Raw genomic sequence first — 57671 nt, forward strand, 5'->3', positions numbered from 1 at the left:
CGCACGAAGTCTTTCGAATTGGTCCGCGACTACGTGTTCGACCGCCCCGTGATTGCGAGGGTGGAAGAATGATTGAACAGCAAACCAGAGGTGAACAGCTTGCCGCGTTGCGGAAGATCAAGATTGAATCCGCCAAGCATCGAGGCCGAACTGTATCGGGCGCGATCTGCAAAACGGTTTTGCGTGTCATCGACGATCGAGCGGGGCAGGAAGGTTGCTTTGCGAGCCAAGCGACCATTGCCGAGGAAGTTGGTTGCAGCGTCGCAACCGTATCCCGAGCGGTGGCGGTGCTCACGTCGATGGACCTGATCACCATCGAGCGGCCCAACCCGTATTCGTCGAATCATCACCGCATCAACTGGACGGCCGTTTTTCAGTGCGTTGCAGGATGCCAAGACGGTGATGGCACCATGCCAACACAGACTTGGCCAGACGCCAAGTCAGACTTGGCACCATGCCATGCCACACTTGGCACAGAGCCAAGACCGTCTTGGCCAGAAGCCATGGGAAACGCCCCATCAATCGCAGATTCATTCGCCCCCACCAATCGCCCCGATCAATGGGCGGAGGTGGTGGACGAGATGTTTCGATGGGGATTGAAATCCGCCGCGGTCGCAGTGGATGCCGGTCGCCAGTCTGGTTGGTCGACCGGGTACGTTCGCGAATTGTTCATCGAGGCCGGAGGCAACCGTGAGGCCCAGCGATGGGAGCCAGGGCAGCTTGCCAACTGGTTAACCGGCAAGACCCCGCCGCCGTTCGATGAGCACGAAGCCGCCCAGCGTGCCGCCGATCGAATCGATGGACCCGCCAAGCGTGACGCCAACGAGCTCCGCGAATCCGTCCGGCGTGATGGGCTGTCCCGTGGCGTTGCCGAGTTCATCATCGAGGGGCTGACGTTCCGCAAGTTGGCCGCGGCTGGCCTGGATCGCTTCGCCACCGATGCGGAAAAAGCCGCCGCCGTGCGTCTCGATGAACTGGACCGGGAGCGGAGCGAAAAACCGTCTCACACCGTCAACGCTCGCAGCGGTTCAGCACCGAACGCGATTAATGAGCCACAGAACCGAGAGCGTGCGACAGCGAGCCACACGGGACGCCAAAGACAAGACGCGGCAAATCACTCCCATGCCCGCACGCAAAATCGCGGATTGTTCCAACGGATCCCATCAAGCAACCGTGGGACCAGAGCGTTTGATCGGAAGCGAGCGGAGCTCGCCGAGTCGTTGGCCATCGGAGGAACACAACCATGATGTTTTCGAATTTCGAAACGTACTCAATCGCGGAGGTGCAAAACCTTTGCGGGTATCGAAGCCGAATTGATGCAGAAGCCGAGTTGGCATCCAACAACGTGGTGGGCGTTCGCATGGGGGCGACTCTCGTTTATCACGGCCAAGTTTTGAACGACATGGTCATGCGAGTGTCCGCGACCCATCAAGACCGTGGAGAAAGCATCAAGCGGAAACAACAGAAGCGATCCGTTGGCGGAAAGTTTGTTGCGACCCCGTGCCCCAAGTGTTCCGCAGCGATGAGCCGCGGCAAGTGCCCCGAATGCGATCGAACAAAGGACAAAACCAAATGACATCGACCAACCATGATGGCATCATCGACGACAACCGGGTTTATACCACCAAGGCGTTGGCGGTCATTCTCGGATACAAGCAAGCGAGGTCATGCGAAAACGCTTGCGAGCAGATCGGTTGCCCCGTGAAGCGGATCGGCGCGAAGTCGCTCGTTTCGGGATACGAGTTTCGGCTTGCACTTGAAGCATGGGACGGAACCGATGAGTCTTGAAGCTCTTGACCGCTACCGGGAAGCCATCGAGCGAACAGCCGAGGCCGAAAAGGCGTTGATTGATTGGCGAGCTCGTTTGGCGATCATCGAGAAAGAAATCGAGTTGAGCGGGAAGGCATCCGATACGCCGTCCAAGTCGAGCACCGAGCAGTTTATCGATGACCACCGGGACAAGCTGGAACCCGACGACATCGAGTTCCTTTCGGAACGACACCGCGGAGCCAAAGAGGTGGTTCGCTATTCGGGAGTCTCAGAGTCATCGCTCAAACGCATGGCAGACGACGGGACGCTCGAGATTCGCCGCACGGATTCGGGGCATCGTCGCTACCGCACGCTATCGGTGGTCCAGTACTTGATCACCGGGAGGGACGAACAGGATGTTTGACCCGAGGCGTGCGGAGTTGGGGGCCCGCCTTGGGTCCTCCCAGGACTTTGAACGTTGACCCGTGCGGTTCGCAGGCCCGGACTTGCGAGAGATAGTCCGTCCGGTGGATGCAATGGACCGCTCTAACCGAGAAGGAATCGAGTTAATGCAGCGAGCCAAAAACAAAAAGGCAGGTAACCCGAAGGTAACCCGCCTTTGTGGAAACGCCGCAAAAAACGACGTTTATTCGATAGGGCTGACAGGAATCGAACCTGCACTCCCGAAGGAACTAGATCCTAAATCTAGCGCGTCTGCCAGTTCCGCCACAGCCCCGTGGCAACCAGACTCAAGGCCTGGTCGTGTCTCAGTGCAATCCGTGCAAGCATTCGACACGAAAGTCGAACATCGGTGCACGGTTGCTTCTATCTCTTCTGGCGTTTTGCGTCGCGGATTGCAACGCCAAAAATATCGCAGTCCAGATCAGCTGGCGCCTGGTTCGCCGCCTTCTGCCGCAACCGTTGGCACGACCCAAACCTTCAGGCTGGCATCGACTTCACTGTGCAGGTGAATCTTCACCGTGTACAGACCCAACTCTTTCAAAGGACCTTCCAAACGGATTTGGTCTTGAGCCAAGGTGATGCCACTGGCCTTGAGAGCGTCGACGATCTCGTGAGGTCCAACGCTGCCGTACAAGTGACCTTCGTCGTTGGCGTTGGCTTCGATCGTGATCGACTGCTTGGCCAATTCGTCGGCTTGCTCGCGGTAGCTTTTCAGCTTTTCCAATTCGATCGCACGCAATTTTTCACGGTGCTTCTCGACCATCCGTTTGTGGTGGTCGGTTGCGATCGTTGCCAAACCTTGTGGCAACAAGTAGTTCAACGCGTAACCGGCTTTGACTTCGACCAAGTCGCCTTGGCGTCCGAGGTGTTCAACGTTGTGGATCAACAGCAGTTCGATACCGCCATTCTGGCCTTTTGGAAGCCGCTTGAAGTGGCTAGTCGCTGATTTTGACATGGTTCAGGGTCGAAGGATAAAGGGTTCTGATTCGGGATGATCGGAGGTGATCGAAAACGTCACTTGGCGGGCTGGATGCTAGAACGGAATGTCCGGTTCGTCGTAACCAGGGCCGTCTCCGGTCGGTTGTGAATCATGCGAGGAAGGAGTATTGGAATTGACGTAGTTGGAACGTTGCGACTCGGCAGGAGCCCCACCGGAATTCGGTCGTGAAGCAGCGGGTCTTCCGCCTCCACCACCGCCACCGGATTCACCTCGGCCGCCGATCATTTGCATGCGTTCGCCGATCACTTTGACCTTGGAACGCTTCTGACCGTCTTTTTCCCACGTGTCCTGTTTCAGACGGCCTTCGACGAAGATCGGTGAACCTTTGGAAAGGTATTCACTGGCAACTTCTGCGGTGCGTCCAAAAAGCGTGATTTCGAAGAACGAGACATCTTCGACCCACTGTCCATCGGACGCTTTGCGTTTTTCGTTGACTGCGATCGAAAACTCCGCGACGGCCATCCCACTGGGCAAGTAACGCAGTTCAATGTCGCGGGTCAAATTGCCCATCAACATCACGCGGTTAAAACTTGCCATGGTTAAGTCCTCCGAGAATTCGAATCAATCAAAATCAAGCATCCGCGGTTTCAGCAACCGCTTCGCCGGAGTTTTCGGATGACTCTTCAGCGGCACCTTCTTCACCGGTTGGTCCGGCGAAGTGTTCGCCGCGAGCGTTGGCCAAAATTGGCTCGACCAAACGTGGGTCCAACTTGATCGTCAGCTCACGAATGACGGGCTCCGACAATGCGAACGCACGAGCGAGCGTGGTCAAGTTGGGGCCTTCCATGCTGAAGTAAATCAGGTAGTAGGTGCCCTTTTGGTGCTTCTCGATTGGATAGGCGAGCTTTTGCTCCATCCACATCCGGCTGACTTGCACTTCACCACCGTTCTCGGCGATCAGCTCTTCGAGCTGTTTGGCGACGCCACCGGGATCGCGTGCGTAGTGGTTGCTATCGAGGATGAACAGCGTTTCGTAAGTGTTGACTTTTGCCACGGGAAAGATCGCGGGAGGTGCGGGAACGGGAAATAAATTGACTAAGCGCCGCTGGCGGCATTGTAACGGTTCATGGCTTCCGTCACTCCATTGGCCACCCAGCAAGCGGTGGCGTCACAGGAATGCACGACGGCATGTTCCATTTCTTCTAATTCGGTTTTGTCAAACTTGCCCAAAACATAATCGGACACCTGCCATTTCGCTGGCGGACGTCCAATTCCGATCTTTAGTCTCGCCCATTGTTCGCTGCCGAGGTGACGAATGATGTCAACCAGGCCTTTTTGACCACCTGCGGAACCAGATCGTCGCAATCGAACGCGACCGGTTTCGAGGTTCAAGTCATCACAAATGACGAGGATGTCTTCCGGGGAAAGTTTGTAAAAATCCATTGCCTTGCGGACACTTTGCCCACTGGCGTTCATGTAAGTGTGCGGGCAAAGCACCAAAACCTTTTCGTTTTCGATGCGACACTCGCTGATCTCTCCCTCAAATTTGGTCGTCGGGGGAGAACCGACATACCGACGCACCAGGGCGTCGGCGACCATGAATCCAATGTTGTGGCGGGTTTGGTCGTACTTGCGACCAGGGTTACCCAAGCCGACGACTAACTTCACTCTTCTGCTTCGCCGGAGCCTTTGCTGATCACCTCAGGTTCCGCCAAGGCGTCGCCAGCTTCGGCGATTTCTTCGTCGCGTTGAGCTTCGATGTGTGCGATCACGACGTCGCCGTCGGTGACCAATTCAACGCCTTCGGGAAGCGTCAGGTCGCCGGCGGTCTTGTGCTCGCCAACACCGAGTTCGGCGACTTCCAGAACCAAATGGTCCGGAATCGAGCCAGCTGAACAACGAATCTCAACTTCGTGTACGTTTTCGAGCAACATGCCGCCTTCGCGAACGCCAACCGCTTCGCCGTGAAGCACGATCGGCACGCCCAATTCGACCTTTTCCTTCAGGTTGACCCGAATCAGGTCCATGTGAAGGACTTCGATGCCCAAGGGATCCCACTGCATGTCGCTGACCAAAGCGGTCTCATCGACATCGCCAGCCAATTGAACGGTTTTGCTGTGGTGACGCAGCAGACCTTTGACTTGTGCCGAAGGAACCGCCAAGTGTTCGTTGGCTTCGCCGTGACCGTACAAGACTGCGGGGACATGACCGTCGCGACGCAGACGGCGAGTGGCGGCCGTGCCGGTGGATTCACGTTTGGTGACTTGAATGACGTCCGTCATAACGGGGACCGACCTGGGCAATGAAAGTGGATATGGAAGGGGAAAACCGCTTTGAAATCGTGTTCGCAGCCATCATCGTTGAATCAAAAACAGCACTTTGAGAAGTGCGATTCCGAACACGGGGCGCGGGATTCCTGGCGGAGCAATTTTTCGAAGCACGGCAGTATGCCGATTTCCGGCCTGCCTGCAAGGCCAAAACTACCTGTTTTGCGTCGCCGATCCAGTCGCTTTGGCAATCGCATCGTTGATCACTTCCAGCATTCCACCCAGCGACGCATTGTCAAACGTTCGATTTCCCAAATGCTCTCGCAAAGCGGGAGTCCAGGAAACCTGCGTCTTGCCAGGCAATCGCTGCAGTGCGAACGCCCGGTCACTGGGTATCGTCCAGGAGATTTCATCGCCTTCAACATGAATCGCACGATCCTCGACCGTGTCGGCCGGAATCAGATGAATCGGCATCGCGGACTCAATCGCCCACTGTTTTGCACCCGGTGGCGTGATTTCTTCGTTCAGCAACCAAACCGCCATTGCCGTTCGCCCCGTCTTCGGATGGGTCCAAATCAAATGCCGCATCCGACGGTCGACATGTTGACCGTTGATTGACATCAGCGCAGTGACATCGAAGACGATCAACGAGGTGGTTTGAATCACAACGATTGGCGGATCCATCATCGCTTCATTCTTCGCCAACACGCGACTGGCGATCATCCCCAGGTCCGCCCCAAGCGATTTGGCTTTCTCTGAATTGACGATCGTCGGTCGTTTGCCAATCAAATAGGAATGCCCCAGTCCGACCTCGCGAAGCTGGAACTCGCCGTCTTCTTGGACGACGGTTGCCATGATCGCCAAACCAAACAGACTGCTGTTCTGACGAACCATTTCCGTCACATCGCTCACGTCGCCATGTGTCAGCTTGGGCGTGCCCAGAAACAACAGCTGGTTGAAGCGATCACGTTGCATCGACCGAGCGACCAAACCAGGCGGCAAGCGAACGACACCCGAGTCGATTCCCCAGGCGGCTTTCGCGAGCGGTTGTTTCGCGAGCGGTTGTTTCGCGAAAACGGAACCTGGGTCCGCTGACGATGACAGCACCAGGGTTGCGAAGATCAACGCACACCGAACGGCAAACGCCAAACCAACCTGAAACAGGCGGGTTTGGCGTTGCGAGTCAGATTTCAACGAAAGGATTCGTTTCATCGGGGATTCGAAGAGCTCAGGCACTCTTGGTCGTTGGCATTTGGAACAAGTCTTGTTTGCCGGTCACAATCGCTTCGTCGATCGTGTAGACCTTGCCGTCTTCTTGTTCCGGAAGGTCGTACATGATGTCCAGCATCACGTCTTCCATGATGCCTCGCAAACCACGAGCCCCGACGCCCTTGTCGACCGCTTTCTTCGCGATCGCATGCAAGGCTTCTTCGGTGAACTCAAGTTCGCAATTTTCCATCGCAAACAACGCTTGGTACTGCTTGACCAATGAGTTCTTTGGTTCGGTCAGAACTTGAACCAGACCTTCCAAGTCGAGCGGCTGCAGGTAACTGATGACCGGCATCCGACCAACGAGCTCAGGAATCAAACCGAACTTCAGGATGTCCTCGGTTTGGACTTGAGCGACCAATTCGCCCGGAGTTTGCTCGTTGCGGACGTTGGCACCTTCGCCAAATCCGAGCGTGCGATGGCCGAGACGACGGCGAATGATCTCTTCAATTCCGACGAACGTTCCGCCGCAGATGAACAGAATGTTGCTCGTGTCCAACTGGATGTACTGTTGCTCGGGATGCTTGCGTCCGCCTTGCGGTGGAACATTGGCAACGGTGCCTTCCAGCATTTTCAGCAAGCTTTGCTGAACGCCTTCGCCCGACACGTCACGAGTGATCGAGACATTGCCGTTCGTGCTGCCGATCTTGTCCACTTCGTCGATGTACAAAATCCCACGCTGAGCGGCTTCGACATCGAAGTCGGCTGCGTGCAACAATTTGAGTAACAGATTCTCGACGTCTTCGCCAACGTAACCGGCTTCCGTCAACGTGGTCGCGTCACCAATTGCAAACGGCACATTCAGCATGCGAGCGAGTGAGCGAGCCAGCAATGTTTTGCCGCTACCCGTTGGCCCGGCCAACAGGATGTTGCTCTTCTCGATCTCGACTTCGCCGTTGCTGCCGTCGGCACCATTGCTGAGCCGCTTGTAGTGGTTGTGAACCGCCACCGCCAAAACGCGTTTGGCTGAGCCTTGACCGATGACATAGTTGTCCAGGTGCTCGACGATCGACCGCGGCGACGGGATATCGCTGAACAGTGACTTGGACGGACCGCGACGACGTTGTTCCTGGTCCAGAATGGATTGACACAGGTCAATGCACTCGGCACAGATGTAAACGTCTCCGGGGCCTTCGACGAGGGGACCGACGTCACGATAACTCTTACGACAGAAGCTGCAAAACGCATTCTTCTTCGTCGCTGCGCTGCCGCGGCGAGAGTTCGAAGTTTCCTTGGTGGGCATACACGACTCCTTACTTTTATGAGTCCAATATTGCGGGCTCGTCCCTCGGTGTCGGTGGATGACGATCAATGAGGTTTTCGCGGGCAATCGAGCGCCAACACCGAATTCGGCGTTCACGCTTTATTGTACGCGATTCCTCGCATCCACCGAACATTGAAGGCTCGTTCTCGCAAAAGAACTCGACACATCGAACGGATCGGCCACGACTCGAATGCTTTTCAACACCTAGCGACCCGGATTTGCATCCGAATCAACCCGCGCCGAAGGAACATCCTTGTCCTCGAAGCTCGAGCCACTCGTGGTTTGGTAATGGGTTTCATCGTTTGTCGATGATTGGTATGCCCGAGAATTGGGAGGGCGAACCATCGACGGTTCATTGGTTAGCGACGGGATCGGTCGATTTCGGCGACTCACCGTTTCTCCGGAACCTTATTCGTTCAGGTTCGCGATTCATTCTCACTCTCTTCGTCGAGACGAGGAGAAGGGGAAGCATCGAGACCGGAATCGGCCTGGGAGGCTGTGGGAACCGGAGGATGAGTTGTCGAAGCGGAAGTTGACCGCGTCGCTGCTTGTATAGTTCGGAATTCCTCTTCGCTTATGTCACCTTTGCGACGCATTTCTTCCAGGTTTACGAACCCTTCTGGGGTGTCTAGCTGGTCTTCAGTGTTGTAGTCGCGCAACCTTGCCAACACCCAAAATGCGAGTGCAATCAAGATGGCTAGAACCACTAGAGCAATGCCAGCCTGCACGGCCGGCTTTGCAATCACATCTGTCACAACCGAGACTTCGTTCATAAGTGCGGACTTGGAAGTTCGACACCAGCGTGAACCCTGAGAAGAGTCCTTGCCGGTGCTCTTTGATCATAGGAGTGTCCCGGTTGGCCGGTCCACTTGCAATTGTCGCAAAAAACGGGGCTTTCAGGTTTCACGAAACCGTTTCACGCCCGCTCGCACGCCTGACGCCACCATCGGCAATGCAGCAAGTGCTGCATTCCTAGACGCGGAATTCGCAGGCCTTGTTCGCAGTGCCCTTCGACACGAGCGATCACGGGGCCGGTGAACCCCATCTTCCCCAGCGTCTCGGTGACCCGGCGCAGCGTCAGCTCGCCCGTGCCGATCGGTGTGTCATCACGCCCGACGGTTCCCAGCGGCAAATCGCGAGGTGGCTGGCCCGGCCATCGATGATCGCACAAATACACCAGCTTCAGTCGCTCAGCGTTCCGCTGCAAACGAGCCCCCAGCGGCATCTCGCCCGCCGAAACCATTTCTCCCAAATCGGCCGCCAGCCCCAGATCAACGCTGGGGGACAACCACTGACACATCCGCTCAAACTCAGCGACGCTGGAGATCGCCTGGCCCGTCGCTGGCCGAAGTGCAATCGGAACGCCCCGTTTCTCCGCGTACGAAACCAGCGATTCCAGCCGTGCGGCCAATCGCTCCAGGTCTGATTCGCTCAATCCCGGCGAAAACTCGTCTCGCGGCCAAACTCCTGATCCCAGCGTCAACATCGTTCCCGGTCGCCGCTCGGCCATCCGAATCCAGTGCTCGCACCAATCGATCGTGGCCTGAACCAAATCTTCATCTGGATCCGCCAGCGACGGCATCGCCGCTTTTTCGCGGTCCAGCACAAACGGTGATTCGGTGTCAATCACGACCTGACAACGATGCAAACGGGCCTCATCGAGAAAGCGATCCCACGAATCCGCTTCCGTTCCGCTGGTCGGATTCGGCAACCGCCAATCACCCGCTGGACCTTGTTCCCAGGAAAGGATTCCCCGCCTCGGGCGAACCGCGACGCAGCGATAACCCATCGACGCCAAAGGTTCGATCGCCGAGATCGGGTCGTGCAGCAGCAACCCGCCTGTGTGGTAACCCGGTGTCATCGGCATGATGGTAACCTTGCGTCTCGAATCATCGCTCCCTTTCGGTGGCTCCCGATCGGATTCATCTGGAAGTCAACGGACAAACCTCGAAGAATGAGCGAACGGCCCGGCACCCAACGGGCACCTTGCTCGGTAGATGCAGTCCATCTTCCCTGCGACAAAGCTCGAACGCATCGCCTCCGCTCAACTCGCTTTCCACTGTAACTGAATCTCCATGTCAGATTCTCCCACCGCATCGTCCTCCACCGACAACCCGTACGCCGTCGGTGAAGCGACAACGCCAACCGACGTGGATCCCGGCGTCCAAACGACGAACGACGGCCCAATCGATTCGCTCAGCCATCCTTCATTCATCGGTTTCATCGCGACCCAGTTCTTCGGTGCCTTCAACGACAACCTGTTCAAACAGTTGCTGCTGTTGCTCGCCATCCCCACCGCGGTCGCGGCAACCGTCGCGGATGGGACTGTGATCGAAGGAGCCGCTGCGGTCGAAGTCGCCGGCGAGCTGACGGATGGACCGGCGGCAAAACCCGCCGGCGGAGGTGACTTGCAAGGGATCGCCACGGTGGTGTTCGGCTTGCCGTTCGTTGTCTTTGGCGGTTTGGCCGGATACCTCGCGGATCGGTACAGCAAGCGCACGATCATCGTGACCAGCAAAGTCGCCGAAATCGCGGTCATGGGACTCGGACTGCTCGCGTTCCTGGCCACGCCCATGATCGGATTCGCGGGACTTTGGATCGTGCTGTTCTTGATGGGCCTGCAAAGCACGTTCTTTGGCCCCGGCAAATACGGCATCATGCCGGAGATGCTGTCAGGCAACCAACTCAACCGCGGCAACGGTTTGGTTCTGATGACCACATTTATCGCGATCATCATCGGCACCGCGGTCGCCGGTCCACTGAAGGATTCGATCGTGCCGGCGGGAGTCCCACAAATGCAAGCCGCCTCGGGTTTGTGGATCGGATCGCTGGTGTGCGTCGGAATCGCCATCGTGGGAACAATCACCAGTCTCCTGATCATTCGACTGCCCGCCGCCGATCCGACGTTGAAACTCAAAGCGGAATATTTGGCGATCCCAAAAGCGATGCGAACGCTGCTGAAAACCGACACGCCGCTGTTGATCGCCCTGTTGGCGTCCTGCGTGTTTTGGTTGATCGCCGGCCTGACCATCCAAGCCGTCAACTCGCTCGGCAAAACCCAGCTCGAAATTTCTGACACAAAGACCAGCTTGATGGTGTCCCTCATCAGCGTCGGAATCGCCGCCGGTGGCGCCGCGGCCGGTGCCCTGAGCCGCAAACTGTCCGACCGGGTCGTCATTCAAATTGGCATGTGGGGTGTCGTTGCCTTCTGCGCCGTGCTCGCGATTTCGATGCCCGGCGGACAACACTTGCTCGGCTTTGGCGGTTCGATCCCCGTGCTGATGCTGCTGGGTGCCTCGGCCGCATTTTTCGCGATTCCGATTCAGGTGTTCCTGCAAGCCCGTCCGCCCGAGGAACTCAAAGGCCGCATGATTGCGGTCATGAACCAAGCCAACTTTTTCGCGATCGTAATGTCAGGCGTGCTGTATCAAATCCTCAACACGATTCTGACCTCCGCCGATCTGCCACGAAGCACCGTGTTCGGCGCGATGGCAGTGTTGTTCTTGCCCGTGGCAATCTTCTATCGCCCTTCGCTTGATCGAACGGTTTCGCCAGTCGCCCCCGCAACGACCACTCCCGTCAACTGAATCGGTCGGCAGGAACACGAAGAGTCCGTTGCGCAGGCAGGCGAGATCACTCGCTGGTTTCATCCGACCAACAAAGCCATCGCCGCGAGTCGTTGCAAGTTCGACGCCATCTTGGCATTCACCAACGGACGTAGGTTTTCCTCTCCGGTAACGACTTGGTCGCCGTCCACCAAGCCACCGTTGGCCGTCGCGTAAGCGATCATGCTCTCGATCAAATTCGCATGGTCCGTTTCCCCATCGCAGCACCGGATCAGGTGCGTTGTTGTGTCATCCAGGCGAATGGGCTGGTGTCGAAGATTTGTGACCGTGTCGCCAAGCAACACTTGTTCTCGCGAAAGATCCGTTGCGCGCGGGTGCGAGGAGACTTCGCGGCAAGCCTCAGTCGGTGACGCACTAACGGACACCAATCCCACGCATACAAGATTGAACAAATCGGCTTTCAAAGTTGCGAGCGCGACAGGCTCTTGAGATTCGCCGACCGAGCAAAGTTCCTCGAAACTCATCGATGTCGGGTACTGACTGACCAGGTGCTGAATCGCTTGTTGAGTCGCGGGATGATCAACCGTCCCGCTCAATCCATTCGAACCGGTGATCTGATCTCCCTGCAGATTTGATGACGTCACAAAGTGCATCGACTCCATCGCAGAAGCCTGCAATTGCTCGCTAACGGCAACCGATTGATGACAAAGCAAGGTCTGCCGAAACGTTCGTCTCCGAAAGAAGTCCAAAGTCTGTGCGCGTCGGATTTTCGGCAGCGACGCGAGCGCGGACGCAACGTCGGGACGAACTTGTTCGTAGGTCGAATCGCCCCAGTCCGCTTCGGCGATGGTTTGCAAACAGTGTGTGCCGGCTTCGGCCGCGAATTCGTGAAAGTAGCGAGGCCGGTTGGTGTCTTCGAATTGCTCGTGATAGATATACGCCTCGTTGGCTTGCTCCAATGCTTTCAGCTCTTCCTCCAAAGCCACGCGGTACGCGGACCCTTGCGGTACGTTTTGGGCAACCGAACTGAGCAAGGCTTTGCCATGTCGCAGTCGCGTTTGCGGATCCTCGATGCCTTCGGCGTGATATCGCATGATGTCACGAGCCATTTGACGCTGATGCCATCCCGGATAGGTGTTGTAGCTAATCAGCGCGACGCCGTTGGCAGACAACCGCGTTTGGCAAATCGCCAGGATCGCCTGCCTGGCTTCTTCAGGCACCCAGGAATACACGCCGTGCGCGATGATGTAATCGAATCGGTCCTCATCACTTTCGGCTTCCGTCATCCAGTCTTCGATCCTGCCGTGATGCAGCTGGATGTTGGTGAGACCGAGCTTCCCGATCATCGTGTTGCCAGTTTTTACGTGACCCGCCGACAAATCGATCCCTTCAAACTGGCTAAGGGGCAAGAGACTTGCCAACGAAATCAGATTGCCGCCAGGACCACACGCGAGTTCGAGAACACGACATGATTCAGGTGGAGGTGCATTCACACCGTGCAACCGAGCAATCGCGGCCATGTTGCCCGGATGAGTCGCCGGGTGAATGAAATCAGGATAAGGGACTTCGTCGTAGTTGCTCATCAACTTCGCATGAGATGGGGAGTGATCGGGCGGGACTCTGAATCTTTCGCATCCGAGGACCGTCATTCTGGATGATATGATCGACGACGAAGTTTATCACGGGCGATGTTGATCGCAGACCACGTATCTGAGCCAGGTGTCACAGTTGAACGAGATCTTTCCACGAATGGTGTGCGTCCTGGGCATCGTCGTGTTCGTGGCGATGGCATGGTCAATCAGCACCGATCGTCGTCGGTTTCCCTGGAGGATCGTGATTGGTGGGCTGCTGCTGCAATTCACGCTCGCCGTGTTGGTTTTACAAACGGATTTGGGACGTCAAACATTCAAACACATCGGCGATGGTTTTCAAACGCTGATGAGCACCGTCGACGCGGGTTCTGGCTTTCTGTTTTCGACCGGGCCGGACAATCCCTTGAGTGATTCACTGCTGGCAACTTTCGCGTTTGGAGTGTTGCCGACGGTGATCTTCTTTTCCTCCCTGATGAGCGTGCTGTATCACCTCGGTGTGATGCAACGCATCGTCTGGGTGATGGCCTGGGTGATGAAGTTCTCACTGAAAACCAGCGGCCCCGAAACATTGGCCGCGGCGGCAAACGTCTTCGTCGGTCACACCGAGGCTCCCTTGGTCGTCCGTCCCTACCTGTCCAAGATGAGCCGCAGTGAACTGTGCGCGATGATGACTGGTGGATTCGCCACCGTGACGGGAGGCTTGCTGGGTGCGTACGCGAAAATGGGCGTGGACATCAGCCACCTTCTGACCGCGTCGATCATTAGCGCCCCAGCGGCACTCTTGATCGCGAAAGTCATGGTTCCGGACACGCCCGTAGAACCAGATGCCGAGCGTTCGGGCGACAAACAGAATCCTGACGACGATGCGATGACGCTGAAGATCGAGCGAACGCATGTGAATGTCATCGGAGCCGCGGTCGAAGGTGCCAGCGATGGATTGAAACTGGCACTCAATGTGGGCGCGATGTTGATCGCCTTCCTCGCTCTCATCGCCCTGATTGATCTCCTACTCGGCGGCATGTGCACGACGTTTGGTTGGGTCAACTCGAACGATGAACCCCGAGTTACCCTCGGTGTGATCCTGGGATACGCATGCTGGCCACTGGCTTGGTTGCTGGGCATTCCAGCCTCGGAATGTCGAGCGGCGGGCGAACTGATTGGGCTCAAAACCGTCGCCAATGAATTCATTGCTTATCAACAACTCGGCCAGATCGTTCAGTCGGAGGAGCCAACGATCAGCGCCCGCACCGCGACGGTGTTGACGTATGCCCTGGCAGGATTCAGCAATTTCGCAGCGATCGGTATCCAGGTCGGCGGCATCGGTGGGCTAGCCCCGGAACGAAAGTCCGACCTCGCTTCTCTGGGTCTGCGAGCAATGTTCGGTGGATTGCTGGCGTGCTGCATGACCGGAGCCATCGCAGGCATGATGCTCTGATCAGCCGGGCCTTTTCGCCCAGAACAAGCAACTGCCCCGATCCGAAACCCGGAACGCTGAATCGGACAGTGAGTTATACTGAGGGTTCCCACCTTCCGACCCTCCCGCACTCCGAGTGAACACCTTGAACCTCTGCCGTTTACATCTCGTCCCCGCCCTGTTTTTGCTGTTCATCACCGCAGCGATTGTTCCCCAAACCAGCCAAGCAGAAACTCAAAAGCTTGTTTTGGTCGCCGGCAAACCTTCCCACCCGCCTCGAATGCACGAGTTCAACGCGGGCGTGCAACTGCTGGCTGATTCGCTCAAGGATGTTGAGGACTTGGACGTCGAAGTGGTCCTCAACGGATGGCCCAAAGACGAGGCCATCTTCGAGAACGCGAACGCAGTCGTGTTTTACATGGACGGAGGCGGTCGCCACGAAATCGTCCAAGAGGACGGTCGTCGCCTGAAGATGATCGACGAATGGGTCGAGAACGGAGTTGGCCTCGGATTCATGCACTACGGCGTGGAAGTCGTCGCCGATCAAGCCGGTGAGGAAATGACGCGATGGATCGGCGGTCACTACGAAAATCAATTCTCATGCAACCCAATCTGGGAACCCACTTTCGCGGTCTTCCCCGATCACCCCGTCACCAGCGGTGTCCAACCGTTCCAAGCCAATGACGAGTGGTACTTCAACATGCGATTCTTGTCAGGAATGGCTGGCAACCAAGCCAAGGAAATCGACGGCGTTCAATTCCAGCCAATCTTATTGGCCAAACCATCCGACGATGTTCGTGATGGCCCCTACGTTTACCCACGAGGCCCTTACGATCACATCCAAGCATCGGCGGGTCGCGCTGAGGCAATGATGTGGGTGGTCGAACGTTCCGATGGCGGTCGCGGATTCGGATTCACCGGCGGGCACTTTCACGACAACTGGGGCATCGACGACTATCGCAAAGTCGTGCTCAACGCGTTGGTTTGGACTGCGAAGGGAAATATTCCTGAAAATGGAATTGAATCCACCGTCAGCGAGGAGCAATTGGATCAGAACCTGGACCCCAAAAAACCTCGCAAGAAGAAGTAGAACGTCCGTCCAAACCGCGTCCTTCGCATAACAGCCTGTTGATTTAATCGTATATCGAATGACAACAATTAGCCGATGGGTATTAGCCCCGGTTGGCGTCTGATCAACCGCCGCTAACGCGGTACGGCTCATTAAATCAACAGTCCGATAAGCGATGGGCTACCTGATTCAGCCGGAGCAGCCATCAAGCTGCTCCGGCTTTTTTGTGCCTGGATGACTTCCTGCTGAGTTGTCGTAGCGTTCGAACCAGCACTCAGAACATCACGGGTTTGCCACATTCTCGGCGAACAGGGACGACTTGTCCGGCGTGCATCATTGGGTGAGTCCCGATCAGAATCATCATGTCGCCGACGGTTGGGCAGAAAGCTCGCATCTGCTCAGGAGCTGGATCATCGAGTTTGGATTCATCCATCGCTTCGAGTGCCGCCAACGTGTTCGCACGAACCTTGGTCATCAGTTCCAAGTATTCAGCCAGCGTGTTGAACTTTGATGGGTCTTCACAATCCACGTTGTCTTTGTGGTGGGTTTCTTCAAAGCCTTCGGGCAATTCCGTTTTGAACTCCGGAAACATCCCGCCCAGCATCATCACTTCTGCGACCACCAAGTGGCCGATTTGCCAAGCCAAGTGATTGCAACCTGTTCCGGGACGACGCATCAGGTCCGAATCTTCGAGGTCACCGAGATAGCCTCGAAAGACCATGTCACTCAAATTCATCGTTGATCGGATCGCATCTTTGACTTGCATCGCAAATACCTTGGCTTGTAACGGAATTGGCTCTCCGAATTGGATGAAGCGGATTTCGATCCAAAGAAGATCCAGCGAGCCGTCGGCGTGAGTCTAACGCATCCACAACAGCTCGAAACCGCGGCTCAAGCTAAGCAACTTGCTCCGTATTCGACGAAGACCGAGTCAACCAAGGATGGTGCGAGAACACTGGATGAAGATTCGGTTTCTTCTTCGTGATGAGTGTCATCATGCGACAGCTCATCGTCGTGATCGTGATCATCCAGAAGGACTGACACCACGGCAGGAACAAATCCACTCTCACTCGAACCTTCCGAGTCGGTCTCGTCTGCACTCGTCTCGTCCGCCGCAAACGCGGCGGCCGATGCACTGGCGACACCAGTCTCAGAATTCGCGGAAGTTGGACCGGACAACGTGTTGATGACTCGCAGAGCGTCGAGGGATGTCACCGTCCCATCTCCGGTAACGTCGTAGTAATTCCCTTCTTCCAACACTTCGTTATTAACGTTGATCTCGGATGCATCGGCCGCATTCAACGCATTGATCACTCGCAATGCGTCCAAGGCCGAAACTTCGCCATCCCCCGTCACGTCCGATGGTTGCAAAACGTTGGTGGGGCTGTCGTTGTTGATGACCTGAAAACCGGCGGTCGATGCAATTTGATATTGCGCGGCTGCCGACCGAGCTTCGAATCGCAACACGTAGTTCTGGTTGGCGGACAAAGTCACGGACAAATCGCCGGCACCGTCGTATTGACCGATCGGTTCGAGATCTTCGTTGAGCACGAAGAACGCTTCCAATGGTGCTGTTGCTCCGACCTTGGTCACTCGCAATGTCGTGTTCGCAGAAGCACGAAACAAATACGCAACTGGCTGGTTGTTCCCAGGAACTGTGATCGCGGTGCTACTGAATTCTGGCTGGTTCAGCTGCGTTTGTCCGACCGGGGATCCATCGTCGTCCAAAATGACGACCAGTGCTTCCGCCTCCGCTCCCAGCTTGGCGACACTCGAATCCACCAAACGAACCGTCAATGATTCGAGACCTTCGTTGACTGCATTGTCGACAACATTCACGGTCATCGTTGCCGTGCGCTGGCCAGATGCGAAGTTGAATGTGGCGGGCGTGACCGTGTAGTCGGAATTCACCGACGCCGTCCCCGAAATCACCACCGGGACTGAAATGTTCTGCGAAGGTGTCGCCGATAGAGTCGCACTGAGCACCACAGTCCCCTCGGATTCAGGAACCGTTTGTTCGAGTGTTGTGATCTGAACGGTCGGCCTGGTGTCCGGTGTAAGCTCCCAACCGATGTCATCCAAAATCGCGAAATCGAGTTCGCTGAGTGTCCCATCAAAGCGAGCCGTCATCGTGGTGGGCACCACGTCGAGAACCGAGTCCGCCAAGTGACTGGTGCCGTTGAGCGGAATGTTTGCCGAGCCGGGAAAGACCGCGTTGGCTTGGGGTCCAGAAAAACGACCGCCGGAAACATAACGAGTGAACGATGGTGCGGTTCCAAATCCCAAGACATGAGCAAACTCGTGAGCCACCACCGCGCGGAAGTCCGACTGGCCTGGTTCGCCAGTATCAACCGCTCCGAAGTTCCAATCCACTTCGCTTCGCGTATCAATCGTGATCGCACCCACCACCGGTGCGAAATCACTGGGTGTGGAGGCGCCCGCACCCGTCTCACCTCGAGTCGTCAAATTGCTGATGAACGCGTTGGCTTCATTGACACAAGCTTGATCGGGGCAGTTGTAACCGACGCCAAATGTGTTGTAGCCGCCCAAACCACGAGTCAACCCGGTCAGGTTGTTGCCGCGAACGTAGACGACAATCTCATTGGCCGCGGCCCGAAACGATGTGGGCAACGCCGTCAGACCGCCCGTGCGTGGATCCAAAACCGCGGGCTGCCATTGAATTTGCGAACGGCTCGGCGGATTGACCGCGGCCAATGTGTCGTTGAACCGGGCCACGACTTCGTCCACCGCCTCCTGCATCGCCGCTTTGGCTTGCGGGTAACGAGTCGTGAAGAAATTGCTGCTGTCCAACGAAAAATCCAGCCGGACTTTGAGGACACTTTCGCCCTCCGCTTCTCGTCCCGAAACATCTTGCGTGGAAACGTCCTCCGCCGCCGCCATCGCGGAGTCCAACGCAACCGCGCCCCAAGCATCCGGGTACTGGGGACCGATCATCGAATCAGCGGCCAACAGTCGTCGATGTTCTAGGTTTTCAACGCGAAGGCGTCGGGAAGACTTCTGCATGCATCCGGCTCAAATAGAAAAGCTGCGTTCCGGTCTCATTCGTCCCGCCTCGCGAAAACATTCTACGAGCCAGCCAATTCAAATCGAGACGCGCAAATCGAATTGAGTGGAATCACGGACGCAAATCCCACTCCTTCATCTCGTCGAGAAGTTCATCTCGAGTCAAGTTGAAATGAAGGGGGGTTAACGTCACACACCCCTCTCGAAGCTGGGTCACATCGCTCATTTCCGCCGGTGGCTTGTCGGGTTGTGTCCACAACGCCCAATAGTAATCACGTCCACCAGGATCCTGACGCTTTTCATAGCGTCGTCCGTACTGCGCCAATCCCATCGGCACGACCTTCACTTCGCTCGCCGATTCCGTTGCAGCCGTGGGAACATTCAAATTGAACAACCCACCTCGAGACTCATCATGACGAACGATTTCGCCAATGACGTTTCGAGCAATCACCGCAGCCGCATCGAAGTCGTTGTCGTCGGAATTCTCCAACGACACGGCGACGCTGGTCACGCCAAAGAAAGCTCCTTCGATCGCAGCCGCGACCGTGCCGGAGTACAGCACATTGATGCCCGCGTTCAGCCCATTGTTGATGCCGCTGACAACCAAATCGATCGGCTCGTCAACAAACAATTCCGCGAGCGAAAGCTTCACACAATCAGCCGGCGAACCTTCGACCGCCCACGCCCAATGAACGCCATCGCGGTGGATGGATTTTGGAACCAAAGGCGTCAAATAAGTGATCGAATGACCGACGCCACTTTGTTCCGTTGCCGGAGCAACCGTGATGACTTCGCCCAAGTGACGCAGTTGCTGACGAAGTGCCGCCAAACCCGGGGCATGAACGCCATCATCATTCGTTAACAGAATTCGCATGAGAAGTGTATGTCCATCGATGTGCGCGGCTCGAACCAATCCGAAGATAGGTTATGAACTGCACGACAACATCGAACAACCCGGACGGTGACGCGCCCACTCCGGTCGCTTTTCAGCAAAACGTTCTTTGCCGGGCTGATCGTCGTACGGACGTCGAAGCACATCCAGCAACTCAGACACCATCGAGTCATCGCCTTTGTCGCACGCATCGATTGCCAACTGAGCCAAGTAGTTCCGCAAAACGTACTTCGGATTCACCACGTTCATGCGCTGCCGCCGCTGCGAATCGTCGGCAGGAAAACCGTCGTCCGCCAAAACACGCGATTGATAGGAACGCATCCAATCCATCAACGCCTGCTTGTATTCTTCCGTGACCTCATCGGCAACGTAGTGAGCCTCCGAAAGATGATTTAGCACAACCGCCAGTTCCAAAGCGACCGGTTGCTCTCGCGTCCCAAGTTCAATGTCCGCCAACCGGCGATAGAAAATCGTCATGTCGGTTTCAGCCAACTGCAACAACGTCAACAACGAGTCGACCAACTCGTCATCGGTTTCACTTTCGTACTTCGACAGCCCCAGCTTGCCAGCCATCATCGAGTGCCAACTCTTTTGGAACTCCTCGACGTAAACCGCGATCCCACGCTGCAGCGGTTCCGCTTCCTTGACCAATGGAACCAAAGCGTTGGCCAAAGCCACCAAGTTCCACTGGGCGATCTGAGGCTGATGCGCGTAACGATACCTTCGACCTTGCGCGTCGGTGGTGTTCGGTGTCCAGTCGGGATCGTAATCCTCCAGCCAACCGTACGGTCCGTAGTCAATCGTCAGCCCAAGAATCGACATATTGTCGGTGTTCATGACACCATGGACAAAACCGACTCGCATCCAGTGCACCACCATCTCCGCGGTCGTCCGGCAGACCTCTTCGAACATCGCCGCAATCACGTCGGGGCCAATCTCAGTATCTGGCCCATCCCCGGAGAGCAAGTGCGGGAACTCCGATCGAATCGTGTGTTCCACCAACGTTTGCAACGTTTCAGTGTCTTCCCGCGACGCGAAGATCTCAAAGTTGCCAAACCGGATGAACGACGGTGCGACTCGGCACACCACAGCACCCAGTTCATGTTCGGGGTGCCCGTCGTAGAACATGTCGCGAAGCACCTTCTCACCGGTCAGCACCAAACTGAGAGCGCGCGTGGTCGGAACGCCCAAGTGGTGCATCGCTTCGCTGCAAAGAAACTCACGAACGCTCGATCGCAGAACCGCCAAACCATCGGCGGTCCGAGAGTACGGCGTCAGCCCGGCACCCTTGAGCTGCAACGTCCAGTGCTTCTCATCCGCGGTGACCACTTCGCCAAGATTGATCGCACGTCCGTCACCCAGTTGCCCGGCCCAGTTTCCAAACTGATGACCGCCGTAGCACATCGCAAAGGGATCCATGCCATCGGTCAGAGCGTTACCGGCCAACACCTCGGTCAGCTCAGACGATCCCAACCACTTGGGGTCCAAACCAATCAGGTCCGCGACTTCTTTGGACCCGGCCACCCATTTCGGAGCCGACACCGGCGTCGGTTGCACTCGCGAAAAACCCGCCTGGTGGACTTGGCGAGTGAAATTTCGCGGCTCCGCGTCCGCGGGCAAATCTCGCGTGAATCGATTGTCGAACGTCAGATCAAATGTCACGCGAAAATCTCATGGAAGCAAACGGTGCGAAGGAAGGCTACTGGATCGCTGAAACTCTACCAGTCGATCCAGTCCACACCACCGCAATTGCTTTCCCTGCATCGCGAAGGATCTCGAAATCACACGAGTCCGGACAGCGAACCATCGCCGCAGAAGTCGGGGTTTCCGAACGTTTTTTGAGCGAAACCCATCTGCTCGGCAATCGTCAGCAAGAATCGGTTGTGAGAAACCTTGCCGTAGTCCTTGGCTCGACCGGTTCGCAGTCCCAAGCCACCACCGACACATACAAACGGGATGTCGTTTCGGGTGTGCGAGTTGCCTTTGCCAAGCTCATTGGTCCAGATGATGGTGGTGTTGTCCAGCATCGATCCGCTGCCACCGGGCTCGGGTGTGTCCTGCAAACGTTTGGCCAAGTGAGCGATTTGTTCGCAGTACCAAGTGTTGATTCGAATCAGCTTCTCGTATGCGTCTTCGTTCGAATCGGGCTCGTGCGACAGTCCGTGGTGTCCTTCGTCGATGTCCAACCAACGCATGCGAGGCTGGCCAACACTGTTGGTGATTTGGAACGTTGCCACGCGAGCGAAATCGGCCGCCATCGAACTGACCAACAACTCCATTTGCATCCGAGTGATCTCGGGCATGTTGTCGTTTTGGACTTCGACGTTGGGCGTCAATTCAGGAACCGCGTGGCCGACCGACTTGGTGCTGGCTTCCAGTTCGATCTTCAGGTCCTTTTCGACCTTGCGAACCAACTCGACGTGCTGCTGCAACAAGTGCCGATCTTCCATGCTGACCATCGACTCGATTTTCTTGAAGTCGTCAGTCAAATCGTCCAAGACACTCGCCAGCAACTCACGGTTCTTGGCTTGGCCGTAGAGTTTGTCGAACATCTTGTAAGGATCGTCGATCGGAGCGACCGGCTGGTTGGCTCCCGCGTAAGACATGCGAGTCCAAGTGTCGGCTCGATCGGGAACCATCACACCGAATTCCAACGAACCAAATCGTGTTCGCGTCGATGGATCCGCTTGCAGTTGATTCTTGAGAAATTGGTCAATGCTGATACCCATCGACCATCCCGCGGGCGTGTCGCTGCCGCCTTGGATGTCACCGGGGAACAACTCGATGCCGGTCAGCAAGCAACCCATGCCGCGCATGTGCCCGTCGCCGTCACCTTGGATTTGATTACACAAACCCTTGATCGTCAGCGTTTGGTCCGCGAACGGTTCGAGTGGTTTCAAGATCCGCTTGAATTCCAACTTCTCTTCGTCACCCTTTGGCCAAAAGTGATCCGGGATCACGCCGTTGGGGCTGAAGACGATGATCAATCGCTGACGCGGCGTGGCATCGGCCGCCAAAGCCAAGCTGGGCAGGTTCATCGTGAAGTTCAACGCCGCAGCACTGATACCGGTGCGTTTCAAGAACCGACGACGTGAAAGACGTTTCGATGGTTTACGCTGCGCGATGGGTTCCATATTCATTTCAAGCTCCCGCCGTTTGGTTGTTCTTGGGTTGGTTCTTCTTCGACTCTGACTCAGGCAACACGTCACTCGCCGCAATCACGGCAATGTCGACCAACAACTTCTTGATGTTGAAATCCGATTGCCGAAATGATTCCGTCAATTCATCTAAGCGATGGGCGCCATAAGAGGCCACCGGTTGCTTCACAAAGTACTGGAACATCCGAGTCACAAAGGCTCGATGCGTGTCCGGATTCGCGATGGCCACTTCGGCCAATCCACGAGCCCCTTCGAAATTGATTCGTTCGTCATCGCGAGTCAGATAACTGCCAGCCGCGTTGACTTTCTTGTTCATGTCCTTGTCCCGGAATCTGCCCACCGCATCAAAATGCTCGAGCGCGAAGCCCAACGGGTTGATTCGCGAGTGACAAATTTGGCAACTCTCGGGACTTGTCTGCAATGCGACACGTTCGCGAGTCGTCAAATCGGGATGCAAGTCGGGACTGAGCGGCGAGAACGCTTCGTTGGGTGGGCGCAGAGTCCGTCCCATCACGTGGCGAATCAGAAACACGCCGCGATGGATCGGCGACGTCGCCGCATGGTAGGACAATCGAGCCATCACCAACGGATGTGTCAGCACACCCACATGAATGTTCGGTTCGCGAATGGTCTGTGTCCACTCGTCTGATCCACGTTTGTCATCCGCCTTCTCGCCATCGGTTTCGGCTGGTTTCCAAGCGTCCCCGTAGAATTCCGTCAAACGCTGGTTCGTGAACGCCCAGTCAGCCCCCAGCAATTGCCGGAAGTCACTGGTTTCGCTCCAAACCGTTTCATCCAGGAATCGATCCAACGAGCTCCGCAAATCCGCGATCAACTCTTCGCTGAAACCGGGATACTTTTCATCGTCTTTGCGAAGGTCGTCCTCGGGACCAAGCTCCATCCAGTGATAGAGCATTTGCTTCAGCTTCACTCGGGTACGAGCGTCATCGAGCATCCGCTCGGCAGCCTGCCGAATCGATCGTTCGTTCTTCAACTGATCTTTTTTGATTTGCGTCAGCATCCAACTTTCGGATGGCAGAGAATCGTGCAAAACCAATGCCAAGCGATTGCCCGCTTGTTGCGAAACCGTTCGATCGGCATCAAGACTCGGGTACAAGAAACGAGGTGATTTCAGCGTCATCAACACGACTGATTTGATGATATCCGTTTCGTCCTCGAAAGCTTCCATGGCTGGAACCACGATGCGTTCGGGCTGGACCGCTTCTTCACTTCCGCGGTGAGCGACGGTGACGAAGTCGAGCAAAAATCCCTTCAGCTTCTCCTCTCGCGAGCGATTGTCTTTTCGGTTCTTGCGAGCAAAATCATGCCACAAATGGTCTCGCATCGAGTTAGCAAACTCGATCGAAGCATCCGTGACGGCGGTGTCCCAAGCAACATCAACAGAGATCCCACGCTCAAATCCGTAGCTGCTGTCATCGGGCGGCATTCTGGTGGACATCTGAAACGCCGGCGGATTCCAACCTGGAACCAACGCCGAGGCGGGAATGATTTGCTCCACTCCACCAGGCGGGACCCACGACAACGAAATGCTCGCTGGCGGCGTTTCACCTTTTCGTTTGCGTTGATTGAAATCGATCTTCAGTGGGTAGACGCGACCGCCAGTCAACATCAGCGTGCGGCGAAACTCATCACGACCTTCCGACTGAACATGGTTGTCGATCAGCTGATTTGAGTCGTGACCAAAATCCATGGTGAAGGAAGTCTTGCTGCGAACAATGATTTCATAGCGACCCGTTTGCTCGACGCGCAATCCACCATCCCAGTGAGCATGGAACTCGTCCCAAGGAACTTCTTCACCAGGTCCTTCCTTGCCAAATTCAAAATCGACGACCGGGTCAACTCGTTCGATCTTTCGGTCCTCTTTTTTCCGACCTTTGCCGGTGTAAATCTCGACCGACAAACCATGTTCCGACTGGTGCTTTTCCCAAGTCGTTTGTTGCAAGCCGGCAAACTTGGCATACAAGTCCGACAGGCTTTGACGGAACTGTGCCCCGGTCAAGCGTTGCAATGATTGACGCGGCGGACGATTCCGAATCTGCGCCGCTTCGCTGTAGAACGCATGATGGATGTAAGCGGCCACCGCAGCAGCGTCTTCGCCAACACAGAGATCGGGATCTTCTTCTGGCATCGTGTCGACGATGATTTCGGTCAGCTCGCCGATGGAACCATCACCCACCAATGCATCGGGGTAGTAGTCTTCCGTTCCGACACCTTTGTCGCCGTGACATTCCAAGCACTGCTTGGAATAGATCTTCAGTCCCGCGGAGAGAATCGGATCTTCAGCGATCACGGTATCAAGCGTGCTGTTTTCGGCGGCCGAAGTCGGTTGAGCCATGCAAGCTAGCAAAGCGAACGATGCGGCCGCACCGATCCAAGAGCTCATTCCCACGCGGGTGAAAATTCCCGAGCAGCAGATGGCGGAGGCGCGTACCAAATTTGGAATGCGTCGCATGTTTTCAATAGGAAGGAAAGGATGTGAACCCGTGGGGGTGGGAGCCAGAAAACTGACGTTGGATTCACCAAGGCAGGGCATACTATTTTAGGCAACTTAGGCGAATGAAACACCCCGAAAAGCTTCATTTCGAGGAGTCAGGCCCCCGATTTGCCTCCATAGAGTTTGTTTTGGCTTCGCAGTGCGGTCGAAAACACCGTTTTTCGGCCTTTCGATCGTTTGGTTCATTCAGATAGGCTCGGCGAATCAGATTCCACTGATCCAGTCGGTCCCCGTTCAATTGACCGGCCAATCCGATTGACCCGTTGGTCCGCCTCCCTATTTGTTACGAGCGTCAAGGATGATGCGTTTGAATTTTTCGGTGTTTCGCCGTCCGTTCTCCACAAGTGCAGCGTTCCTCACGGTTTTGGTTGGCGTGGCTGGTTCTGTGGTCACAACCGCTCAACCGGTGGCTGCGCAAGGCCGAGCTGCCGCACCCGCGAATGCAAACGCGGCACCCTTTGCACCGCTCAGTGCTGCCGAGCAACAACGTCTCGATCAAATTCTGGCGGCCTGGGAACAACAAAGCAAAGGCACCAAGACACTTGAGTGCGACTTCAAACGCTGGCACTATGATCTCTTCGCCGCACCCAAGGGCGACTACGCCAACAAAGCCGAAGGCGTCATCAAATACGCCAATCCCGACAAAGGATTGTTCCATGTCAAAGCAGTCGTCAGCTACGACGGCAAGGACGAAAAGGGACAACCCAAGTACTCGGCCAAACCAGGCCTGTTCGGCGAACATTGGGTTTGCACCGGCACCGAACTGAAAGAGTTCGACCATGCGACCAAGCAGTGCAAGATCCAACAGCTGCCGCCAAACATGCAGGGACAACGCATCATCGAAAGCCCGCTACCGTTTGTGTTCAATGCGGATGCGCAACAGATCAAACAGCGATACTGGGTCCAACCGATGCAGTCGAACAATCCAGGCCTGATCCTGATCGCTGCGTACCCGAAGCACCAAGCAGACCGTGCTCAGTACAAGGTTGTGCAAATCGCATTGGACGCCAAAACGTTCTTGCCGCAAGCGTTGATCATGTACGCTCCCAACTTCAACGAAAAAACACAACCGAAGTTTGACCACTACGAGTTCACAAACGTCAAACGAAACTCCATCCAGGCCAGCTTGCAGAAGTTCTTCTTGCAAAGCTTCATCGATCAAGAACCACCGTCCGACTGGAAAGTCTTCCGCGACAATTACAACGGACCACCTCAAATGGCCGAAGGCCAGAACGAAGCTCGCCGCAACTAAGAACCGAAAATGGTCGCGGGCACTTCTTCACCGCGCTATCAAAAATAGCGGAAGGGCGGGAGTCCTCCGGTGACACACGGTGTGACTCCCAATATTTCGCGATCACCGAGTTCTGGCGAATCCGGCTACGAAACTCGGAAGCGACCTAGCGAAGCTTCTAAGCCGTCGGCCAATCTTGGTTGGCGGCCGATAGCTCATCATGCCAACGTTGGACTTCGTTGGCTTCTCGGCATGGGCGTCCGTTGCCAAACGAATCCACGTAGCGACACGCCGCGTGTTGTTGGCGAGCTTGATCGTATTGCTTCACCCAAGCCTCACGTGCGGGCAGCCTTTCGGGAGCAATCGGCCAAACACCGGGTCGCGGCTTCATGTGTTCGCTCATCCCAACCCGCCACGGCTTGGGTGACACTCGCGCGCGGAAGCAATTCTGGTTGAAACACATCCGCACGTAGACCGGGTCGGCTTTGATTCGATCAAAGAAGTCCAGTGCTTCCGCTCCACGTGGATCAAACGTGGCGTGAGTGACCAACACCCGAAAACCCATTGGGGTCTCGTACAAACGAAGCGTCCATTCGGGATGCGATTTCGCAAAGGATGCGATTCGTTTGCGTGCGATCGTTTGAGGCGTGCCGCTTACCCGGCGGCGAACCGTTTCGATCATGCTGCCAAACAGTGCCGCTGACAGCATCGACAAGAACAGCACCAAGAAGATCGGGTTGGTGATGTCCATTTGATGGGCCACGAGTGACAGCACCCCGACACTGATGACGTATGCGATCACGTAGGTCATGCAGCCACTCGATCGCGGAACATCGACATCGGCGAACAGGACGTCGGGCGTGTTCAAGCACAACGCGCCATAGGCATTGCGAGTCAGCACAGCGTCGCCGCGACGGTCAATGATCTCTTCGCGAATCGGCAATCCATCGGCGCCGTTGTAGGCGACCTTGGGCTCGGTGAACGGCAACATCTCGCCGCGTTTGATTTCAGCGATGGCGTCCGCAACACGTTGGTTGGCGTGCTGCTGCGCCTCTTCGACACTGACGTCGGACCAACCAAAACGTTTGACTTGCCGTTTGGTTTTCGCCCCGACAATGCGTTCGCTCGCTTCCGCCCAGTACTCCGGAACAATCATGGATCAGTTCAGCACTGGCAACTGCGAATCAGCCTGCCTCGCCGACGACTTCGGCGGTTGCTGATCCGGATCTTGATACTGGCTTTCTTGATAGTGTTTGCCATATGTGCCGAAGTCGTTGAACGCATACTTCTTTGCCCAACGATAAACAAAGCTGCGTTCGGGAATCTCATCTCCCGGTTGATACTGACTGCGTCGCGGTTCGACGTTGCGAAGTTCCTCCATCACCTTGCCGCGAGCCGTCGTGTCACGGGCCCCGTGCTTGTCAGCCAATTCGAGCAACAGATCAGGCCGTTCCATGATCACACATCCGCGAGTGTTCTGGGCCGTTAGTTCGCGGAAGTCACGAAGGAAGCCAGACTCGTTGAAGGTTTCTTTGAGCGGTTTGCTGTCGTGGATCGATTCCGTCGCCAACTGAATCACGGGACACGGTTCAATGTCGCCCCAAGGTCCCACGTGATGCGTGAACCCGGTGACCGCCGGACACAACGCATTGCCGGCATCGTCGTGATAGGCATCGATGACAATGATTGGCTTGGTCGCTCGCGTGTCGACAACGAATTGACGCACACGTCGTTGCTCTTCGCTGGACAACGCCAACTGCGGATTGGGTTCAGGACCAACGGGCCGATAGATGTGGAACCATGTGTACATCACACCCATCTCGATCAATCGATCGACCCACTTGTCGCGGACCAAATCGTCGATGTTGGATTTACAAACGCTGGTGCAAACACCGACCAGCAATTTGTTTCGAACCGCGGCTTCGATGCCGGCGATGGTTTGATTCAAAACGCCATCACGGCCGCGCCGCGTATCGCTGATGATCTCGGATCCTTCCACGCTGATCAGCGGCGTGACGTTGCCGCACTTGCGAAGTCTCGCGGCGACTTCATCGGTGATGAAGTGGCCGTTGGTGAAGACTTGGAAGTAAACGTCCGGATGAGCCTCGAACAAGTCCAGCAAATCTTTGTGCATGAAGGGTTCGCCGCCCAAGATGCCAAAGAAGCTGTTGCCCATCGCCTTGGCTTGCTCGATCGTTCGATTGGCAGCGTCCAGTTCGATCTTGTGTTGCTTAGCGCCGACATCGACCCAGCAACCTTGGCAGCGCAGGTTGCAACTGTTGATCACCGACAGATACAAGAACGGCGGAAAGAACTCGCCGCGTTTGAGCCGTCGTTTGTGACGATGAACGCTTCGCAACCCTTTCACACCGAGTGCCCAGACTGCTTTGGCGAGCAACCGTTTATCGGTTTCCATCGCGAATCGTTTGGCCATACGGAGGTACATCGGTATCTCAATCAATTGGGGCGTTGAATCTTTGGTGCCATTCAGGCGACCAAATTCGTTGTCAAAAGTCCAGTCGCATTGTCCGAGTCCCACTCGCAAACCAGCTCATTTCGGTGGATCGGCCGACACGTTCTCATCTTAATGGCGAAGCAATCCAGGTTCTCGCCACGGACGCGAAATCGGTTGTTCACCGCATTTCGACCCGACAAAACAGCCCGTTTCCGTGGTATTTCATCGATTGCCACGGAATCCAGTTGGCTCGATTTTGATCGACACGTTCGAGTATACTGCACCAATTGTTTGCTAAAAGAAGCGGCATCTGAGGACGCGTCTGGCGTGTCTCATCGTTCGCCCGCGGGATTGGCCCCGCATTTCTTCCCTGCCCTTTCCCTCCCATTGAGGTCCCACCTTGAACCAGAATCCTTCCAAACGTGAAACCGCTACCACAAACCGTCGAACGGTTTTGAAAGCGGCCGCGGGTGCCGCGGCCATGACGCCTTACTTCGCTTGGTCGCCTCGTTCGCTGGCCGACGAAATCGCCGACGACAAGATCAACATCGGTTTGATCGGCGCGGGCGGCATGGGGCGCGGAAACCTTAACTCCGCCAAACAGTGGCTGAACTTGGTCGCCATCGCGGATGCCGATTCCAGTCGCGCTCAACAAGCCAACGACCAATTCAGTGGTGGTAAAGCCGCCATGCATTCGGATTATCGAAAGGTGTTGGAACGTGACGACATCAAAGTCGTCCACATCGCAACACCGGATCACTGGCACACCAAGCCTTTGATCGAAGCCTTGTATGCCGGCAAAGACGTCTACTGCGAAAAGCCACTGACGTTGACCGTTGATGAAGGCAAGTTGATTCGCAAGGTCCAAAAAGAGACCGGGCGAATCGTTCAAGTCGGCACGCAACAGCGCAGCACGTTCGACAAGTTCGTCAAAGCAATGGCGATCGTGAACGAAGGACGTCTCGGCAAGATTCATCGCGTGCAGGCGGCCATCGGTGGTGCTCCCACCAGCGAAGCCTTGCCCGTCGCGTCGTCACCCGAGGCGTTGGATTGGGACCTGTGGCTTGGCCCAGCACCGAAGGTGGACTATCGCCGTTCGGAAAATGGCAAGAAGTCCAACGGTCACTACGAATTCCGTTGGTGGTACGAATACTCCGGCGGCAAGCTGACCGACTGGGGTGCTCACCACGTCGACATCTGTAACTGGGCATTGAAGCTGAACGGTCAAACCGAAGGCCCTGTTTCGATCGGTGGCTCAGCTCAACACCCCGTCGAATACAAAGATGGCAAACCGGTCCAGATCGATCGCTACAACACAGCGACCGCGTTTCAATTCAACGTCGCTTATCCTGGCGGCACTGAAATGATCATTCGCAACGACACCCGCAACGGCGTGCTGATCGAAGGCGACAAAGGTCGCATCTTTGTCAGTCGCGGCAACCTCTCGGGCAAACCAGTCGAAGACTTGGCGGACAACCCACTTCCCGAAGACGCGATTTCGAAGGTCTACAAAGGCTTGCCGATCGAGCACAACGGACGTCCTGCCCATTGGTTCAACTTCTTGCACTGCCATCGCGAAGGACTCGAGCCCATCTCCGACGTGCACACGCACATGGAAATGCTCAACGTCTGTCACTTGGCCGGCATCTCGGCTCGATTGGGCCGAGATCTGAAGTGGGACAACGACAGCGAGCAAATCGTGGGCGACGATCAAGCCAACTCGATGTTGGCTCGTCCGTACCGCGAAGGCTACGAAATCGAAATGGGTTAAGGTTTGGCTTCGCTTGATCCCAGATAGTCGCATAGCAATCGCACGTTCTTCACGAACGTTGCCGACTGAATGACACCTTCCTCTGGTGTCACTTTGCGGCCATCAGGATCTCGCACAAACCCTGGTTCACGCCAACCACCATCGTCATGCTGAGCCGCCAAGATTTCTGCGATTCGATTCGCGGAGATCTTGGCGGCTTTTTCTGTTTTGCGTTCGCGAATTCGAAGGTAACGCTGTTCAATCGAATCCAACCTGGATTTTCCGACGAACCCGTAGTGATCCGGCATCTCTGAATCGTCGCTGGTGAGTTCGTACTGCAAATTGAAATACAACGGCTTGTTGGTCTTCAACTCCGAATACCGAGGCAATCCGCCGTCCGGTCGCAAACAGGTTTTCAAATAAGCGATCGCCGGTTCAATTGGCTGAAGGAACCTGGCGTCCTGGGTTGCTTCATACAAATCCATCAATGTTTCGATCGCGGTTTGCGATTCAGACCCCGAGATGGCAGGCGGCTCGAACTTACGATCCCAAACCGGGTGCATGTGTCGATCGTACTGCTGAGCCCACGCGGGTTGCGGGTCCGGCATTTGAGCCCGTAGCAAAAACTCGCCGCCACGAATCGCACTGTCACGGTAGCGATCGTCACCGGTCAACTGCCAAGCCAGCAGCATCATGCCAATCATGTTTTGCGTGATGTTGTCGTTCAGCATGTAGCAACCGGCGTACTCCTTCGTCCAAGTGCGAGACCAGTCGTCAGGGTAGCTGGCGTCCAAAATTGGATAGTGCGAAACACTTGGCTGTTGGCGAGGCATGCGATCGTAATTGTGTCCCCAAGCACCGACGGGATACTGGGCCAAACGAGTGGACGTCAGAGCAACTTCGATTGCGTCGTCCAAAGTGGCAGACGATTGCTTGGTGCTTTGCTGCAGCATGTGTCGCAAACGCAGCAAGAACGACAACGCCGCGGAGGTTGTGTCGTCGTCGAGAACCGTCTTGTTGTGCTTCCATTTGCGTTGTCTCCAGATTTCCCATCCACCGGGTTCGGGTGTTTGGTTCATCTTCTCGGCGTTCACTGGAGCACTGGTTCGATAAGGAATCTTCGCTCGTTCGGCATCGCCAAAATCGATCGAATATCCCCAACCTCCGGATACGACCTGGCCCTCGATCAACGCTTTGCCAACTTCCGAGGCTGCTTTCAAATGAGACGCATCGCCGGTCGCGGCATAAGCCTTCAGAAATGCCTCGCCCACGGCGGGGGTCCCGGGCGGTTGCACCCAAATTCGATCGTTGGTGCAGGCTCCTTCCCCGTTGCTGAATTCCCCATCGACGCTGCTGACCCAAGCGTATCCGCCGTGGTCTGCGATGGTCGTGGACATGTAATGGGTTGCCCGCGAAAGCGATTGCTGAACATCCGCCTTCGATGGTGCATCTTCAGCGATGACTCTTGGCGTCCCGCCGGGTAGCAGAATCATCCACCCCATTGTCGCTGCGACTGCGAAACAACATTGTCGACGTAAGCAACACATCGGCGAATCCTTGGACAAGCACGGAGGTGGGGGATGGCGGGAATCAGCCATTCTACCTCACCTCGATTGACGTTGCCCCGGTCAAATCGCCTCGACCCCCTGAGGTCGCAATTGGCCCGTTTGGGTTTGTCCGGGGCCGCTGATCTGTTTCGCCCGCTATATCCCCCGTAGGTCCAGGCGTTTATCCTACGACCATGAGCGAATTCCTCCTCTATTACCGACGACCCGACCCGACGACGTGGGTCTACATGTCGTCATTTTTGACGATTGGGTTGTTCTTTGTCTTCCGTCGGTTCTGGAGCATCCGCAACCTCGACATCGTCCTGTTGATCTTGCTGGCTCCCGGATTGTTGATGGTCAACGAGGGATACCGTCGGCAAACGCGTCTGGCCCGCTTGGCGTCCGCGGAAATCAGTGCCGCCGCCAACACCATTCCCGTCGAAGAGGAAGTGGCCCCCGAGGAGGCTGCGCCAGCCGAGTTGTCTCCCACCGATAAAGCGACCTCCGAATCCGGAACAATTCCCGATGAGCAGCCGGTGGCGGCGGAAGCCCCCGCCGAACCCGAATCACCTCCCGCGCCGCGTGAACTGACCGCGGAAGAATTGACTCGGCTTCAAGAGTCCGAACCCTACCGCCGAGCCGCGGGGTTGCAGCGAGCTGGTTTCATCACGTTGTTCGGCATTCAGTTTCTGGTGCTCGTGCGAATGTTGCTCGACCCGTTGATGGTGCGGCGTCCGCTTTTGGATCCCAACTTGACCACCGGCGGATTGAACTTCCTTGGCATTTCTTTGTTCATCTTCATGATGGCCAACGTCGTCGCCAGCACACCTGAGATTCAACAAGAACAGGGCCCCAAGCTGGGTCCCGGCTACGCGCTGATCAACATGTTGCCGGCCATTCCCACACGACCGATCAGCGAAGCGATCGCAGGTGCCGAACCACCGACGATGGCTGAATTGACCGCCGCGGAACAACGCCGAACAATGATCGCGAAGATCATCGCCATCTTGGCTCAGTCGGCCGTGTTGATTGGCATTCTGTTGATCGGCAATCGACACTTCGGAAACCTCCGCGCCGGTGCCGGTTGTGCGACGTTGTATCTGCTCATGCCTTACACCGCTCAGATGACCGGTCGTGTGGATCACGTGGTCCCCGCTGCGCTGATTCTGTGGGCGGTGCTGATGTATCGCAAACCACTGATCGCCGGACTATTCATCGGTGCTGCGGCCGGGTTGTTGTACTACCCGCTGTTTCTGTTGCCGCTGTGGTGCAGTTTCTACTGGCAGCGCGGCGTCGGACGATTCGCGGGAGCCGTGCTGGTCTCGCTGACAGTGTTGATGGCGTTGCTTGCCTTCGCCGGGGGTGAACCATTCCTGACGCATGTCCAGCGGATGTTCGGGGTGCTGAATCCCAACAAAGGTCCCAATGAGCTGACCGGGATTTGGGAACTGGGTTGGAATCCCATTTGGCGTTTGCCAGTGATCGTCGGCTACGTGATCCTCAGCTTCTTTTTCGCGGTTTGGCCCGGACAAAAGAACCTTGGCATCTTGATCAGTTGCTCGGCGGCGTTGATGGTCGCGGCTCAGTTCTGGCACGGCTACGGCGGCGGCCTGTACATGGCTTGGTTCTTGCCACTGTTGTTGCTGACCATTTTTCGACCCAACCTTCAAGACCGCGTGGCAACGAAAGTCATTGATGGACGCTCGCGTCCTTCCCGCCGGTCCTCCACCGCATTGGATGCAGCCTGAAACGGATGTCCGACTACGCCTCCCAGATCGAGACCTTCGATCACGATTTGCAAGAACTCGAAGCTTCCGATTCACGGTTTGCCGTCTGGCGAATGGTGTTCTTTGTCGGACTGGTCTTGGGCATCGGTTTTTCACTTGCAACTCAACATGTGATTTGGGTCTGCGTCGCCGTTGGATCCCTGATCGCGTTTTTGGTGACTGTGGTTCGCAACGAAACCGTTCGCGATCGAATGGAACTGCTTCGCAACCAATCCCGAACCTTGCACCGATTGCAAGCTCGATTGCAGCGTGACTGGAAATCACTGGCCCGTGACAGCATCGGCATCCGAGCGTCCGAGATTGAGCTCACGCCTGAGCAACAAGCCCTCGCGGGTGACTTGGACCTCGTCGGCGATGCGTCGCTGTTTCAATTGACTTCCATGGCGGCAACCACCCCTGGCGTTCGCACCTTGGCCAATTGGTTGTGCAGCCCAGTTGATCCTCCGCTCGCGAAAGACCGACATGCCTCGGTCACACACTTGGCGGACCAACCCGAAAACCGATTGCGGTTCTATGTGCTCGCCCGCGACATCGGCGGAAGCTCCGGTGACCCGGAATCATTCGTCCAGTGGTCCAAGGAACCCAATTGGTTGCCGCCGCATCGATGGTTGATTCCCTGGGGCAACTTCACCGCGGTTGTTGCCATCGCAATCATCCTTGGCATGGTCGCTGGCGCGATCACGGATCAAGGCGATTGGGTCCGAATGGGAATGTACGGGCTGATCGGAATCGCGGTTGTGAATCTTGCCATCGGCTCTTTTTTGCTGGGCCCCGTCGCGGCAATTTTCCAAATCGCGATGGCCTCGCGGCGCAGCGTCAACGAATACGCCGAACTGTTTGACGCCGCCAATTGGTTGCCCGAATCTCCCGCCGATTCCGCTGGGCCGACCGCTCACATCCGCCGGACGCTACTCGGAGACGCCGGGGGTTCCCAATCGGCTTCCACAGGCATGCGTGAACTGGCGCAAGTCGCTCGCATGGGCGGGCTGAAGCAAACCGCGTCGACGTTCCTGCTGTATCTGCCACTGCAAGCGTTCTGGTTGTGGGACGTTCGCGTGCTTCGTCGCTTGGAAGATTGGAAGTCGCGATACTCTAGCCAAATTCCTGAATGGTTTGACGCCCTCGGCGAACTCGAAGCTTTGATGTCGATCGCCGCCCTGCAACACGATTCACCAGATTGGTCGTCGCCCGAGTGGCTCGAAGATGAATCCACCATCACATTCAAAGGGTTGGGGCACCCGTTGCTGAAAGACGACGCACGAGTCACCAACGATGTCACCATCGGCCCAACCGGAACGTTGTTGCTCGTCACCGGCAGCAACATGTCTGGAAAGAGCACGATGCTTCGAAGTGCTGGGCTGAACGTCGCTCTCGCCATGGCCGGCGGACCGGTGTGCTGTCGACACATGAGCCTGCCGCCTCTCGAGATGGGAACCAGCATCCGAGTCAGCGATGACCTCAGCCAAGGCGTCTCTTACTACATGGCGGAATTGAATCGCTTGTCCGCCGTTGTGACGCATGCCCGCAAGTTAGCCGAACAACGTGCCGCCGGCTCCACCAACCGAATCCAGTTCTTCTTGCTCGATGAGATTCTGCAAGGAACCAACAGTCGCGAACGTCAGATCGCCGTTGCCCGCGTGCTGCGGTTCTTAGTCGACGCCGGTGCGATCGGTGCCATCACGACTCACGACTTGGAACTCGCGGATGATCCCGAACTGATGAAGCTCGCGCACACCGTTCACTTCCGCGAAACGATCACGCCCGACGCCAGCGGCGATGAACGAATGACGTTCGACTACAAAATGCGAGACGGCGTGTCACCCACCACCAACGCCCTGCGTTTGCTCGAAATCGTCGGCCTGGGCGAGAAGTAAATTTGACCACTCGATGGCCAACGGCCAAATTCAGCTCTTTATTTCCGGTTGATCATGGCCGTTGGCCAAGGAAACCATCTCGCAAAACGCGACGTCGGAAATTGCTCCTCGAACTGATATTTCAGCGACGCGAACTACCGGTCGACATTTCGAGTTATGATCGAGCCCCCACCAGGCTCCCTCAAAACTCCCCACCTTCTGAGTGATCGATCATGCAACGACGACACTTTCTCGCCGCCACCGCAGCGGCCAGCCTCGCAACACCCGCTCTCGCCCAAGCGAACTCAGGCTCACTCAAAGCGGTCGCAATCGGGCACACCGGACGAGGCGACTTTGGTCATGGACTCGATAGCATCTGGCAACGCTTGCCCGACACCAAACTGGTCGCCATCACGGATGCCAACCCGGAAGGACTGAAACGAGCCCAACAGCGGCTCAAGGTGGATCGCGGCTATGACGACTACCGCGTGATGCTTGATGAAATTCGTCCCGACATCGTGGCGGTGTGCCCGCGACACGTGGACCAACATCACGACATGGCCATGGCTGCGATCCAGTCCGGTGCCCGCGGCATCTACATCGAGAAACCATTTGTTCGAACAACCGCGGAAGCAGACTCACTCATTGCTGCCTGCAAACAACACAACGCGAAAATCGCGATCGCTCATCGGAACCGATACCATCCCACACTGCCGTTTGTACGCGAGCTGATCGAGGGCGGTGAAATCGGGCGTCTTCTCGAAATTCGTGGTCGAGGCAAAAGTGATCCTCGCGGCGGAGTCGAAGACCTCTGGGTCTTGGGAACCCACGTTCTGAACCTGACGCATTATTTGGCCGGTGACCCCGTGTCCTGCTCGGCATCGTTGATGCAAGACGGTCGCTTGGTCGAACCATCTGACATCAGAGAAGGTCGCGAGGGTTTAGGGCTGATGGCAGGCAACGCCGTGCATGCTCGCTATCAAATGAAGAGCGGCATCGTCGCGACGTTTGATTCCATCGCCAATGATGGCACCGAGAACGCAGGGTTCGGGTTGCGACTGATTGGAAGCAAAGGCACGATCGCGATTCACATCGACAAGAGTCCGCTGGCGTACCTGTTGCCCGGCAACCCCTTTCGAACACCGACCGAACCAGTTGCCTGGATCCCCATCACCGCCGCGGGAATCGGCCAACCCGAACCGCGAAAGGATCTGCGACAAATGGTCGAACACCATGGCTTCCCCGCTCGCGATTTAGTCACCGCGATTCGCGAAGATCGCCAACCGCTTTGCGATGCCAGCCAAGGACGTACGACCGTCGAGATGGTTTGTGCCGTTCTCGAATCACACCGTCAGAACGGGGCCGTGGTGCCGTTTCCGTTGAAGCACCGCGACAACCCGCTCTCGCGTTTTTAGAGAGCTGGTGCAGGACGACCTCCCGGTTCCCTTTGTAGCGGAAGGGCGCGAGCCCTCCGGTATCGAGGCACCGGGCGGCTTGCCCCGCTTCGCTAGAAAAAGAATGCTCTTTCGGGATAGTTTTCGAATCAAATGCTTGTTGGTGGTGACATCCACAGCACAGTCGCGTCACCAGATTGCACTTGAATGGCCCCGCACGCGGCGGGCAGCAACACGCTCTCGCCGGTCGCCATTTTCATTGGGCCATCTTGGTTCGACAGAGTCGCTTCGCCGGAAATCACCGTCAACAAGTGACAACGGTCATCACCGCCGATCGTTTGATCGGTGTCGTGCACCCGTCGCAGAACGAACTTGTCGCACTCGACCAACGTTTCCGTGCCGCTGTGAATCGGTTTTCGAATCGGATCCACCGGGCCTCGTTCGTAGTCCGAAACTTCGAGTGACGATTCAATATGCAGCGGTCGGGATTTGCCCGAAGCATCCACGCGATTCCAATCAAACAACCGAAACGTCGTGTTACTGGATTGTTGAATCTCCGCGACGACCAACCCACCGCCCAATGCGTGCACGGTTCCCGCGGGAATGAAGACGCAATCTCCCACTTCGGGATGATAGGAGTGCAGCGCACGATCGGTTTCACCGGCCAACATCATCTCACGCAAGGATTCGCGATCGACGCCTTCCTTCAATCCTGAATAGATCACGCTGTCAGGTTCGCTGTGCAGGATCACCCAAGCTTCGGTCTTGCCCAGATCCGGCGGTTGCATCGTCGCACCGTAGGCATCGTCCGGGTGCACCTGCACCGACAACACACGGTTGCAATCCAGAAACTTCAGAAGCAACGGAAAGGTCTTTGCATCTGGGTTTGCTTCCACCCAGTCCTTGCCCATCAACCACTGGCGACGGTTGGTAAATAGTTCGCCCAACGATTGTCCCGCCAGTTCGCCACTGATGACGACGCTTTGGTCTTCGCCATGATCGACGATCTCCCAGCTCTCGGCGTAGTCGTCCGCGTCACCGATCGGCTTGTGAAGCATTTCGCCCAATCGGCGTCCGCCCCAGATTGTCTGTTTGAGCAGCGGGCGAAAACGCAGTGGTGTCGAAATCATGGAAGTGTCCGGTTGTTTCCAGCAAAGTGTGTCGTAAGCAAGAACCTGATTTTATTTTCAACGCCTTCGTTCATTTCACTGACTCGATCGCCAACGCCCATGCGTTAGCAAACTCTTCGACGAGCCCGAGCTTCTTTGCCCACTCTTGGAGATATCTTTGATCGAGCTCTTGGTAGTTCACCGCGATCACACCCAGCACATCATTCTTGTCTTGGGGGCGAGACCAGATGAGCTTTTGCAGGATGACGTCTTCTGGTGTCGGAATCCAAACCTCGTCGCCTGCAATGGTGACTTTTTGACGACGCTCAAACCGCACTTGATCAAAAGGTTGGTCGGTCAAACGAAACAGCTCGATTCGGAACGGGCTGCCCACGATTTGAATTTCATTCTTGATCGAACCACCAATGGTCTCAAAAGAGAGCTGTGGATCAAACTTGAACTCGCTGCCAAGCGAGTTTGAAAGTGACTGAATATCGAAATCAGCAGTGCCGATCACAAAGTCGGCATCCGTTGTGGATCGTGGAAATGAATAGTACATGCTGGAGAACGATCCGACGAGCATGTAATCCAGTCCAGCCTCATTGAGAGCGGCGATGATTCTCGAAACCGATTGTTGAAGATTCACTGCTCCGACAAGGTCCTATTCTGCATGCGACGCATCAACTCGATCCGCTCGAACAACAATCGCTTGACCGTCGCTTCATCGGCGTGTGGATCACGCTCGCGAATGCCGTCTTGCACCACGCGGATCGCCAGTTCCGAATGTTCCAATCCCGCTAGCACGCGTTGCTCTCGCGACGTATTGGCCGCCTGAGCCACGCGGGATCGCAACGGATCGAAAGGTGAGGAAGAACTCATACTCTTCGCTATTGAAAACTCAGTTTGACCAGATGAACTGGTGACCGAAAAACCGTCAATCAATTGTACCCGAATGCTCGCAAAAAAAGCCGGCCGGTTTCACGAGGTTCTGAACGATGTCACCGGAGCGGATCAGGCACTTCTTTGGACCTACTCTTCGGCAAGCGATACCACTCGAGCCCAATGGATGTCGAGTGACTGGCAACCAACCATCTTATCAATAGAAAATTGCATGCGATCCAGCCCGCCGTCACCGAGAAAGTGATCCAGAAATCAGGTTCCGTCCAGTTCCCAATCCAAGCAATCGCGGCCACCACCAACCATGCGAGATAGAACGCCGTCCAGACAACGCGACGGCGTAGATCGCTCCAATGCCGAGCCATCGAAATCCAAGTTGGCAATAGAACGACGAACCAACCCATCAAGCCCGCGGTCAAACTGAGTATCAAGACAATGACGAAAACGAAGGATGGTCCCAAGAATTCTTCATTCGGTTCGAAGACCCATTTCTGTTGCAGTCGAGCAACCGTGATGTAGACCGCGACTACCGTCGTCAGCAGCATCAGATCGACCAACGAAACCTTCGCAGGTGTGATTGGGTCGCCGCTCACGCGATCACGCAGGCGAATTCGAAACAGCTTCCATCCGCCCACCCAAAACATGGTGGCCAACAAAGAGATCGTGGTTGCGAATGAAGTCGCAGATAGCAACGCCAAGTGATCTGGCCAGTCCGCCGCACGTGCCGAGCGACCTTCAACCCACAAACTCAACACATGTGCGGTCGTGAGCAACAATAGAAACGCGTGTGATACCAGCCACGTTTTCAAAACATCGATCCAGATTCGCCCTGGACACAGAACGCACCGAATCGCTGACCAAGTGATGAACCACATGAACCCGGTCATCATGACCAAACTGGACGCCACCTCGGCGGCAGCTCCATTGCCTAGAAATTGAATCACTGCACCGAAGGCAATCAGTCCCAGAGCAAACCACTGCAGCCGTTCGATTCGTTGTATTGGCGTCATTTGGTCCTCAGGGTGAGTGATCCTGACCATTGTAAGCCAGGGTTCATTCACCTGCTGCTTGACCGTTTCCGCTTCGAATCACGCTCTTGGCGAAGTCACGGTGGGGGACCACCGTGCTACAGGAATGCGGCTGAGAGCCCTCTGGATTCTCACCGGGCGGCTCGCGCCACTCCGGTAAGACAAACGGAACTCGAAATCACTCGTATTCGCGGACTTGGCGTGCGATCGCGGCGGCCAGTGCGTCGCGGACGCTTTCGATCGTGATCCGGTCAAAGATCTGCTGGAAGAATCCACTGACGATCATGCGAGTGGCTTCCTTCTGCGTGAAGCCTCGGCAACGAGCGTAGAAGATTTGCTCTTCGTCGACCTTGGCCGTCGTGCTGCCGTGGGTGCAACGCACGTCATCCGCTTCGATTTCCAGTCCAGGAATCGAGTCGGCTCGCGAATGGTTGGACAGCACCAAGTTGTCGTTGCGTTGGTAACCGTCGGTCTTCTGAGCGACCTTGTCGACCTTGATCATCCCACGCCACACGGTGCGGCTCTTGTCCTGCTGAGCGGACTTGTACAAGAAGTCGCTGTGGCAGTTCGGCGCCCGGTGGTACTGCTGGGTGTGATAGGCCAGATGCTGGCGGCCTTCCGTGAACATCACGCCGTTGACTTGGCAATTGGCACCCTCGCCCACCATATCGACCGATTGGTTGACCTTGGACAATCCGGAACCCATCGCAGCGATGGTCCATTGCAATTGCGAGTCGCGGTCGATGTTGGCTTGTTGGTGCGCGAAGTGATACGTCTTGTGGCCCCATTCTTGGACGTTGACGTATCGCAGATGCGAACCGGGTTTCTGGATCAGCTCGACCGCACCCATGTGCAAACCGGCCGCTTCTGGATTGGCACTGTTGCACTCGTGAAGAACGGTCGCTTCGGCGCCGTCTTCCAACACGATCAATGTGTGAGCCGTGTCGGTTCCGCCGTCGCTCAACGTCGAACCGAGGTAAATCGGTTTTTCGATCACGACGCCACGGGGCACGTACAGGAATTGACCACCGGACCAGAACGCAGCATGCAGAGCGGCGAACTTGTCGTAGTCAGGATCCACAACGGTGTAAAGGAACGGGCGAACCTTGTCCGGTTGTTCGCGGCACAGACGTTCCAAGCTGCCGAAGATCACACCTTTGGCGGCGAGTTCTTCGTCGAGCGATTCGGAAATCACTTGGCTGTCGTAGGTTTCCAAAACTCCGCCCGGTTCCACCCCATCGCGAAGCTGGTGAACAGCGGGGACATCGCCTGCGGTCGCTTCAACGGGCGGAGCGAACTTTTTGATTTGGAAGGTTCGAATGTCCGTGCGAATCCATTCTTCGCTACGACGAGCGGGCCAATCCATCGCATCGGCATGCGAGAAGGATTCCCGTCGCAGGTCGGTCAACCATTGCGGTTCATCTTTCCGCGATGCGAGAAAGGCTTCGAAGCCAGCGGCATCGAACGTGAGGGTTGAGGTGGTGGTCATGGAGAAAAAATGAAAAGGGTGTTTTGTGGTGGCTGGAAAATGGAAGGTCGCTCGGTGAAAACGCTCTCGATAGGGAACCGCCGAGCAACAGGTTGTGTGGTGGACAACAAATCGTCTTGGCGGAGCGACGCAAGTCGCCCGGTGCGTCACCGGAGGGCTCGCGCCCTTCCGCTATCAATGCGCCGTTTTCAAGGGCGACCAAGTAAAGTCGCGAGCGGCGAGTGTTTGCAGGTCGGCGATGAATCAGCCGACGCTGCCTTCCATTTGCAGTTGGATCAATCGGTTCATCTCGACGGCGTATTCCATCGGCAACTCTTTGACGAGTGGTTCGATGAAACCGTTGACGATCATCGTGCTGGCTTCTGATTCGGTCAGACCGCGGCTGAGCAGATAGAACATTTGCTCTTCGCCGATTCGCGAAACGCTGGCTTCGTGACCGATCTGAACGTCTTGTTCAGCGATCTCGATGTACGGGTACGTGTCGCTGCGGCTTTCCGGATCCAAGATCAACGCATCACAAACAACATTGTTCTTGCTGTTGTGAGCCCCCGGTTCAACGCGAACCAAACCGCGGTAGCTGCTGCGACCGCCGTTCTTGCTGATCGACTTGCTGATGATTTGGCCCGTTGTGTTGGGCGCCGCATGCACAAGTTTGGCACCCGCATCTTGATGCTGGCCGGCTGACGAGAACGCGATCGAAAGGATCTCGCCACGAGCACCGGGTTCCATCATGTGAACGGCGGGGTACTTCATCGTCAGCTTGCTGCCGAGGTTGCCGTCGACCCACTCCATCGTCGCGTCCTGATAGGCGTAGGCACGCTTTGTCACCAGGTTATAGATGTTGTTGGCCCAGTTTTGGATCGTCGTGTAACGACAACGAGCGTCCTTCTTGACGATCACTTCCACGACCGCACTGTGCAACGATTCGGTTGTGTACATCGGAGCGGTGCAGCCCTCGACGTAGTGAATGCTGGCACCTTCGTCGACGATGATCAACGTTCGTTCGAACTGGCCCATGCTCTCCGCGTTGATACGGAAGTACGCCTGCAATGGGAATTCGATCTGCACGCCGGGTGGCACATAGATGAACGAACCGCCGGACCAAACCGCGCTGTTGAGAGCCGCGAATTTGTTGTCAGTCGGCGGGATGACTTTGCCGAAGTACTCTCGCAGCAATTCAGGATGATCGCGAACCGCTGCGTCCGTGTCAGTGAACAAGACGCCCTGCTTGGCGAGGTCTTCTTGCAACGAACCGTAGACAACTTCGCTTTCGAACTGAGCCTTCACACCGGCCAAGAATTTCTTCTCCGCCTCGGGAATGCCCAATTTGTCAAACGTGTCTTTGATTTCTTGGGGAACATCGTCCCAAGACTTCTCGGACTGGCCGGTTGGTTTGAGGTAGTAGTAGATGTCTTGGAAATCCAAATCCAGCGCACCGCCCCATTTCGGCATGGGGCGTGATTCGAACTCGGCCAGTGACTTCAAGCGGAATTCCCGCATCCAGTCTGGCTCGTTCTTGATGTCTGAAATTTGATTGACAACATCCGCGTTCAGGCCTTTTTGGGCCTTGAAGACACCGGTGGTTTCGGTGCGGAAATTGTACTTATTGATTTCGCCGATTTGGTCGTTTTCAGTGACGTCGGTCGCCATAGGTAAATCTCAGTAGGCGTGGTGTGGAGTCTGTTTCGGTAGGAATCGTCGCAGTCGATCAGACAGCGGTTTCTTCAGCCAACATCTCTTGGTTGGCAGCTTCGGCCTCGGGGTACGACTTGCGAATCCGGTCGTAACCATGCTCGTGCAATTCCACGGCCAATTCTTTGCCGCCGGTTTCAACCAGACGGCCACCAAGCATCACGTGTGTGAACTCGGGCGGGTTGTGCACCAACAATTTGTCGTGGTGCGTGATGATCAACAGTCCCATTTTCTCGCGACCGATGTCGGCGATCGATTCGCTGGCCAAACGCACAGCGTCGGCATCCAACCCAGAGTCGGTCTCATCGAGAACCGCGAATTTAGGTTGCAGCATGGCGAGTTGAAGGATCTCAGCTCGCTTCATTTCACCGCCGGAGAAACCGTCGTTGACGTAGCGGCGTGCGAACTCAACATCCATACGCAGGTGAGCCATCTTCTCTTTCAGTTCCTTGCGGAATTCCCGCATCGGAATCAGCTCTTCGCCTTCTTTGCGATCCGGGTTGCGAACGTTGGTCGTTGCGTGACGAAGGAAGTCAGCCATCTTCACGCCTGGAATTGCCATGGGACGTTGGAACGCCATGAAGATTCCGGTGCGAGCACGTTCATCGGGTGCCATCGCAAGGACGTCTTCGCCGTCCAACGTGATGCTGCCTTCGGTCACGGTGTAACCCGGGTGACCCATGATCGCCAAACCGAGCGTGCTTTTGCCGCTTCCGTTGGGTCCCATCAGGGCGTGTGTTTCGCCGTGTTTGATCGTCAGGTTGACCCCACGCAGAATCGGTTTGTCGCCGACGGAAACGTGCAGGTTTTCGATTTTCAGGATGTGATTCATTGCAAGACAAGCCTTCAAGAGATAACAGTTGGTCGTATAGCGAAATCGGTGAGTCTGGTTCTCTCAGCCCGATTCGGAATTGGAGGGTGAATTGGGTTCGTTGTCGGATTTGGTTGAAAACTGGCAACATGAGTCGCCGTCCATCCGGCAGCTGCTCAGATGGACGTCTTCGCCCAAGGCTTCGGACAACATTTGTTCTTCGAGTCGGCACATCGACCGGTCGCCCGCCGCAGCGGTCAAACTTGGATAGGGACATGCCTCGATGTCCAAAACCGGCAGGACACCGTCTTGTTGAGAAGCCGGCTCGATCAGCGAGGCCGAAATCTCCTTCGTTTGCAGCATTGCCGTCAATCGCTGCATCCGTTCTTGGAACGAATCCTGGTCCGCGTCAGTTTGCTGGCACGAACACGGCGGCTTCTTTTCGTCGTGAACCGCGACGCCATCAGCATCGCCTCGCAATGCCGCGGCAAATTGACGCCCCAGTCGAGACGCGATCGCGGTAATCAATTGTTCGCGAACATCACCGTCAGCCATTGCGACGATCTCCGCCCACATGGCCTCAGCCAATTCGGTCGCGTCCGCACCCGCTCGGCGATAACCCGCGGGCGTCAAAACGTAGTGGTAAGTCGGCCGACCACGACCAGCGACGACTTTCTCTCGAGCGATCAACCCAACCTCGAGCAACCGTTCGACACGCTGCCGAACCGCCGTCGCGGTCACGCCCAATTGTTCCGTCAAATCACCAATCGACTTCGGCTTTCCACTGCGAAGACAAAGCAACAACTCGCGATCCACGCTCCGAACCGCTGCTGCATTCACCGCCGGTTGCGATCGCGAAGGAACCACCGAAATGGGGCCTTCGGTCGACGTGTCGGTGGTCGATTCAGAAGTGGAAGGAGATGTTGCCATACCTCCAGTATTCCAATCCTTTGATTTTTGACAACCGTTCTTGTCAAAAATACATAGAGAACCCCCTCACGGGAAATTCGCCGTCTCGCTAGGATCTGGGCGGTTTGTGGGCGATTCTGTCTTCCGAACCGATTGGCGGGGTCGAAAGCGGCCTCCAATTTTTCTTCGACACCCCCAGATGAGTGGATTTTTTGATGAAAGCCGTCGCGGTCAAGCCGGGAACTCCCAACAGTGTTCACATGCAAGAGATCGCTCGTCCGTCGGTTGACCAAGTCGCCGACGGCCTGGGTGTGCTGGTCAAAGTCTTGAAGGTTGGCGTCGACGCGACCGACCGCGAAATCAATGACGCGTTGTATGGCAACGCTCCCGACGGAGACGATTACCTGGTCATCGGCCACGAATGCTTTGGCATCGTCGAAGCCGTCGGCGAGAACGTCAAACGAGTCAAACCCGGCGACTACGTGACCGCCACCGTCCGCCGTCCTGGTAACTCGATCTATGACTTGATCGGCACCAACGACATGACCAGCGAAGAAACCTACTACGAACGCGGCATCAACCTGCGTCATGGTTTCTTGACCGAGTACTTCGTCGACGAAGAAGAATACATCGTTCGCGTGCCACAAGGTTTGCAACACCTGCACGTGTTGCAAGAACCAATGAGCTGCGCGGCCAAAGCGGTTCACCAAGCCTACGAAGCACAACGCCGGATGAAGGTTTGGAACCCCAAGGTCGCTTACGTCCTCGGTGCCGGACAAATCGGTTTGTTGACCACGTTGGTGTTGAAGCTTCGCGGACTGGAGGTCTTTACCCTCGCCCGCGGCGAAGCTCCCAACCTGAAAGCTGAAATCGTCGAGGGAATGGAATCGACCTACGTCAGCACCTCGCAAACTTCGATGACGGAATTGGTCGCCAAGACCGGTCGCCCTGATTTGATCGTTGACGCAACCGGATTTAGCCCGCTGGCGTTCGAAGCGATGGAACACATCGGTCACAACGGCGTCGTGGTTTGGACCGGCATCACCGGTGGCGAACGCAAAACCGAAGTCCCTTCGGACAAGATCAACATCGAATGGGTGCTCGGCAACAAGCTCTTGCTCGGCAGCGTCAACGCCAACCGCGGCCACTTCGAGATGGGAATCCGCGACCTCGCACTCGGTGACATGATGTTCCCCGGTGTGCTGGAAAAGATCCTGACCAACCCGGTTGATGGCCTCGACAACTACAAAGAGATGATGCGTTTGTTGGTCGAAGACAAAGATGCCCTGAAGGTGTTCGTCAATGTCGCAACCGCGTGAACGATTGCCGCTCAGTGAGATCGACTCGGTTCGCCGAGTCGTCTTGTGCTACCCCGCCCTGCCGCGACACATCGAACAACTCGAAACAACGCTCGCGGAATTGAAGGCGGACCCGAACTGCCAACTCAACCACGATGTCGAAGTCGTGGATGCCGGTCAGGAACGCATCGACGAATTGCTCCCCACGGCAGACATTTTCATCGGGCACGCGAAGGTTCCCGTCGACTGGGATCGCGTCTTGGCGGCCGGACGTTTGGGTTGGATCCAATCCAGCGCCGCTGGCCTGGATCACTGCCTCGTTCCCGGCGTGATCGCGAATCCGGACATCATGGTCAGCAGTGCCTCGGGGCTGTTTGCACCTCAAGTCGCCGAGCAAACATTCGCGTTATTGTTCGGCGTTTTACGTCGCATTGGGCTGTTTGAACGAGCCCGTCCCAAACGTGAATTCGTTCGTCTTCCCACCGACGATCTCCGCGGAAAGACCGTCGGCATTGTCGGACTGGGCGGCAACGGGCGAGCCATCGCGGCGAAGCTGGCTCCATGGGATGTTCGTCTCATCGCGACGGATTTTTACCCGGAAGACTGCCCGCCTGAAGTCGAAACGCTTTGGCCAGCCGTTCGCGTCAACGATCTGTTCGCGACCAGCGATATTGTGATCCTGACATTGCCCTTGAACGCGTCAACTCGCAAGTGGATCGGCCCCGAACAGATTGCCGCGATGAAACCGGGCGGCTACTTGATCAACGTCGCTCGCGGTCAGGTGCTCGACGAAGAAGCCTTGGTCGATGCTTTGCAAAGCGGTCACTTGGCGGGCGCCGGCGTCGATGTGACGTACACCGAACCGTTGCCCGAAGACAGCCCGCTGTGGGACGATCCCAATGTGTTGATCACACCACACGTCGGCGCACAATCCGCTCGCCGAGTCGATGACTCAAACGATTTGGCGTGCGTCAATCTTCGACGTTACTTCCACGGTGAAACGATCATCAACCGAGTCGACAAGACACTCGGATTCCCTCACCCAAACGATTCGCACGCAGCCTGGGTTCAATCGAGATCATGAGCAGTTGGCGAGAGACTCTTCCTGGCGATGCGATCCTGTTCCAAGGCGACCACGCGGAGGGTCCCTTGCTGATGCCGCCGACGCATCAGGAATCGTTTGTTGAAGAATTCAATCGCACCTATCAATCCATCAATCTGTCGATCACGGTTCGACAACCTGACCCGAACGACGACTCAACCGATGCGAAGTCAACCTTGCAAATCCAGCAGGCTCAATCGAGCCAGCAATGATCAGACGGGAGCAGCCATTCGACTTCCCAGTAGCCGGGTTCGCCAGAATTCGGTTGTGTCACGGCGAGAGTCGCTGCATCATCCAATCGTTTGAGTCGGCGTTATCGCGTTTGTAAACCAAACGATCATGCAATCGGCTCGGTCGTCCTTGCCAAAACTCAAAGCTCATCGGCGTCACCGCATAGCCGCCCCAGTTCTCAGGCAATGGGATCTGGGTGCCTTCGGGATAGCGAGCTTTCAATTGTTCCAGCGATGACTCCATCGCTTCGCGGGAGTCGATGACCGAAGACTGCTGACTGACGTGAGCTCCCAGTTGGCTGTCACGAGGTCGCGAATGAAAGTACGTTTCCGACATCTCTCGCGAGACCTTGTCCACCGTTCCTTGAATGCGGACTTGGCGTTGACAGTGCGGCCAAAACAAGCACAGCGAAACCCGCGGGTTGGCTCGCATCTGCGATCCTTTGGTCGAATCGTAGTTCGTATAGAAGAGGAACTTTTTTTCTTCAACTCCCTTCAAAAGAACGATGCGGCTGGTGATATCGCCGCTGGGACCGCTCGTCGACAACGTCATCGCATTGGGCTCGAACCAGCTGGGAACGTCCTCCAAGGCTTCTTCGAACCAGGACTGGAACTGAACCAAAGGGTCAGATTTCGCGTCGTTTTCATGGAGCCCTCCCAAGGAGTAGTTCTTTCGCATTTGGCCCATCGCGGGTGGAATGAAATCGCTCATAGCTGTTTGAGACCGGAAATCAGGGGCTTTTAGAGAACTCGGGAGGCCGCGAAATCGCGTTTGGCGCGCCGCTTGCCTATCTACTCAGCAGTCTTCACGGGTGACTGTCTTTTTGGCAACCACCCTCGTCTCCGTCCATTTGGAAATCACATGCAAAACGTTCAAGCGGGTAATTTGCTGGTCAGCTCGACATTGGTCGATGGCACGGTGCTGAACCAAGCGGTTTGCCTGATGGTCCATGAAGACTCCGAACACGCCATTGGATTGATGCTCAACCGCCCCATGCAAGCCATGGCGGGTGCGATCACCATCCAAGGGAATCCGCAAGAAACGCCGAAAATCCCTCGCTGGAACGCGGAAGAGATAGACGAGACAGCGGAGATCGACGGAAGCCTCGATCAGCAGGCGAACGCGTCAGATCAGCCGGTCGAGGGCGTTCCTGCAGTCGTGATCTCGGGTGACCAAAAAGATCAATTGGCACAACAGCTCATCGCAGGAAAATTGGCCAACGGCTCGTCACTGCACTTTGGTGGACCACTGTCGGGACCCATCGTCGCGGTTCACTCCAGTCGCGAACTGGCGGAAGCCGAATCGGGCGAAGGCATTTTCGTTGCCGCTCAACGCGAGAACTTAGAAGCGTTGATGAAGTCGGATGAACATCCCTACCGGTTGATCGTCGGCCATCTGGGTTGGACTGCTGAACAACTCGAAACCGAAATCGAAGAGGGAATTTGGCACCGAATCCCGGCCACATCGGATATTCTGAATGCAGACGACGCGACCATGTGGCCCCGCATGATCCGTCGTGCGACGGCAAATTCAGTCGCTCGTTGGCTGGATACGACTGACGTTCCTGGATCGGCCGAGTTAAACTGACCGTATGAACCGACCTCGAACAGACCATTCCGACGATACAGAAAAGCCGTTTCGCATCCAGAAACGACGCTTGGGCCGCATCAAAGTCATCAAGCCCGAAGGCGAATACGGCTTCATCGACTCGGACGATTTCCGCGAAGACGTCTTCTTCCACTTCAAAGCATGGGAAGCCTACAACGGCGAGACCTTCGACATCGATTCCTATGTCGAATTCGAATTGGATGATGACCAATTCGATGAAAAGAAACGTCTGCGTGCAAAAGTGTTCCGTCCCACCGACCGTCCCGATGGCAAAAAGCTATCGGCCCGCGACGCGACCTTTGATCTGGTTTACCACCATCCCAAAGCCCGACGTCGACGCCCAAGTTGGCGCGACAACCAGTCCTGATCAGCGGCGAAAAAGTTCGCTGGTGACGATGGATTCAATCAGCCGAGCGGTCGGGTAGTCCTCGGCCTTCAGCGGCATCAGGATCGCATCAACCGCTGGACGGTCGGTCGGTTCCATTCGTCGACCAAGTGCATGCGTTAGCAACCGTTCGGTGACGGTCCGAGCGATGAAATCCTTCCGTTCGACCAGTTGCTGCTTCAATTCCTCGGGACCATCAAACTTGGCACCACCGGGAAGTTCGCCGGACGTAAAGATCGGTCGCCCCGATTTGATGTTGTAGACCTTCCGCGACTGACCAATCGCGTCGAAGCCTTCCATCGCGAAACCAAGCGGATCGATCTTTCGGTGACACTGAAAGCAAGTCGCATCCTCACGATGTTTCAACAACTGATCGCGGATCGTTTTCGCACCTCGCGTATCAGGCTCGATCGCCGGCACGTCATCTGGTGGCGGCGGCGTGGGTGTGCCGAGAACATTTTCCAGCAACCAAACCCCGCGAGTCACGGGCGACGTTTCGATGCCATTGGCAGAGACCGTCAAAATGCTGGCCTGGCCCAACAATCCACCGCGACCAAGCTTCCTTTGAACAGGCGACTGTGCGAAATCGAAGCGTCGGAATTCAGAGGCATTGTCCGGCGGAAAGTGTTCATCGACTCCGTAAAGCTTGGCCAAGTCACGATTGAGGAAGGAATGCGAAGCGGTCAACAATTCGTTCAGCGAAGCATCTCGATCGATCAGGTCTCGAAAGAACATTCGAGTTTCCGTTTTCATATCGACTTGCAAATCGCCGGAATAGAAAGCGGCAAACTCCCTTGGATCCGGCGGCATCGATCCGAGCGAACGAAGATCCAACCAGTTGTCGAGAAAGTCGGCCACAAACTCATCGGACTCCTCTGAGGCGAGCAATCGTCGGGTTTGTTGCCGCAGAGTTTCGGGATCGTTGAGCTTTCCCTCATCAGCCAATTGACGCAGTGTGTCATCGGGCATGCTCGACGTCAGGAAGTACGACAAACGCTCTGCCAATGCATGGTCTGAAAGCTGTCCGTCTTCCGTCGTTGATGTTTGGAAATACAAGAACGAAGGGCTGCAAAGAATCGCTTTGGCGGTGTCGCCATAGGCCTGATGCGACGAGCGTCCAAATGCTTTTCGTGAATCGAAAAACGCAACCAATCCTTCAACCTCAGTTTCAGTAACCGGACGCCGGTAGGCTCTCGATGCAAATCGTTCGATCCGATCCCGCACTTCCGAATCGGTCCAATGTTCTTCGCCGGTCACGTTGCCGCCGAATAAAGCCTGCTGACTCTCAGTAGGCCATTTCACATCAAGCGGCCCGCGAACCTTCACTTCATCAATTCGCAAGTGGGGAAGTGTCCCCTCACTGATGATGGCAATGCGTTGTTCAAAGATGCCCCGCGTGTCGCGAATTTCTTGAGGAAGCAAATTGAAATGCATCCGGTAGATACGGGCGAACGATCCGCGGACATCATGCATTCCGTTTTCAAATGTGAATCGCGGAACGAACCCTTGATCCAGCGGGACCTCAAATCGGATCCACTCAAACTCATCGTCCGAAACGACTGACTCAGCCAGCAAGGGCTGGATTGGTTGCCGGTGCGGCATGTCACCGATCCGCGAATCACCGGGTCGGATTCCTAATCGAAACGGTTCTTCCAAGTCGATTTTGACCGCTCGTTCGCTGTACTTTGTATCTCGATGCATCGCTTTCGCATGCACCCAGACCTCATAAACACCATCGACCGGAACGCCTCCAGCAAACGCTTCGATGTGACCGTATCCGCCCTCGGTTTTGTCGTTGAATGGATGATCGTACAGACACAGATATCGATTGAGAAACGCGCGAGCGTGGGCCGTCCGTAGTTCCGCTTGTTGCGGGAACTTGCGATGGAATCTCCATTCCTGAGTGCTGGGTCGCTCGTTTGGGCCAACCGCTTTGGTGACACACTGTTCGGCCGCATCGAGGTAGCGTTCCAAAAGATGGCCGGACATCACCAATGTGTCACCAACATTGTCAAAGTGTTCCGACAAATTGTCCGCCGGAAACTCGTGCGTCGGATCGAACATGGTCATGTCGATCTTCAACAGATCAGAAACCGTTTCTCGATATTCGCGACGGGAGAGTCGTCGCAACACGGTGCGACCGTTGGTGCTGCTTGATTCCTGACGCATTCGAGTCAATTGCTGAGTCAACGCGTCGATCGCGGCCAAGCGTTCTTGCTCGGACGGTTGGTCGCCGTCTTCTGGCGGCATCGATCGAAGCGTCAACTGATCGATCGCTTCCTGCAACGCTAGCTGCGTGTCCCAGTGCGAATCGCCCAAATTGAGTGACTCGAAGTCTCGCTCACCTGCCGGATCGTCAGCAGTATGACAATCGATGCAATAGTTCTCGAGAAACCCAACCGGGTCGATTGGCTGAGCTTCCTCTGCCAGCCCGGCAACACACGGTTGCAACAAAACGCAGACGACCAATAGCCGAAACACATGCGACGACAGCATCACGCCCAACCTCTTAACGTTCCGGTGCTGGTCGCGAAAGCATCGGTTTCGACTCCGAAGTCTTGCAGCATGGAGACGAACAAATTTGTCAAAGGCGGACGGTCTCTTGCTCTCTCATAAAACGCCAGCAATCGCCCGTTCTTGCCACCACCGCCGGCGACGACTAGTGGCAAATTGGAATTGGTGTGAGAATTCGCATTGCCCATTCCGCTTCCAAACAACACCGAAGTCTGATCGAGCAACGGCCCGTACTCATCATGGGTGCTCGCCAGTTTATTGACGAAGCGAGTGAACTGTTCGACTTGGTAACGTTCGATCGCGACCAGTTTATTGATGTTCTCTTGGCGTTGCCCGTGATGCGACAAAGCGTGGTAGCCACCTTTGATCCCCAAATCATTTGGATTGAAGTCACCACCAATTTCGAGCGTCGCGATTCGTGTCGAGTCAGTCTGCAACGCCAGCACAATCAAGTCGTACAGCAACGGCAAGTCTTCGACGAGATTGCGATTCTTCGGAGAATCAAACGGAGCTTCGGGCTTCGGCACGTCGATCCAATTTCTACGTAGAGCCAACCGTTCCTCCACGTCACGAACCGAAGTCAGGTACTCGTCCAACTTGTGGCGGTCCTGTTGGTTCAGTCGTTTTTTGAGGTCGTTCGCGTTCCAATGCACCAAATCCAAAATCGAGTTCTTCAGTCCGATGCGTTCCGCAGCGGCTTGTTTCTTTTTTGGATCGGTCCCCACAAACAATGTTTCAAACAATTGCTGTGGTCCAGGAATCGGTGGCACCCGCGTTCCACTTCGCGTCCAAGAAAGCTGACACCCGCCATGGATTCCAGATTCACTTCCGATCGTCAGCGTCGGAAACCTGGTTTGCCCAGAGACCGACTGGGCCGCGAACTGGTCAAGCGTGATATTGGCCATTGGCATCGTATGCGCGTCGACTTGACGAACACCGGACAAGAACGCATGAATCGCGAAGTGGCCGCCTTTGAGTCCATGATCGAGCCCGGAGATGACGGTCAGTTGCTCTTCAATCTCAGCGAGCGATTGGCTGGATTCGCCGAACCGCATCTGATGATGTTCGACCAAACCTTGGCTGACTTGTGTGGTAGACGCTGAATCAGGTTCGGCTGACTGCTTGGGCCAAAACGCATCCGGATAAAACCCCAACATGTTGCCGATGCAGACCATACGACGTTTCGCTTTGGTCCTCTCCGGTTTGCGTTTGGCTTCTTCCGCAGACGCATCATGGACTGACAAGGATGCAAACGCCGGCAAGCCCACCGAAACACCCGCGGCACGCAAAACATTTCGTCGAGTAAACGAACTCATCGCTCTTTCCAAGGGAGACACATCTCAAAACCGATCGCCCAGTCTACCAGCGATGACGCAAGGCAATGAAAAAACGTGTGGCTCGTATCAATGCTGCCCACCACCGAGTCCGCCCCGTCAACCGGGAAGCCAGCCTCTCCCAGCGAGTTGGCGCCAGGCAAACAAATGCGGCTGGTTTTCCCCAAGCGGATTCGCTTGCATCGCCATTGCGATTCCGACAAACTGAACACAACCCAACGGGGGGAGACGCCGCTGAGAACAAGTTCCCGTTCGGTGAGAACAAGTCTCCGTGGAGCCCAAACACTCGACTTGTTCTCACCAACAAACCGGCAAAAACACCCCCAAAATCCATATTCCAGTCGGTCCGACGACTGAGAAACAAGTTATCCGAATGAGACCCATTTGCTTCACTGCCTTCAACGGTTTTTCAAGCTGACATGTCTCGCAGTTCCATATTTAAGGCTTCGCTGTGTGCACTGGCTATTTCGATTTCAGTCCTTGCATGGGTTTGGGCGATTGACCAGCGTGACCAGCCGGATTTCTCGCAGCAATTGCAAAATTCTTATTCGCGGATGATCTCTTACCAAGAACTAATGCTTGAGTGCGATCCATCAAGCCAAGACTACTCCCGTTTCCAACGAGAGGTATCGGTCGCGGCAAATGAGAAGATGCGGCTTAAAGCCAACTTGTTGTTGCGTACCCTGATCCGCCTTGTTTGTGCTACCGTGATTGTCCTCGCTGGGATTGTCGCAGTTCGATTCCGTCCGTCACCTGGTCGGATAACTAAGCTGTGAACCGGAGAACGTCTTGCAGGGTTTTACAAATGGAAAGTCCACTGTCCGTTCCCGGTTACGGCAAGCGTTCCCCGATTGAACCTAATGTGGTCATGCGAAAAGTCGAATCGACAATGATTTCACGCCTCGAAAAGGGCGTGTCTGCCGAGGAATTGGGCGAGATACTGGATCACGCTTCGTCCAATGGTTTTGCGCCAGTGCTTGAATGCGCAATCAGTTCTGGATTGCTGACTGAATCGGATGAGATCAATTACAAGTTACTCCGCAACGCCAGTAAGTTCGGTCATGACCATCCCAAAACTGTTCGACTGCTCTTGGATTTGGGTGTCGACCCAAACGATGGGATTGTGATGGAATACAGCGGTGTCCAGTCACTCGCTGTGCTCGCGGAATATGGCGGTAACATCGAGGGCAACCGACACAACTCACTGCATGTCTCGATTAAAGAGAGACGCAAAGACGACAAGGCACTTGCGTTGATTGACCTTGGCGTTGATGTCAACTTTGCCGACCCCGCTGGCCGCACACCGCTAATGTATGCGTCGGCCTTCGGTCGAAAAGCGACCTTTGACGCATTGATCGCGGCTGGTGCCGATCCGCTGCGCGTCGATCATACCGGTCGCAGCGCATTGCGTTACGCCTTAGAGTCGCTCTGCCGAAACATCCCGTCCTTCGATGGCCGTCGGGCCCATCTTCTTCAGAATCAGGCAGGTGCAAAGAGCATTGCGCGTACGCTGCGCGACTATCTTCCCGCGCAACCTGAGGACTATGTCATCGTCGATGCGGTCCTCAATGACCGAAAAGCCCTGAAGCAGAAACTGGAGTCGGGGCTTGATCCAAACACATTGTTCCGGGGCGCTATCGGCGATCTCGATGTGATGTGGGATCTAGTGCTGCGTGATGCGCCTTCGTCCGACCGGAAGGCCAGGATGCAACAACTCGTTGATGACGCGAACGATTTTCGTCGCCAAGTGAAAAACGCGGAGACTCTCTCGAAGGAATTCGGCCAGTCGACGATCTTGATGTGGGCGGTCCTCGCTGAATCAATTTCGGTCATTAAACTACTGCTGGATTACAATGCGGACCCGGATCTCGAAACTGAGAATGGCTTGTCTGCATGCAAGCTCGTAGCGAAACTCCCACTCAAAGAACAGATCAGGGATCTCATCCACGGCTCCTAATTCACAACGGCGGCTAACGATGCGATGATGACGAAGCGGCGGTGGTCGCCGGTCTGAAGTGGTTAGTTAACTGCCGCCGCCCGCATATCGCTACCGTTCGCCGACCGTAGTACGCTCAAAGCTTCACCTCGATGGATGACTCTACCCGCGACCAAGTGCTTGCCGTAGCAGAAGACCTCTTCGACCGTGACTCGCTCTATAAACTTGCGGCTTCGGTTGTTGAGGCACGGAAACGCAAAAGCCTTCGCTTTTGGCAAGACGAAATGCTGTCGGAACTGAGCAAACACGCTGGGGTCGATGTCACGTCGAAATTGAAGTTTATTGCAGTGTTCAAAGGTACGGCGGATAAATACTACACGCCACCGTCACCCGAAGAGCAAGCAGAACTCGACGAAGCCAAAGGCCAACTGCGAGATCAAGTCAGCGAGATCGGTAAAACGATTCGCAAAATTGCACGTCGCGGGGAATACATCACTCCGCCTGGAGTACCTCAGGAACCGTTGAATAATGCCGCTCGTGAGATTGGATTTCACGTCACATTCTCGCTCCAAGAACTTGTGGAGTCACTCCTTCAACACGCTGAAGAAGACGGCCACAACAAACGCAATCAGCACATCTGCTGTGAATTGATACGTGCGAGGCATTTGGGTGCGAATGCCCCGCTTCCAAAGCTTATCAAGCTTGCTAGCGATTCGGTTGATTCCGCAATCGAATATTTCGACGCTGGAAAGACAAGTCTTGACGGCTGGTATCGGCCGCTAAGCGAAGGCATTTTCCTCTGCGGTTACTTGGACATGAACGAAAGAATGGAACGGCTTTGCCAATGGGCCACACCGCGCAAGAAGTCGGGCTACGAAGGTCCACTCGACAGCGAGATTCAAGAACTGACACTGGTTACGGCCGGTCTTTTTCAGGGTGATTTCAAGCCTGGTTTCGGTCGCAAACTCTCACGGTGTTCCGACAGTCGAAAAGCTCGAGTTCGACTTTTGGCAAACATCGTGCAGGCGATCGTCGACGAAGATCAAGACGCCTTCCATGTATCAACACAAAAAGCTGTGCAGAACTACCGCAAACGCAAGGCTCCTGATCCAAACCTAGCCCTTCTTTCCGAATGTCTTCCGGTCCACATTAACACCGCGTACTATGCCGGACTATGTCGCGGGATGTCGCGATGCGATTTCCCCGACAACATCGCTGCGTACTTGTACCGGCCGATGAGTACCGAGACGTGATGAATGCGGCGAACCATCGCAATCGGGATAAGGGCCCGGTTGCCCGGGACCCCTCCCAACCCAGGGACGGTCAAAGGGGACGACGGTCAAAGGGGACGGAGGTCGTTTAACCATATTTGTGCACCGGAGCAATTCGGTAGTCCCCACGACGGCCCCGTCCGGGGCGACCTGCTGGGTTCCGCATCGGTCTCGGGGCTTCCGCCCCGAGCTACGGACGATTGCCCCATCCGGGGCGAAAGTGGAGAAGCCCGATGAAGCCGGGGACGGTCAAAGGACGGCGGGCGTTTAACCATACTCGTGCACCGGAGCAATTCGGTAGTCCCCACGACGGCCCCGTCCGGGGCGACCTGCTGGGTTCTGTCATCGGTCTCGGGGCTTCCGCCCCGAGCTACGGACGATCGCCCCATCCGGGGCGAAAGGGAAACCCGATGAAGCCGGCTCCCTTTTCAGAAAGCCTCCAAAACGCACGAGGTGATCTCCGTCGTATAGGGAGGCTTCACCATTCCTCCGCGAAGATTCAATCGGACCGGCCTCGTCAGACGCGAAAAAGGGACGGAGGTAGTTCTACCATTGGTCTGCACCGGAGCTCTGCAGTAGCATTCTTGCTACCGGATCGTCGGATGGTACCTGCCAGCGTTTTTCCGTTCTCCCTCCCGAGGACGTTGCGATTTGGATCGTCATTTCACCCTCCTGATTCATGCGCTACCCAATGTCGTAGTACATCGGTCCGTGTTCAGGGCGGATGCCCTGTGAGGACAGCGAGATGTAGCTGACCTCGATCACTCTCATGGAGTTGGCACCTCATCGGAGCGGTCAGCGGCTCAGTTTGCGGTGTATGGCCGCTACCCAACCGGAAGGTCCGACCCACAGAGAGCCA

Annotated in this window: 49 protein-coding genes, 1 tRNA gene and 1 pseudogene (1 of these 51 running past the window's edge); 20 read left to right on the forward strand and 31 right to left on the reverse strand. The window is 55.9% G+C overall.

Annotated features, from left to right (window positions below; genetic code table 11):
• The 4 genes from CEE69_RS25045 to CEE69_RS25060 form a co-directional block, all read left to right on the forward strand.
• A partial coding sequence (locus tag CEE69_RS25045) for a helix-turn-helix domain-containing protein (RefSeq protein ID WP_233215618.1) occupies window positions 1–1247 on the forward strand: 1247 nt, incomplete at its 5' end.
• Window positions 1244–1576, forward strand: coding sequence for a hypothetical protein (locus tag CEE69_RS25050; RefSeq protein WP_099263345.1), 333 nt, complete (start codon window positions 1244–1246; stop codon window positions 1574–1576). The genes CEE69_RS25045 and CEE69_RS25050, both read left to right, overlap by 4 nt.
• On the forward strand, window positions 1573–1788 hold the full coding sequence (locus CEE69_RS25055) for a hypothetical protein (protein ID WP_099263346.1): 216 nt from the start codon (window positions 1573–1575) through the stop codon (window positions 1786–1788). The genes CEE69_RS25050 and CEE69_RS25055 overlap by 4 nt, the downstream gene beginning before the upstream one ends.
• Complete coding sequence (locus tag CEE69_RS25060; RefSeq protein WP_099263347.1) at window positions 1778–2173, forward strand: hypothetical protein; 396 nt, start codon at window positions 1778–1780, stop codon at window positions 2171–2173. The genes CEE69_RS25055 and CEE69_RS25060 overlap by 11 nt, the downstream gene beginning before the upstream one ends.
• A 230-nt stretch (window positions 2174–2403) precedes the next feature.
• Here CEE69_RS25060 and CEE69_RS25065 read toward each other — a convergent pair.
• From CEE69_RS25065 to CEE69_RS25115, 9 genes are all read right to left on the reverse strand, one after another.
• Window positions 2404–2485: transfer RNA gene (locus CEE69_RS25065), tRNA-Leu, on the reverse strand.
• 147 nt (window positions 2486–2632) lie between these two features.
• Window positions 2633–3166, reverse strand: a complete 534-nt coding sequence (gene rplI / locus CEE69_RS25070) for a 50S ribosomal protein L9 (protein ID WP_011122533.1) — start codon at window positions 3164–3166, stop codon at window positions 2633–2635.
• 78 nt (window positions 3167–3244) lie between these two features.
• Complete coding sequence (locus tag CEE69_RS25075) at window positions 3245–3748, reverse strand: single-stranded DNA-binding protein (RefSeq protein WP_007324823.1); 504 nt, start codon at window positions 3746–3748, stop codon at window positions 3245–3247.
• Window positions 3749–3782: 34 nt separating this feature from the next.
• Complete coding sequence (gene rpsF / locus CEE69_RS25080) at window positions 3783–4205, reverse strand: 30S ribosomal protein S6 (protein ID WP_099263348.1); 423 nt, start codon at window positions 4203–4205, stop codon at window positions 3783–3785.
• Window positions 4206–4246: 41 nt separating this feature from the next.
• Window positions 4247–4819: an aminoacyl-tRNA hydrolase gene (gene pth, locus CEE69_RS25085; protein WP_099263349.1), complete on the reverse strand. Its 573-nt coding sequence runs from the start codon at window positions 4817–4819 to the stop codon at window positions 4247–4249.
• The gene (locus tag CEE69_RS25090) at window positions 4816–5433 is read right to left on the reverse strand and encodes a 50S ribosomal protein L25 (RefSeq protein ID WP_099263350.1); all 618 of its coding nucleotides are present in this window, start codon (window positions 5431–5433) and stop codon (window positions 4816–4818) included. The genes pth and CEE69_RS25090 overlap by 4 nt, the downstream gene beginning before the upstream one ends.
• 198 nt (window positions 5434–5631) lie before the next feature.
• Entirely contained in the window at window positions 5632–6630 is a 999-nt protein-coding gene (locus CEE69_RS25095) for a pyruvate kinase (RefSeq protein ID WP_099263351.1), read from the reverse strand.
• 16 nt (window positions 6631–6646) lie between these two features.
• Window positions 6647–7930 (reverse strand): ATP-dependent Clp protease ATP-binding subunit ClpX, encoded by a 1284-nt coding sequence (gene clpX, locus CEE69_RS25100; RefSeq protein WP_099263411.1) that lies wholly within the window; start codon window positions 7928–7930, stop codon window positions 6647–6649.
• Between the two features lie 937 nt (window positions 7931–8867).
• On the reverse strand, window positions 8868–9818 hold the full coding sequence (locus CEE69_RS25115) for a sugar phosphate isomerase/epimerase family protein (protein WP_099263354.1): 951 nt from the start codon (window positions 9816–9818) through the stop codon (window positions 8868–8870).
• Between the two features lie 208 nt (window positions 9819–10026).
• Between CEE69_RS25115 and CEE69_RS25120 the strand changes: the two genes are divergently transcribed.
• Window positions 10027–11538 carry an MFS transporter gene (locus CEE69_RS25120; protein ID WP_099263355.1) on the forward strand — a complete coding sequence of 504 codons (1512 nt, stop codon included), beginning with the start codon at window positions 10027–10029 and terminating at the stop codon, window positions 11536–11538.
• A 59-nt stretch (window positions 11539–11597) separates the two neighbouring features.
• Here CEE69_RS25120 and CEE69_RS25125 read toward each other — a convergent pair whose 3' ends face one another.
• Window positions 11598–13100 (reverse strand): methyltransferase regulatory domain-containing protein, encoded by a 1503-nt coding sequence (locus CEE69_RS25125; protein WP_233215619.1) that lies wholly within the window; start codon window positions 13098–13100, stop codon window positions 11598–11600.
• A 136-nt stretch (window positions 13101–13236) separates the two neighbouring features.
• Between CEE69_RS25125 and CEE69_RS25130 the strand changes: the two genes are divergently transcribed.
• Together CEE69_RS25130 and CEE69_RS25135 are read left to right on the forward strand one after the other, a co-directional pair.
• Window positions 13237–14544, forward strand: a complete 1308-nt coding sequence (locus tag CEE69_RS25130; protein WP_099263357.1) for a NupC/NupG family nucleoside CNT transporter — start codon at window positions 13237–13239, stop codon at window positions 14542–14544.
• Between the two features lie 115 nt (window positions 14545–14659).
• Window positions 14660–15613 carry a ThuA domain-containing protein gene (locus CEE69_RS25135; RefSeq protein ID WP_099263358.1) on the forward strand — a complete coding sequence of 318 codons (954 nt, stop codon included), beginning with the start codon at window positions 14660–14662 and terminating at the stop codon, window positions 15611–15613.
• A 253-nt stretch (window positions 15614–15866) separates the two neighbouring features.
• Here the strand turns inward: CEE69_RS25135 and CEE69_RS25145 are convergent, their stop codons facing one another.
• From CEE69_RS25145 to CEE69_RS25170, 6 genes are all read right to left on the reverse strand, one after another.
• Window positions 15867–16358: a DinB family protein gene (locus tag CEE69_RS25145; protein ID WP_099263359.1), complete on the reverse strand. Its 492-nt coding sequence runs from the start codon at window positions 16356–16358 to the stop codon at window positions 15867–15869.
• A gap of 125 nt (window positions 16359–16483) precedes the next feature.
• Window positions 16484–18616: a dockerin type I domain-containing protein gene (locus CEE69_RS25150; protein ID WP_099263360.1), complete on the reverse strand. Its 2133-nt coding sequence runs from the start codon at window positions 18614–18616 to the stop codon at window positions 16484–16486.
• Between the two features lie 112 nt (window positions 18617–18728).
• Window positions 18729–19490, reverse strand: coding sequence for a 5'/3'-nucleotidase SurE (surE, locus tag CEE69_RS25155; protein WP_199169941.1), 762 nt, complete (start codon window positions 19488–19490; stop codon window positions 18729–18731).
• Between the two features lie 51 nt (window positions 19491–19541).
• Entirely contained in the window at window positions 19542–21170 is a 1629-nt protein-coding gene (locus CEE69_RS25160) for a protein adenylyltransferase SelO (protein ID WP_099263362.1), read from the reverse strand.
• A 119-nt stretch (window positions 21171–21289) separates the two neighbouring features.
• On the reverse strand, window positions 21290–22642 hold the full coding sequence (locus CEE69_RS25165; protein ID WP_099263412.1) for a DUF1552 domain-containing protein: 1353 nt from the start codon (window positions 22640–22642) through the stop codon (window positions 21290–21292).
• Between the two features lie 7 nt (window positions 22643–22649).
• Entirely contained in the window at window positions 22650–25070 is a 2421-nt protein-coding gene (locus tag CEE69_RS25170) for a PA14 domain-containing protein (RefSeq protein ID WP_233215620.1), read from the reverse strand.
• A gap of 409 nt (window positions 25071–25479) precedes the next feature.
• Between CEE69_RS25170 and CEE69_RS25175 the strand changes: the two genes are divergently transcribed.
• Window positions 25480–26433 (forward strand): TIGR03009 domain-containing protein, encoded by a 954-nt coding sequence (locus CEE69_RS25175; RefSeq protein ID WP_099263363.1) that lies wholly within the window; start codon window positions 25480–25482, stop codon window positions 26431–26433.
• A gap of 157 nt (window positions 26434–26590) precedes the next feature.
• Here the strand turns inward: CEE69_RS25175 and CEE69_RS25180 are convergent, their stop codons facing one another.
• Both CEE69_RS25180 and CEE69_RS25185 read right to left on the reverse strand, forming a co-directional pair.
• A complete protein-coding gene (locus tag CEE69_RS25180; protein ID WP_099263364.1) occupies window positions 26591–27568 on the reverse strand; it encodes a hypothetical protein in 978 nt (325 codons plus the stop codon).
• A 3-nt stretch (window positions 27569–27571) separates the two neighbouring features.
• Window positions 27572–28846 carry a radical SAM protein gene (locus CEE69_RS25185; RefSeq protein ID WP_099263365.1) on the reverse strand — a complete coding sequence of 425 codons (1275 nt, stop codon included), beginning with the start codon at window positions 28844–28846 and terminating at the stop codon, window positions 27572–27574.
• A 421-nt stretch (window positions 28847–29267) separates the two neighbouring features.
• Here CEE69_RS25185 and CEE69_RS25195 point away from each other — a divergent pair, with 421 nt between their 5' ends.
• On the forward strand, window positions 29268–30638 hold the full coding sequence (locus CEE69_RS25195) for a Gfo/Idh/MocA family protein (RefSeq protein ID WP_099263367.1): 1371 nt from the start codon (window positions 29268–29270) through the stop codon (window positions 30636–30638).
• Here CEE69_RS25195 and CEE69_RS25200 read toward each other — a convergent pair.
• Window positions 30635–32110, reverse strand: coding sequence for a pectate lyase (locus tag CEE69_RS25200; RefSeq protein WP_233215621.1), 1476 nt, complete (start codon window positions 32108–32110; stop codon window positions 30635–30637). The two genes, CEE69_RS25195 and CEE69_RS25200, sit on opposite strands and share 4 nt — an antisense overlap.
• Before the next feature lie 248 nt (window positions 32111–32358).
• Here CEE69_RS25200 and CEE69_RS25205 point away from each other — a divergent pair, with 248 nt between their 5' ends.
• The 3 genes from CEE69_RS25205 (at window position 32359) to CEE69_RS25215 (ending at window position 37219) form a co-directional block, all read left to right on the forward strand.
• Window positions 32359–33912 (forward strand): hypothetical protein, encoded by a 1554-nt coding sequence (locus tag CEE69_RS25205; protein WP_099263368.1) that lies wholly within the window; start codon window positions 32359–32361, stop codon window positions 33910–33912.
• A gap of 5 nt (window positions 33913–33917) precedes the next feature.
• Window positions 33918–35825, forward strand: a complete 1908-nt coding sequence (locus CEE69_RS25210; RefSeq protein WP_099263369.1) for a MutS family DNA mismatch repair protein — start codon at window positions 33918–33920, stop codon at window positions 35823–35825.
• A gap of 212 nt (window positions 35826–36037) precedes the next feature.
• Complete coding sequence (locus CEE69_RS25215) at window positions 36038–37219, forward strand: Gfo/Idh/MocA family protein (RefSeq protein WP_099263370.1); 1182 nt, start codon at window positions 36038–36040, stop codon at window positions 37217–37219.
• A gap of 128 nt (window positions 37220–37347) precedes the next feature.
• Here the strand turns inward: CEE69_RS25215 and CEE69_RS25220 are convergent, their stop codons facing one another.
• From CEE69_RS25220 to CEE69_RS25255, 8 genes are all read right to left on the reverse strand, one after another.
• Window positions 37348–38328, reverse strand: a complete 981-nt coding sequence (locus CEE69_RS25220; RefSeq protein WP_099263371.1) for a type I phosphomannose isomerase catalytic subunit — start codon at window positions 38326–38328, stop codon at window positions 37348–37350.
• Between the two features lie 70 nt (window positions 38329–38398).
• Window positions 38399–38953: a nucleotidyltransferase gene (locus CEE69_RS25225; RefSeq protein ID WP_099263372.1), complete on the reverse strand. Its 555-nt coding sequence runs from the start codon at window positions 38951–38953 to the stop codon at window positions 38399–38401.
• Window positions 38950–39186: a hypothetical protein gene (locus CEE69_RS25230; RefSeq protein ID WP_099263373.1), complete on the reverse strand. Its 237-nt coding sequence runs from the start codon at window positions 39184–39186 to the stop codon at window positions 38950–38952. The genes CEE69_RS25225 and CEE69_RS25230 overlap by 4 nt, the downstream gene beginning before the upstream one ends.
• Before the next feature lie 119 nt (window positions 39187–39305).
• Window positions 39306–40214 (reverse strand): hypothetical protein, encoded by a 909-nt coding sequence (locus CEE69_RS25235; RefSeq protein ID WP_233215622.1) that lies wholly within the window; start codon window positions 40212–40214, stop codon window positions 39306–39308.
• Window positions 40215–40410: 196 nt separating this feature from the next.
• Window positions 40411–41721 (reverse strand): Fe-S cluster assembly protein SufD, encoded by a 1311-nt coding sequence (gene sufD, locus CEE69_RS25240; RefSeq protein WP_008668534.1) that lies wholly within the window; start codon window positions 41719–41721, stop codon window positions 40411–40413.
• Window positions 41722–41964: 243 nt separating this feature from the next.
• Window positions 41965–43371: a Fe-S cluster assembly protein SufB gene (gene sufB / locus CEE69_RS25245; RefSeq protein ID WP_099263375.1), complete on the reverse strand. Its 1407-nt coding sequence runs from the start codon at window positions 43369–43371 to the stop codon at window positions 41965–41967.
• Between the two features lie 58 nt (window positions 43372–43429).
• Window positions 43430–44245 carry a Fe-S cluster assembly ATPase SufC gene (gene sufC / locus CEE69_RS25250; RefSeq protein WP_008654728.1) on the reverse strand — a complete coding sequence of 272 codons (816 nt, stop codon included), beginning with the start codon at window positions 44243–44245 and terminating at the stop codon, window positions 43430–43432.
• A 63-nt stretch (window positions 44246–44308) separates the two neighbouring features.
• Complete coding sequence (locus tag CEE69_RS25255; RefSeq protein WP_099263376.1) at window positions 44309–45154, reverse strand: helix-turn-helix transcriptional regulator; 846 nt, start codon at window positions 45152–45154, stop codon at window positions 44309–44311.
• Window positions 45155–45336: 182 nt separating this feature from the next.
• Between CEE69_RS25255 and CEE69_RS25260 the strand changes: the two genes are divergently transcribed.
• From CEE69_RS25260 to CEE69_RS25270, 3 genes are read left to right on the forward strand one after another with little or no spacing between them, the layout of a single operon-like run.
• Window positions 45337–46452: a glucose 1-dehydrogenase gene (locus tag CEE69_RS25260; RefSeq protein WP_099263377.1), complete on the forward strand. Its 1116-nt coding sequence runs from the start codon at window positions 45337–45339 to the stop codon at window positions 46450–46452.
• On the forward strand, window positions 46436–47515 hold the full coding sequence (locus CEE69_RS25265) for a D-2-hydroxyacid dehydrogenase (protein ID WP_099263378.1): 1080 nt from the start codon (window positions 46436–46438) through the stop codon (window positions 47513–47515). The genes CEE69_RS25260 and CEE69_RS25265 overlap by 17 nt, the downstream gene beginning before the upstream one ends.
• Complete coding sequence (locus CEE69_RS25270) at window positions 47512–47745, forward strand: hypothetical protein (RefSeq protein WP_099263379.1); 234 nt, start codon at window positions 47512–47514, stop codon at window positions 47743–47745. The genes CEE69_RS25265 and CEE69_RS25270 overlap by 4 nt, the downstream gene beginning before the upstream one ends.
• Before the next feature lie 58 nt (window positions 47746–47803).
• Here the strand turns inward: CEE69_RS25270 and pdxH are convergent, their stop codons facing one another.
• On the reverse strand, window positions 47804–48475 hold the full coding sequence (gene pdxH / locus CEE69_RS25275; protein ID WP_099263380.1) for a pyridoxamine 5'-phosphate oxidase: 672 nt from the start codon (window positions 48473–48475) through the stop codon (window positions 47804–47806).
• A 150-nt stretch (window positions 48476–48625) separates the two neighbouring features.
• Here pdxH and CEE69_RS25280 point away from each other — a divergent pair, with 150 nt between their 5' ends.
• Together CEE69_RS25280 and CEE69_RS25285 are read left to right on the forward strand one after the other, a co-directional pair.
• Window positions 48626–49351 carry a YqgE/AlgH family protein gene (locus CEE69_RS25280; RefSeq protein WP_099263381.1) on the forward strand — a complete coding sequence of 242 codons (726 nt, stop codon included), beginning with the start codon at window positions 48626–48628 and terminating at the stop codon, window positions 49349–49351.
• Window positions 49352–49355: 4 nt separating this feature from the next.
• Window positions 49356–49739 carry a cold shock domain-containing protein gene (locus CEE69_RS25285; protein WP_008654737.1) on the forward strand — a complete coding sequence of 128 codons (384 nt, stop codon included), beginning with the start codon at window positions 49356–49358 and terminating at the stop codon, window positions 49737–49739.
• On the opposite strand, the gene CEE69_RS25290 is transcribed toward CEE69_RS25285, so the two are convergent.
• Entirely contained in the window at window positions 49740–52253 is a 2514-nt protein-coding gene (locus tag CEE69_RS25290) for a DUF1592 domain-containing protein (protein WP_099263382.1), read from the reverse strand. It abuts the gene before it with no gap.
• Window positions 52253–53587, reverse strand: a complete 1335-nt coding sequence (locus CEE69_RS25295; protein ID WP_099263383.1) for a DUF1552 domain-containing protein — start codon at window positions 53585–53587, stop codon at window positions 52253–52255. The genes CEE69_RS25290 and CEE69_RS25295 overlap by 1 nt, the downstream gene beginning before the upstream one ends.
• A gap of 437 nt (window positions 53588–54024) precedes the next feature.
• On the opposite strand from CEE69_RS25295, the gene CEE69_RS25305 reads away from it, so the two are divergent.
• The 3 genes from CEE69_RS25305 to CEE69_RS25315 all read left to right on the forward strand — a co-directional run bounded on the left by CEE69_RS25305 (window position 54025) and on the right by CEE69_RS25315 (window position 56794).
• On the forward strand, window positions 54025–54381 hold the full coding sequence (locus CEE69_RS25305) for a hypothetical protein (protein WP_099263385.1): 357 nt from the start codon (window positions 54025–54027) through the stop codon (window positions 54379–54381).
• A 29-nt stretch (window positions 54382–54410) separates the two neighbouring features.
• The gene (locus CEE69_RS25310) at window positions 54411–55562 is read left to right on the forward strand and encodes an ankyrin repeat domain-containing protein (protein ID WP_099263386.1); all 1152 of its coding nucleotides are present in this window, start codon (window positions 54411–54413) and stop codon (window positions 55560–55562) included.
• Between the two features lie 131 nt (window positions 55563–55693).
• Window positions 55694–56794 carry a hypothetical protein gene (locus tag CEE69_RS25315; RefSeq protein ID WP_099263387.1) on the forward strand — a complete coding sequence of 367 codons (1101 nt, stop codon included), beginning with the start codon at window positions 55694–55696 and terminating at the stop codon, window positions 56792–56794.
• 702 nt (window positions 56795–57496) lie between these two features.
• On the opposite strand, the pseudogene CEE69_RS33830 reads toward CEE69_RS25315, so the two are convergent.
• Window positions 57497–57671, reverse strand: a pseudogene (locus CEE69_RS33830) (IS91 family transposase); its annotated part runs 24 nt beyond the window's last position; the annotation flags it as partial.

Source organism: Rhodopirellula bahusiensis, assembly GCF_002727185.1.
Taxonomy (GTDB): Bacteria; Planctomycetota; Planctomycetia; order Pirellulales; family Pirellulaceae; genus Rhodopirellula; species Rhodopirellula bahusiensis.

What these genes read in the sequence shown, in the direction of transcription:
- CEE69_RS25310 (WP_099263386.1), top strand. Translation starts at nt 54,411, where the DNA reads ATGGAAAGTCCACTGTCCGTTCCCGGTTACGGCAAGCGTTCCCCGATT.
- CEE69_RS25205 (WP_099263368.1), top strand. Translation starts at nt 32,359, where the DNA reads ATGAGCGAATTCCTCCTCTATTACCGACGACCCGACCCGACGACGTGG.
- CEE69_RS25270 (WP_099263379.1), top strand. Translation starts at nt 47,512, where the DNA reads ATGAGCAGTTGGCGAGAGACTCTTCCTGGCGATGCGATCCTGTTCCAA.
- CEE69_RS25230 (WP_099263373.1), bottom strand. Translation starts at nt 39,186, where the DNA reads ATGAGTTCTTCCTCACCTTTCGATCCGTTGCGATCCCGCGTGGCTCAG.
- CEE69_RS25215 (WP_099263370.1), top strand. Translation starts at nt 36,038, where the DNA reads ATGCAACGACGACACTTTCTCGCCGCCACCGCAGCGGCCAGCCTCGCA.
- CEE69_RS25295 (WP_099263383.1), bottom strand. Translation starts at nt 53,587, where the DNA reads ATGAGTTCGTTTACTCGACGAAATGTTTTGCGTGCCGCGGGTGTTTCG.
- CEE69_RS25055 (WP_099263346.1), top strand. Translation starts at nt 1,573, where the DNA reads ATGACATCGACCAACCATGATGGCATCATCGACGACAACCGGGTTTAT.
- CEE69_RS25175 (WP_099263363.1), top strand. Translation starts at nt 25,480, where the DNA reads ATGATGCGTTTGAATTTTTCGGTGTTTCGCCGTCCGTTCTCCACAAGT.
- CEE69_RS25255 (WP_099263376.1), bottom strand. Translation starts at nt 45,154, where the DNA reads ATGGCAACATCTCCTTCCACTTCTGAATCGACCACCGACACGTCGACC.
- rplI (WP_011122533.1), bottom strand. Translation starts at nt 3,166, where the DNA reads ATGTCAAAATCAGCGACTAGCCACTTCAAGCGGCTTCCAAAAGGCCAG.
- CEE69_RS25060 (WP_099263347.1), top strand. Translation starts at nt 1,778, where the DNA reads ATGAGTCTTGAAGCTCTTGACCGCTACCGGGAAGCCATCGAGCGAACA.
- CEE69_RS25095 (WP_099263351.1), bottom strand. Translation starts at nt 6,630, where the DNA reads ATGAAACGAATCCTTTCGTTGAAATCTGACTCGCAACGCCAAACCCGC.
- CEE69_RS25185 (WP_099263365.1), bottom strand. Translation starts at nt 28,846, where the DNA reads ATGGCCAAACGATTCGCGATGGAAACCGATAAACGGTTGCTCGCCAAA.
- CEE69_RS25305 (WP_099263385.1), top strand. Translation starts at nt 54,025, where the DNA reads ATGTCTCGCAGTTCCATATTTAAGGCTTCGCTGTGTGCACTGGCTATT.
- CEE69_RS25180 (WP_099263364.1), bottom strand. Translation starts at nt 27,568, where the DNA reads ATGATTGTTCCGGAGTACTGGGCGGAAGCGAGCGAACGCATTGTCGGG.
- CEE69_RS25285 (WP_008654737.1), top strand. Translation starts at nt 49,356, where the DNA reads ATGAACCGACCTCGAACAGACCATTCCGACGATACAGAAAAGCCGTTT.
- CEE69_RS25145 (WP_099263359.1), bottom strand. Translation starts at nt 16,358, where the DNA reads ATGCAAGTCAAAGATGCGATCCGATCAACGATGAATTTGAGTGACATG.
- CEE69_RS25200 (WP_233215621.1), bottom strand. Translation starts at nt 32,110, where the DNA reads ATGATTCTGCTACCCGGCGGGACGCCAAGAGTCATCGCTGAAGATGCA.
- CEE69_RS25170 (WP_233215620.1), bottom strand. Translation starts at nt 25,070, where the DNA reads ATGAGCTCTTGGATCGGTGCGGCCGCATCGTTCGCTTTGCTAGCTTGC.
- CEE69_RS25235 (WP_233215622.1), bottom strand. Translation starts at nt 40,214, where the DNA reads ATGACGCCAATACAACGAATCGAACGGCTGCAGTGGTTTGCTCTGGGA.
- CEE69_RS25120 (WP_099263355.1), top strand. Translation starts at nt 10,027, where the DNA reads ATGTCAGATTCTCCCACCGCATCGTCCTCCACCGACAACCCGTACGCC.
- CEE69_RS25115 (WP_099263354.1), bottom strand. Translation starts at nt 9,818, where the DNA reads ATGCCGATGACACCGGGTTACCACACAGGCGGGTTGCTGCTGCACGAC.
- surE (WP_199169941.1), bottom strand. Translation starts at nt 19,490, where the DNA reads ATGCGAATTCTGTTAACGAATGATGATGGCGTTCATGCCCCGGGTTTG.
- clpX (WP_099263411.1), bottom strand. Translation starts at nt 7,930, where the DNA reads ATGCCCACCAAGGAAACTTCGAACTCTCGCCGCGGCAGCGCAGCGACG.
- CEE69_RS25290 (WP_099263382.1), bottom strand. Translation starts at nt 52,253, where the DNA reads ATGCTGTCGTCGCATGTGTTTCGGCTATTGGTCGTCTGCGTTTTGTTG.
- CEE69_RS25125 (WP_233215619.1), bottom strand. Translation starts at nt 13,100, where the DNA reads ATGAGCAACTACGACGAAGTCCCTTATCCTGATTTCATTCACCCGGCG.
- CEE69_RS25220 (WP_099263371.1), bottom strand. Translation starts at nt 38,328, where the DNA reads ATGATTTCGACACCACTGCGTTTTCGCCCGCTGCTCAAACAGACAATC.
- pdxH (WP_099263380.1), bottom strand. Translation starts at nt 48,475, where the DNA reads ATGAGCGATTTCATTCCACCCGCGATGGGCCAAATGCGAAAGAACTAC.
- CEE69_RS25090 (WP_099263350.1), bottom strand. Translation starts at nt 5,433, where the DNA reads ATGACGGACGTCATTCAAGTCACCAAACGTGAATCCACCGGCACGGCC.
- CEE69_RS25075 (WP_007324823.1), bottom strand. Translation starts at nt 3,748, where the DNA reads ATGGCAAGTTTTAACCGCGTGATGTTGATGGGCAATTTGACCCGCGAC.
- CEE69_RS25150 (WP_099263360.1), bottom strand. Translation starts at nt 18,616, where the DNA reads ATGCAGAAGTCTTCCCGACGCCTTCGCGTTGAAAACCTAGAACATCGA.
- CEE69_RS25050 (WP_099263345.1), top strand. Translation starts at nt 1,244, where the DNA reads ATGATGTTTTCGAATTTCGAAACGTACTCAATCGCGGAGGTGCAAAAC.
- CEE69_RS25165 (WP_099263412.1), bottom strand. Translation starts at nt 22,642, where the DNA reads ATGGAACCCATCGCGCAGCGTAAACCATCGAAACGTCTTTCACGTCGT.
- sufB (WP_099263375.1), bottom strand. Translation starts at nt 43,371, where the DNA reads ATGGCGACCGACGTCACTGAAAACGACCAAATCGGCGAAATCAATAAG.
- sufD (WP_008668534.1), bottom strand. Translation starts at nt 41,721, where the DNA reads ATGACCACCACCTCAACCCTCACGTTCGATGCCGCTGGCTTCGAAGCC.
- CEE69_RS25280 (WP_099263381.1), top strand. Translation starts at nt 48,626, where the DNA reads ATGCAAAACGTTCAAGCGGGTAATTTGCTGGTCAGCTCGACATTGGTC.
- CEE69_RS25210 (WP_099263369.1), top strand. Translation starts at nt 33,918, where the DNA reads ATGTCCGACTACGCCTCCCAGATCGAGACCTTCGATCACGATTTGCAA.
- CEE69_RS25315 (WP_099263387.1), top strand. Translation starts at nt 55,694, where the DNA reads ATGGATGACTCTACCCGCGACCAAGTGCTTGCCGTAGCAGAAGACCTC.
- CEE69_RS25265 (WP_099263378.1), top strand. Translation starts at nt 46,436, where the DNA reads ATGTCGCAACCGCGTGAACGATTGCCGCTCAGTGAGATCGACTCGGTT.
- sufC (WP_008654728.1), bottom strand. Translation starts at nt 44,245, where the DNA reads ATGAATCACATCCTGAAAATCGAAAACCTGCACGTTTCCGTCGGCGAC.